The organism is Nocardioides glacieisoli (genome assembly GCF_004137245.1).
Lineage (GTDB): Bacteria > Actinomycetota > Actinomycetes > Propionibacteriales > Nocardioidaceae > Nocardioides > Nocardioides glacieisoli.
Genome location: NZ_SDWS01000013.1, coordinates 1 through 57,671 on the forward strand (window position 1 = coordinate 1; position 57,671 = coordinate 57,671).

Annotated in this window: 49 protein-coding genes and 1 pseudogene (1 of these 50 running past the window's edge); 15 read left to right on the plus strand and 35 right to left on the minus strand. The window is 67.4% G+C overall.

Annotation, left to right across the window (positions count from 1 at the left end):
- Nucleotides 1–74: 74 nt before the first annotated feature.
- Nucleotides 75–954: pseudogene (locus EUA06_RS20440) on the minus strand (IS3 family transposase); the annotation flags it as partial.
- Between the two features lie 224 nt (nt 955–1,178).
- Here EUA06_RS20440 and EUA06_RS20445 point away from each other — a divergent pair.
- Together EUA06_RS20445 and EUA06_RS20450 are read left to right on the plus strand one after the other, a co-directional pair.
- The gene (locus EUA06_RS20445) at nt 1,179–1,580 is read left to right on the plus strand and encodes a hypothetical protein (RefSeq protein ID WP_129479240.1); all 402 of its coding nucleotides are present in this window, start codon (nt 1,179–1,181) and stop codon (nt 1,578–1,580) included.
- Between the two features lie 8 nt (nt 1,581–1,588).
- Nucleotides 1,589–2,299, plus strand: a complete 711-nt coding sequence (locus EUA06_RS20450; RefSeq protein WP_165354474.1) for an RES domain-containing protein — start codon at nt 1,589–1,591, stop codon at nt 2,297–2,299.
- A gap of 250 nt (nt 2,300–2,549) precedes the next feature.
- Here EUA06_RS20450 and EUA06_RS20455 read toward each other — a convergent pair whose 3' ends face one another.
- The 8 genes from EUA06_RS20455 to EUA06_RS20485 all read right to left on the minus strand — a co-directional run bounded on the left by EUA06_RS20455 (nt 2,550) and on the right by EUA06_RS20485 (nt 12,299).
- Nucleotides 2,550–5,306, minus strand: a complete 2,757-nt coding sequence (locus EUA06_RS20455) for a class I SAM-dependent DNA methyltransferase (protein ID WP_129479243.1) — start codon at nt 5,304–5,306, stop codon at nt 2,550–2,552.
- Nucleotides 5,303–8,614 carry a helicase-related protein gene (locus EUA06_RS20460; RefSeq protein WP_129479245.1) on the minus strand — a complete coding sequence of 1,104 codons (3,312 nt, stop codon included), beginning with the start codon at nt 8,612–8,614 and terminating at the stop codon, nt 5,303–5,305. Before EUA06_RS20460 ends, EUA06_RS20455 begins: the two co-directional genes overlap by 4 nt.
- Before the next feature lie 150 nt (nt 8,615–8,764).
- A complete protein-coding gene (locus EUA06_RS20465; RefSeq protein ID WP_129479246.1) occupies nt 8,765–9,232 on the minus strand; it encodes a hypothetical protein in 468 nt (155 codons plus the stop codon).
- A 213-nt stretch (nt 9,233–9,445) separates the two neighbouring features.
- Nucleotides 9,446–10,225, minus strand: a complete 780-nt coding sequence (locus tag EUA06_RS20470) for a hypothetical protein (protein WP_129479248.1) — start codon at nt 10,223–10,225, stop codon at nt 9,446–9,448.
- 73 nt (nt 10,226–10,298) lie between these two features.
- Nucleotides 10,299–10,421, minus strand: coding sequence for a hypothetical protein (locus EUA06_RS23275; protein ID WP_277985689.1), 123 nt, complete (start codon nt 10,419–10,421; stop codon nt 10,299–10,301).
- 206 nt (nt 10,422–10,627) lie between these two features.
- Complete coding sequence (locus tag EUA06_RS22805) at nt 10,628–11,056, minus strand: thermonuclease family protein (RefSeq protein ID WP_242498283.1); 429 nt, start codon at nt 11,054–11,056, stop codon at nt 10,628–10,630.
- Between the two features lie 127 nt (nt 11,057–11,183).
- Entirely contained in the window at nt 11,184–11,516 is a 333-nt protein-coding gene (locus tag EUA06_RS22810; protein WP_207208468.1) for a hypothetical protein, read from the minus strand.
- Between the two features lie 414 nt (nt 11,517–11,930).
- Entirely contained in the window at nt 11,931–12,299 is a 369-nt protein-coding gene (locus EUA06_RS20485) for a hypothetical protein (RefSeq protein WP_129479250.1), read from the minus strand.
- A 253-nt stretch (nt 12,300–12,552) separates the two neighbouring features.
- Between EUA06_RS20485 and mobF the strand changes: the two genes are divergently transcribed.
- On the plus strand, nt 12,553–18,477 hold the full coding sequence (gene mobF / locus EUA06_RS20490; RefSeq protein ID WP_129479252.1) for a MobF family relaxase: 5,925 nt from the start codon (nt 12,553–12,555) through the stop codon (nt 18,475–18,477).
- Between the two features lie 274 nt (nt 18,478–18,751).
- On the opposite strand, the gene EUA06_RS20495 is transcribed toward mobF, so the two are convergent.
- From EUA06_RS20495 to EUA06_RS20545, 11 genes are all read right to left on the minus strand, one after another.
- Nucleotides 18,752–20,707, minus strand: a complete 1,956-nt coding sequence (locus EUA06_RS20495) for a DUF3732 domain-containing protein (RefSeq protein WP_129479254.1) — start codon at nt 20,705–20,707, stop codon at nt 18,752–18,754.
- Nucleotides 20,704–21,210: a three component ABC system middle component gene (locus tag EUA06_RS20500; protein ID WP_129479256.1), complete on the minus strand. Its 507-nt coding sequence runs from the start codon at nt 21,208–21,210 to the stop codon at nt 20,704–20,706. The genes EUA06_RS20495 and EUA06_RS20500 overlap by 4 nt, the downstream gene beginning before the upstream one ends.
- The gene (locus EUA06_RS20505; RefSeq protein WP_129479258.1) at nt 21,207–22,391 is read right to left on the minus strand and encodes an ABC-three component system protein; all 1,185 of its coding nucleotides are present in this window, start codon (nt 22,389–22,391) and stop codon (nt 21,207–21,209) included. The genes EUA06_RS20500 and EUA06_RS20505 overlap by 4 nt, the downstream gene beginning before the upstream one ends.
- 342 nt (nt 22,392–22,733) lie before the next feature.
- Nucleotides 22,734–23,228 carry a hypothetical protein gene (locus EUA06_RS20510; protein WP_129479260.1) on the minus strand — a complete coding sequence of 165 codons (495 nt, stop codon included), beginning with the start codon at nt 23,226–23,228 and terminating at the stop codon, nt 22,734–22,736.
- Between the two features lie 54 nt (nt 23,229–23,282).
- Entirely contained in the window at nt 23,283–24,041 is a 759-nt protein-coding gene (locus EUA06_RS20515; RefSeq protein WP_242498284.1) for a hypothetical protein, read from the minus strand.
- Nucleotides 24,042–24,045: 4 nt separating this feature from the next.
- Entirely contained in the window at nt 24,046–24,750 is a 705-nt protein-coding gene (locus EUA06_RS20520) for a helix-turn-helix domain-containing protein (RefSeq protein ID WP_129479262.1), read from the minus strand.
- Nucleotides 24,751–24,755: 5 nt separating this feature from the next.
- Entirely contained in the window at nt 24,756–25,445 is a 690-nt protein-coding gene (locus EUA06_RS20525) for a hypothetical protein (RefSeq protein WP_129479263.1), read from the minus strand.
- Nucleotides 25,442–26,923: a type IV secretory system conjugative DNA transfer family protein gene (locus EUA06_RS20530; RefSeq protein ID WP_129479265.1), complete on the minus strand. Its 1,482-nt coding sequence runs from the start codon at nt 26,921–26,923 to the stop codon at nt 25,442–25,444. The genes EUA06_RS20525 and EUA06_RS20530 overlap by 4 nt, the downstream gene beginning before the upstream one ends.
- Nucleotides 26,923–27,447: a hypothetical protein gene (locus EUA06_RS23155; RefSeq protein WP_129479267.1), complete on the minus strand. Its 525-nt coding sequence runs from the start codon at nt 27,445–27,447 to the stop codon at nt 26,923–26,925. Before EUA06_RS23155 ends, EUA06_RS20530 begins: the two co-directional genes overlap by 1 nt.
- Complete coding sequence (locus tag EUA06_RS23160) at nt 27,444–28,031, minus strand: ATP-binding protein (protein ID WP_129479269.1); 588 nt, start codon at nt 28,029–28,031, stop codon at nt 27,444–27,446. Before EUA06_RS23160 ends, EUA06_RS23155 begins: the two co-directional genes overlap by 4 nt.
- A 93-nt stretch (nt 28,032–28,124) precedes the next feature.
- Nucleotides 28,125–30,725, minus strand: a complete 2,601-nt coding sequence (locus tag EUA06_RS20545; protein WP_340640801.1) for an endonuclease/exonuclease/phosphatase family protein — start codon at nt 30,723–30,725, stop codon at nt 28,125–28,127.
- Nucleotides 30,726–32,005: 1,280 nt separating this feature from the next.
- Between EUA06_RS20545 and EUA06_RS22820 the strand changes: the two genes are divergently transcribed.
- Both EUA06_RS22820 and EUA06_RS20555 read left to right on the plus strand, forming a co-directional pair.
- Entirely contained in the window at nt 32,006–32,779 is a 774-nt protein-coding gene (locus EUA06_RS22820) for a GAF and ANTAR domain-containing protein (RefSeq protein ID WP_129479273.1), read from the plus strand.
- A 220-nt stretch (nt 32,780–32,999) separates the two neighbouring features.
- Nucleotides 33,000–33,446 (plus strand): PAS domain-containing protein, encoded by a 447-nt coding sequence (locus EUA06_RS20555; protein ID WP_165354475.1) that lies wholly within the window; start codon nt 33,000–33,002, stop codon nt 33,444–33,446.
- 26 nt (nt 33,447–33,472) lie between these two features.
- Here EUA06_RS20555 and EUA06_RS20560 read toward each other — a convergent pair.
- Nucleotides 33,473–34,752, minus strand: a protein-coding gene (locus EUA06_RS20560) for an IS3 family transposase (protein ID WP_129479277.1) whose coding sequence is annotated in 2 segments (ribosomal slippage) — nt 33,473–34,464 and nt 34,464–34,752 — 1,281 coding nt in all. Because the reading frame shifts where the segments join, the coding sequence is not laid out codon by codon here.
- Nucleotides 34,753–35,042: 290 nt separating this feature from the next.
- On the opposite strand from EUA06_RS20560, the gene EUA06_RS20565 reads away from it, so the two are divergent.
- Both EUA06_RS20565 and EUA06_RS20570 read left to right on the plus strand, forming a co-directional pair.
- The gene (locus tag EUA06_RS20565; protein ID WP_165354476.1) at nt 35,043–36,257 is read left to right on the plus strand and encodes an NHL repeat-containing protein; all 1,215 of its coding nucleotides are present in this window, start codon (nt 35,043–35,045) and stop codon (nt 36,255–36,257) included.
- Between the two features lie 90 nt (nt 36,258–36,347).
- Entirely contained in the window at nt 36,348–38,849 is a 2,502-nt protein-coding gene (locus EUA06_RS20570) for a tetratricopeptide repeat protein (RefSeq protein WP_165354477.1), read from the plus strand.
- A gap of 187 nt (nt 38,850–39,036) precedes the next feature.
- On the opposite strand, the gene EUA06_RS20575 is transcribed toward EUA06_RS20570, so the two are convergent.
- The 6 genes from EUA06_RS20575 to EUA06_RS20600 form a co-directional block, all read right to left on the minus strand.
- Complete coding sequence (locus tag EUA06_RS20575) at nt 39,037–39,540, minus strand: hypothetical protein (protein WP_129479282.1); 504 nt, start codon at nt 39,538–39,540, stop codon at nt 39,037–39,039.
- Nucleotides 39,537–39,872: a winged helix-turn-helix domain-containing protein gene (locus tag EUA06_RS20580; protein ID WP_129479284.1), complete on the minus strand. Its 336-nt coding sequence runs from the start codon at nt 39,870–39,872 to the stop codon at nt 39,537–39,539. Before EUA06_RS20580 ends, EUA06_RS20575 begins: the two co-directional genes overlap by 4 nt.
- Complete coding sequence (locus tag EUA06_RS20585; protein ID WP_129479286.1) at nt 39,869–40,300, minus strand: hypothetical protein; 432 nt, start codon at nt 40,298–40,300, stop codon at nt 39,869–39,871. Before EUA06_RS20585 ends, EUA06_RS20580 begins: the two co-directional genes overlap by 4 nt.
- A gap of 262 nt (nt 40,301–40,562) precedes the next feature.
- Entirely contained in the window at nt 40,563–40,763 is a 201-nt protein-coding gene (locus tag EUA06_RS20590; protein WP_207208470.1) for a helix-turn-helix domain-containing protein, read from the minus strand.
- Nucleotides 40,764–40,845: 82 nt separating this feature from the next.
- Nucleotides 40,846–41,343: a DUF488 domain-containing protein gene (locus EUA06_RS20595; protein ID WP_129479288.1), complete on the minus strand. Its 498-nt coding sequence runs from the start codon at nt 41,341–41,343 to the stop codon at nt 40,846–40,848.
- A 37-nt stretch (nt 41,344–41,380) separates the two neighbouring features.
- Nucleotides 41,381–41,782, minus strand: a complete 402-nt coding sequence (locus tag EUA06_RS20600; RefSeq protein WP_129479290.1) for a RidA family protein — start codon at nt 41,780–41,782, stop codon at nt 41,381–41,383.
- 74 nt (nt 41,783–41,856) lie between these two features.
- On the opposite strand from EUA06_RS20600, the gene EUA06_RS20605 reads away from it, so the two are divergent.
- The 3 genes from EUA06_RS20605 to EUA06_RS20615 all read left to right on the plus strand — a co-directional run bounded on the left by EUA06_RS20605 (nt 41,857) and on the right by EUA06_RS20615 (nt 44,249).
- Nucleotides 41,857–42,858, plus strand: a complete 1,002-nt coding sequence (locus EUA06_RS20605; protein ID WP_129479292.1) for a helix-turn-helix transcriptional regulator — start codon at nt 41,857–41,859, stop codon at nt 42,856–42,858.
- A 257-nt stretch (nt 42,859–43,115) separates the two neighbouring features.
- Nucleotides 43,116–43,523, plus strand: coding sequence for a VOC family protein (locus EUA06_RS20610; RefSeq protein ID WP_129479294.1), 408 nt, complete (start codon nt 43,116–43,118; stop codon nt 43,521–43,523).
- 90 nt (nt 43,524–43,613) lie between these two features.
- Nucleotides 43,614–44,249 (plus strand): GNAT family N-acetyltransferase, encoded by a 636-nt coding sequence (locus EUA06_RS20615; RefSeq protein ID WP_242498286.1) that lies wholly within the window; start codon nt 43,614–43,616, stop codon nt 44,247–44,249.
- Between the two features lie 178 nt (nt 44,250–44,427).
- On the opposite strand, the gene heR is transcribed toward EUA06_RS20615, so the two are convergent.
- The 5 genes from heR to EUA06_RS20640 form a co-directional block, all read right to left on the minus strand.
- Nucleotides 44,428–45,279 carry a heliorhodopsin HeR gene (heR, locus tag EUA06_RS20620; RefSeq protein WP_242498287.1) on the minus strand — a complete coding sequence of 284 codons (852 nt, stop codon included), beginning with the start codon at nt 45,277–45,279 and terminating at the stop codon, nt 44,428–44,430.
- Entirely contained in the window at nt 45,276–46,427 is a 1,152-nt protein-coding gene (locus EUA06_RS20625) for a baeRF3 domain-containing protein (protein WP_129479296.1), read from the minus strand. The genes heR and EUA06_RS20625 overlap by 4 nt, the downstream gene beginning before the upstream one ends.
- 8 nt (nt 46,428–46,435) lie before the next feature.
- The gene (locus EUA06_RS20630) at nt 46,436–47,464 is read right to left on the minus strand and encodes a TerC family protein (protein ID WP_129479298.1); all 1,029 of its coding nucleotides are present in this window, start codon (nt 47,462–47,464) and stop codon (nt 46,436–46,438) included.
- 509 nt (nt 47,465–47,973) lie between these two features.
- On the minus strand, nt 47,974–48,723 hold the full coding sequence (locus tag EUA06_RS20635; protein ID WP_129479300.1) for a hypothetical protein: 750 nt from the start codon (nt 48,721–48,723) through the stop codon (nt 47,974–47,976).
- A gap of 44 nt (nt 48,724–48,767) precedes the next feature.
- The gene (locus tag EUA06_RS20640; RefSeq protein ID WP_207208471.1) at nt 48,768–49,256 is read right to left on the minus strand and encodes a sigma-70 family RNA polymerase sigma factor; all 489 of its coding nucleotides are present in this window, start codon (nt 49,254–49,256) and stop codon (nt 48,768–48,770) included.
- 226 nt (nt 49,257–49,482) lie between these two features.
- Here EUA06_RS20640 and EUA06_RS20645 point away from each other — a divergent pair, with 226 nt between their 5' ends.
- The gene (locus tag EUA06_RS20645; protein WP_242498295.1) at nt 49,483–49,983 is read left to right on the plus strand and encodes a nucleoside deaminase; all 501 of its coding nucleotides are present in this window, start codon (nt 49,483–49,485) and stop codon (nt 49,981–49,983) included.
- A 312-nt stretch (nt 49,984–50,295) separates the two neighbouring features.
- Here EUA06_RS20645 and ppk2 read toward each other — a convergent pair whose 3' ends face one another.
- Nucleotides 50,296–51,180, minus strand: a complete 885-nt coding sequence (gene ppk2 / locus EUA06_RS20650; RefSeq protein WP_422879781.1) for a polyphosphate kinase 2 — start codon at nt 51,178–51,180, stop codon at nt 50,296–50,298.
- A 274-nt stretch (nt 51,181–51,454) separates the two neighbouring features.
- Nucleotides 51,455–52,420 (minus strand): NAD(P)-dependent alcohol dehydrogenase, encoded by a 966-nt coding sequence (locus EUA06_RS20655; RefSeq protein ID WP_129479307.1) that lies wholly within the window; start codon nt 52,418–52,420, stop codon nt 51,455–51,457.
- Nucleotides 52,421–52,847: 427 nt separating this feature from the next.
- On the opposite strand from EUA06_RS20655, the gene EUA06_RS20660 reads away from it, so the two are divergent.
- Nucleotides 52,848–53,339 carry a GNAT family N-acetyltransferase gene (locus tag EUA06_RS20660; RefSeq protein WP_242498290.1) on the plus strand — a complete coding sequence of 164 codons (492 nt, stop codon included), beginning with the start codon at nt 52,848–52,850 and terminating at the stop codon, nt 53,337–53,339.
- Nucleotides 53,340–54,267: 928 nt separating this feature from the next.
- Here the strand turns inward: EUA06_RS20660 and EUA06_RS20665 are convergent.
- Nucleotides 54,268–54,942, minus strand: a complete 675-nt coding sequence (locus EUA06_RS20665; protein WP_207208473.1) for a CPBP family intramembrane glutamic endopeptidase — start codon at nt 54,940–54,942, stop codon at nt 54,268–54,270.
- Between the two features lie 274 nt (nt 54,943–55,216).
- Between EUA06_RS20665 and EUA06_RS20670 the strand changes: the two genes are divergently transcribed.
- From EUA06_RS20670 to EUA06_RS20680, 3 genes are all read left to right on the plus strand, one after another.
- On the plus strand, nt 55,217–56,377 hold the full coding sequence (locus EUA06_RS20670) for a sensor histidine kinase (RefSeq protein WP_129479311.1): 1,161 nt from the start codon (nt 55,217–55,219) through the stop codon (nt 56,375–56,377).
- Between the two features lie 19 nt (nt 56,378–56,396).
- The gene (locus EUA06_RS20675; RefSeq protein WP_242498291.1) at nt 56,397–57,029 is read left to right on the plus strand and encodes a response regulator; all 633 of its coding nucleotides are present in this window, start codon (nt 56,397–56,399) and stop codon (nt 57,027–57,029) included.
- Nucleotides 57,030–57,473: 444 nt separating this feature from the next.
- Nucleotides 57,474–57,671: the beginning of an NAD(P)-dependent alcohol dehydrogenase gene (locus EUA06_RS20680; RefSeq protein WP_340640802.1), read on the plus strand. It continues 738 nt past the right edge of the window; 198 of the gene's 936 nt are visible here — the first part of the coding sequence; it begins with the start codon at nt 57,474–57,476; its stop codon lies beyond the right edge, outside the window.

The window sequence follows — 57,671 nt, forward strand, 5'->3', positions numbered from 1 at the left end:
GATCTGCTGCTTGCTGACGACGTACCACTCAACACCTCCATGACGGGGTGTTGCGACGACCGGTTGAATCCGCCCTGCGATCCTCTGTCCGTGTGGACCACGCAACCGGCTACGTCGCCACGCCTGGCGACGGCGTTGTTCAACGCAGCCACCGCGAGCCGCGACTTCATCCGGGAGTCGATCGAGTAGCCCACGATCCGGTTGGAGTACACGTCCTTGAACGCGCAGACGTAGCGCTTGCCCTCACCGGTCCAGTGCTCGGTGATGTCGCCGAGCCACAACTCGTTGGGAGCATCAGCGGTGAAGTTCCGCTTGACCAGGTCGTCATGGACCGGTGGCCCCGACTTCTTGGCCTTTCCGCGAGCCTTCTTCTTCCCGAACGAGCTCCACCAGCCGTTGTCCGAGCAGATCCGCCACGCGGTGCGATCAGCCATCGGCTCGCCGGCGTCGAGCGCCTCGTCGACCAGGAACCGGTACCCGAACTCCGGGTCGTCCTGATGGGCGTCGAACAAGGCGTTGGCCCGGTAGGCCTCCTCGAGGTCAGCGTCGGTCACCGGAGCAGCCAGCCACCGGTAGTAGGGCTGGCGGGCGATCTTGAGGACCCGGCACGTCACCGCGACGGGAATCCCGTCCTCGGCCAACTCGCGGACGAGCGGGTACATCATTTTCCCGGCAGGTTGGCCTGCGACAGCTAGGCCGCGGCCCGACGCAGGACCTCGTTCTCCTGCTCGAGTAGCCGGATCCGCTTCTTGGCTTCGCGGAGCTCGGCATGCTCGCCGGAGGTGACGCCCGGCTTCACACCGTCCTCGACGTCGGCGGCCTTCAGCCAACCGCTCAGACACGACTCGCTGATCCCGAAGTCGGCAGCAATCTGCTTCAGGTGGACGCCAGGCTCACGGTTCCTCCGACACGAACAACGTCATCGCGGAACTCTCTGGGGTAGGGCTTCGGCACGGTGGACATCCTTCCAGCGGCACCTCTCGGCACCACAAGTCAGTTGTCACCTATCCATGCAGCAGACCCGTTGGAGCGACGCCTTGTTGGCGGTTTGATTCATCTGATGCCGATACGCAGACTAGCAATAACCATGAGATATGTTGTCGGCGGTGTGATCTAGGGTGTGAGGACATGCGGGATTAGGTATTGGATCGGACTGCGTCGCGTGGCACACTGCAGGTATGAGCACTCAGTCGACCATCGCCCGCGGCGACCTGCGCGCCTACGAGGAGTCGGTGCGGCTGGCCACACCCGAGCTCGTCGAGCGGCTGCGCGATCTGCTCGGCGCGAAGCTGGTCGCTTACCTGGGTTCGGTCCAGGAGACCCGAGCGGTGCGGCAGTGGGCTGACCCTGGCGACGCGCGCACGCCGTCGACCGACGTGGTCAACCGGCTGCGGATGGCCTACCGGATCGCGGCGCTGCTGCGCGAGAAGGACTCCACCGCGGTCGTTCAGGCGTGGTTCCAGGGCATGAACCCGCGTCTCGACGACGTCGCGCCGGCGCGACTGCTGCGTGAGGGCGACCTTGAGCAGGTCGGCCCAGGTGTCCTGGCGGCCGCGCGTGCATTCGCCGCGGCCGGATGACGTCAGCGGTGACTGAGCCGCCCCAGCTGGTCGTCGTCGACGCGGCCGAGGAGGTTTGGCGAGTGGGCTTCAAGCCGGACCCCTGGGTCTGGTCGGGGTGGGAGTGGGCCGGCGCAGATGGACGGTTCAACGGCCGGTGGGACGACCGGCAGGGCAATTTCCGCTCCATCTACGCCGGCTCCACCCTGCTGGCCTGCCTGCTCGAGGTCCTCGCCGGCTTCCGGCCGGACCCGACGCTCGCGTTCGAGCTCGATGACATCGTGGAGGATAACGAGGACGCCGCAGTGCATCCGACCGCCCGGGCCGGCGAGATCTCCTACTCCTGGTTGGAGCCTCGGTCAGCAGCCACCGCAACGCTGACCGGACGCTTCTGCGCCGTCACCGCGGCCGAGTCCATCGCGGCGCTGCGTCCCCGGTTCGTCGCCCTCGCGCACCTGCTGAATCTGCACGACTTCGACGCGGCCGCGCTCAAGGACGGACGTCCGCGTGCCCTCACCCAATCGGTGGCCACCCACCTGCACGCCACGACCGAGCTCGACGGCGTCACCTTCGCCTCCAGGCACGGCGACGACCTCGCCCTGTGGGCCATCTTTGAGCGAGCGGAGGATCCCGCGATCAGTCGTGCCCTCGACGACATCGAGCACCACCCGCTCTCTCCCGAGCACCCGGACGTCCAGGAAGCCTTCAGGATCCTCGAGCTCACCTGGTCGAAACCCTGACCCTCGCGGCCGCCGCGGCATCCTGTGGGCGGGTGCGCGACAGTACCTCGGCGAGGTCGCAGATCGCATCCTCGAGGAGGTTCACCGCACCCTCGAAGAGCCGGTTCAACTGCTTGAGCTCCCAGGCCTCGATCAGGGTTGCGGAAAGGCACGATATTCAACACGCGGCGGATGTTCAGACTGTCGGCCTCGTCTTTCGGCAGCCTGGCGAACGAGCACAGCGGAGAGTGTTAGCAGTTGAGTGTCAGGGCTAGCTCGTGAGGGCGAGATAGTGCGCAAAGAGTGCCTCCTGCCGGTGCAACTCCGAGGGATGCTCCTCTCGGATGCCAAAGGCCGCGTCAACAAGCCGATCGAGTTCGACGTGTGCCTCTCGCAGTGCTGCGTGCATCCGAAGGGGTTCGTAGAGTTTCGCCAGCGTTGCCCCTGGGACCTGGGCCCGGGCAGCCAGCACCTTCTCCCCCGCTTCGACGATGGCGTGATGCAGATCTCGCGAGACCGGCGGCAGCGGGAAGTTGTTCCACACGATCGTGTTCGAGAACGACAGGTCGGACTTCATCCTGCCTCCGACAGTTCTTTGCCATGTGATCATCATCGAAGAGGATGCGATGGCGAACAGGAACCCTGTCGGGTCGGCGGTGCTGTAGACCTTGTTGCTCACGACGGTGCCGGCCTCGAGGTGCGCCACCGGGATGAAGTCTCTGTTCTCGCTGCTGACCTCAGGGATGGCGAGCACCGGGACGTCGGGCACCGGCGCGCGCTGCCCGAAGAGGTGTGAGATCGCAGCCTTCTGCCTCGTTGACGGCGCTTTGCTGTCCAGCCGGCTGGCCCGCACGCCCTCGATTCGTTCGCGGAGAACGGGTGATGTGGTGAGGGCATTTGCGGGCGCATCCAACAGCCACAGGCACCAGCGCTGTTTCCCGTTCAGGAGTTCTTCGCTTCCGATGTATGGGCGCAGGTAGCGCGCTGCAATCGCGTCTGCCGCAACGGACTGGAGCTGCTCCGGAGTGACCACGAGATGACCGCCATCGGAGGGCTTTGATCCGTAGCCGGGCGTCGTGAGTTCGGAATTGATCGGGTTGGTGCGCTTGGTTACGAGGACGTTGGGACCGTCGACGAGGTAGGCGTTGATCTGATTGACGTTGGGCACCTCCTCGGGCTGGGCCTTGAGATGGGCGTAATCGAATAGGCGAGGTCGGTCCTTGTGTCCGCGGTCGAACCCGACGACTACACAGTGGACCGCCGCTACGCCCGCGGCTTCTGAGGTCCAGGCGAAGGTTCGATGGGCGAATCGGATCCGCCAACCGGCGCCGAACAATGGCCCGAAGAGGCGGGGAACGGGGTCGCCTTGACAGATCGAGTTCGTCGACACGAATGCCCAGAGGCCGTCGTGGTGTGCGAAGTACTGCATCGCTCGCGCGTACCAGCCTGTGACGTAGTCCATTCTGCTCAGCGTTGTGTCGTCGCCCCACGCCGCCTGGAGCTCAGCCTTCTGCTCGGAGGTTCTGGTGTGGTCGCCGAGGAATGGCGGGTTGCCCGCGATCACGACGTCGGCTGCAGGAGGGCACACGTCGTCCCAATTCAGCCGGAGAGCGTTCCCGACCACGATCTTGGCCTGGCGCTGGATCGGAAGTCGCTGAGGCGCCTCACCGAAGCGCTCCTTGAGTCGCAAGTCGCATTGCCGATCCATCAGGAACATTGCGGTCTCGGCGATGCGCGCCGGCCACTCGTCCACCTCGATGCCGTAGAAGTGGTCGAGCGTCACCTTGAGGTCCAAGGAGGGGTCGAACGAGAGCTGGGAGTATCCGGTGAGGTCTTGGAGCGCGAGCATGACCTCAAGCTCTATGGCTCGCAGCTCGCGGTACGCGACGATGATGAAGTTGCCGCACCCGCAGGCGGGATCCATGAACCGGATGTCGCCGAGCCTTTGCCACAGCGCGTTGAATGCGTTGGCGCGCTTGCGGTTGGTGTCCTTGAGCTTTGCGGCGTCGAACTCCGCGCGAAGCTCATCGAGAAAGAGTGGGTTCAGTGTCTTGAGGATGTTCTCCTCCGACGTGTAGTGCTCCCCCAGCTCGCGCCGCGTCTGGGCGTTGCGTACAGACTGGAACATGGATCCGAAGATCGCGGGGCTGATGGTGGACCAGTCGACTGCGGCAGCGTCGAGGACGGCGGTGCGGAACTCATGATCCAGTGTTGGGAGCGTGATCGTCTCCTCGAAGATGCCGCCGTTGACGTACGGAAAGGCTGACAGTTCGGCAGCGAGGCCGACCCGGGTGCTGGGCGGCATGTCGAGAACCCCGAACAGTTCGTTGAGCCGCTCACCCACGTCGGTTCCGTCCCGCGCGGTGTGGTCCTTGATGAAGTCCTGGAAGAGATTTGGGGCCCACATCTCCGTGTCGTCACCGAAGAGTAGGAACAGGACCCGCGCCAGGCTCGCGGAGATCTCGTGGTCTCGCTGCTTCGGGTCGTAGCCGGCCGAGTAGGCCTTCTCAACCGCGGCGTACATCCTGGCCATGAGTTTCGAGGCCCGCTTGGTCTCGTTCTTGCTCTCGACATCGAACGCTCCGCGCACCTTGGAGAGCACCGCGTTCACGTCGAGCAGGGCATCGTCGGGTAGGCGGATCGCCTCGAGTTTGTGCGCGAACTTCGGGTCGTTGGAGCCGGCTCTGTGCACATGGCGGGCTGGTCTCGAGACCACGCCCGCACCGTTGCTGGTCCGCGAGGGCCAGCGCCAGGCCTGCTTGTCGTCCGCGTGGAAGATCACCAGCCGGTTTGTGGTGGTCTTCGCAAGAAGGCGATCCATCTGAGCCTCGACAGCTGAACCGGGAAATGCCGGCACCTCCCAGACCCGAAGGCCCTTGTAGGAGGAGACGTTTGTGGCAGTGAGTGTGGCGCCGTCCTCGAGCTGCAAGGTCACGGGCTGGTGGTCCGGAGCGCCCCAGTTCAAGTCGTACCGGAACAGCTCGCCGTAATTGCGCTTCTCGGACTGGCCGACCAGGTCTTGGGTCATCGGTCCGTCACTCCGATCGAGCACACGATCTGGATCTCGTCCTTCTGGGTCGCGCCGATCACGAGACGGTCCTCCTCGTGCAGCTGCTTCGCCAGGTCCGCGAGATCCTGCTCCCCGTACCTGCTCCTGCGCGCCTGGCGCAGTCTCAGGTTCGCGTGCTCGGTCAGGGGGCGGTCCATCATCGCGGAGAGGGCCTCTGCCGCGTCGGCTCCGAAAATTGTGCCGCCGAGCCGCTCGACCGCCCATTTGCGGATGCCCTTGAGGTTGCCTGCCGTGACCATCTCGGTGGTCATCTTGTCTCGCACGAGTCGGGTCTCCCGCTCGAAGTGGTCAGCTCGTAGATCTGCGGTGGGTGTCGACTCCTGGGCCCGGAAAATGTGCAGAGCTTCGAGCGGGGTGAGCAGCCGCTCGACCAGGTTGCCGCCGCCATCGTTGTAGGAGGTGGCGAAGGCGTCAACGCCGGAGGTGGTGCTGGCGTAGCAGGTGACACCAGTGCGGGTCTCGTGGTCGTAGGGCTCGCGGGTGCTGTGAATCATGTCCTGCATCCGGGTCACCCGGTGTGCCAGCTCGGGCTTGTTGTCCTTTGCCCGAGACCAGACCAGCCAGGCCTCGCTGACGGCGTCAGCCTCGCCCTCGGCAGAATCGAGCTCGTCCTCGTCGGGCACGTTGCCCTTGTACAGGTCGTCGAGGATGTTGATCTCGTCGTCGTCGCCGAAGAACCGCTCGTCGGAACCGAACGCCGCGGCGTTGTCTCCCAGCCGCTGCCGGATCCGCTGGCGCAGCCGGATCGCCTGCTCGATCTTCTCGTGAGTGATCAGGTAGATGAAGACCTCCTCGGCCTTCTGCCCAACCCGGTCGACACGACCGGCCCGCTGGATGATCCGGATGATCGCCCAGGGCAGGTCGTAGTTCACCACGATGTGGGAGTCCTGGAGGTTCTGGCCCTCCGAAAGTACGTCGGTGGCTACCAGCACGTCGATCGGGTGCTCGACGTCGTGGTGCATCTCCGCGTCACCCGGCAGTTGGTTACTGTCCGGAGAGAACCTGCGGGCGATGCTCGAGGCGTCCTCGGTCTGGCCGGAGGCGATCCCGACATTCGCGACGCCGGCTTCCCGAAGGGCCTCGGTGACGTACTCGGCGGTGTCGACGTACTCGGTGAAGATCAGCACCTTCTCACCCGGGTGCTCGGTGCGCAGCAGGTCGACCAGGGCGTTGACCTTGGAGTCCTTGCTGGAGTCCCAGGCACCGAACATGTCGAGCAGCTCGGTGAGGATCCGGTTGTCCCTCTCGAGGTCCTTACGCAGCGTCTTCTTGAAGATCTTGGTGCTCAGCCACTTCGTCGAAGCCGGCAACTTCCGCTGCAGCTCGTTGTAGCGGGTCTCCATCGAGCCGTGCAGATCGGTCTCGTCATCGAGCTCACGGTCGCTGACCATGAACTGGTGGTCGCTGAAGCTTCCAAGTGGGACGTCGAGGCCCTGGTCGATGGCGTAGACGAACAGCTCGTTACGGGCTCGCTGCCGCTGGAGGCTGAGGATGAACGAGTGCCCGGATGAGGACAGCCGCTTGAACAGACCAATGCGCACGAACCCGCTGACGTTGCCGCGCCCAGAGCGGATGTCGGCCAAGATCTTGGCGTCCTGATCCGAGTGAGATGCCTTGGGGTCGTCGTAGTCGGCCAGCCGGTACCGGGGCAAGGTGAGGTCGCGGATCGCGTCGAGAGTGTCCTCGGCCTCCATCAACCGCGCCGGGTCGTCTTTGGCGAACTTGTGGGTCAGCGGCTTGGCGACGCGGGTGGGGAAGTGGAACCGCTGCCCGTTGGCGAACTGCAGGTACTCCCGCTCCCCCAACGTTCCGTCCGGGAGGGTGAACGACTCCTTCTTTGCTGTCCGCTTCACGAACGACCGGGTACGGCGCACTAGGTGGTCGGACATGAGCCGCTTCCAGTCCTCGGCCTCCTCGGACCGCCGGAACGCCGCCAGCGTGGTGACCTTCCCGTCAACCCGCTCGGCCAGGGTCGGGTCCTTCTGCATGGCCACCGTGGGTTGGATCCCAAGGTCCTCGTCGTCCTCGATGTACAGACCGATCTGGTTGGCTACATCGGCGAAGGCAAGGTTGTAGGGCGTCGCGGTCAGCAGCAGCACGTTCGACCCGTTGCGCCGGACGTACTCCCTGATAGCTTCCGAGGCCTTGGTGGCGTTGTTGCGCAGGTTATGTGACTCGTCGCAGATGACCAGGTGGAACCGCTTGAGCTCCGGGAGCTTCTTGTCGGCCATCGAGTACGGGATCACCCGGGCGCCAGTGAGGTCGTACCGCTCGATGTGCTCCTCCCACATCCGCTCGAGGTTCTTCGGACACAGCACGAGGGTGGTGTAGTCCTCGGCTGCCTCGAGCATGAGCGCGGTCGCGACGGCGGTCAGCGTCTTGCCGAGACCGACCACGTCGCCCAGCATCGTTCCGCCGCGGCGCACGATCCGGCGGGCCAGCGTGCGCACTGCGGTCTCCTGATAGTCCAAAAGCAGGTTCTGCATCGACGGCGGCAGCACGTACCCCATACCCTCGCGAGCGTCCTCGGACAGGCTGTGGCAGACCTTGAGGTAGACCTCGTACGGCGTCGGCTGCTGATCCGAGGCCCACGACTCCGCAATGAGGTCGATGATCTCGGCGGTGATCCGCAGGGAGAACTTGCTGTTCCACCGGTCCTCGAACCAACTCGCCAGCTTCTGGGTGGCGTCCTCGTCGCGCACGTCGATGTTCAGCTCGAGGTTTCTGTAGAACCCGGCGGCGGTCAGGTTGGACGACCCGACGTAGGCCCGCTGCTTGGCCATCGGGTTCTCCGGCGCGTGGAAAATGTATGTCTTGCCGTGCAGAGGCGCGTCAGTGAAGACCTTCATCTCCACCGCCCCGGACTCCAGCTGGTCACGCAACTGCTGCAGGGTCTGCTGCTCGGCTCGGTTCGGGATGCCACGCATCAGCTGGGTCCGCAGGTGCCGCACCAGTTGGTCCTTGGCCGCCATGGCCTTCTCGAGGCTGTTGAGGTCCGCGCCGTATGCCGCTGGCTGTACCTGCTCCTGAAGCGCGCTCAACATCGCCGCTGCCTCGGACGGCATCACCATCCCGACCAGCACCCGCGCGGTCGGGGTCTCGCGGCTCTCCTGCGGCTTCGCGTCGACGATGTCTGCGAACCCACTCCACCCGCGCAAGTCGACGTATCCAGTCGCTACGTCGACGGAATCGAAGTTCGTCAGGTCGCCTTGGAGAGCAGGGCCGAGCCTCGACTCATCGGTGATGTTGTCGAAGATGCTCGGCACTCAGGTTCCCTCTCGTTGACTCTCCTGCGACGGTATCCACACCCATGGCCCAAGTGGGCGGACTCCAGCCAACCAGACCGACCTGCGATCGACACTACGACGCACCTGCGCCCGCTCTGTGATGGCCGCGATGTCCTGCGGATCGACCGGTCAGATGGCGGCCGGAGCGGCGGCAATCGTCACCACGACGTCGTGGCCGAGTGAGGGATCGATTGCGACGTGGAGGCCGAGGTCGGTAATCCGCCCATCCTTCGGGTGCCAGTCGCGCTCGGCGCGGGTGCGGCCGAGAAGCGGGTCCAGGGCATCGATCGTTGGTTTCCAGAGGTTAAGCCAGTTGCGGTGCGGGCCGACGACGAAGGCGACCTGCAGCTGGACGCCCCCCGCGGGGATCTCAGCGTCGCCGGCGACCGCGGCGCGTACCTGCTCCTTGTATGGCTTGACCTGGGACGAAGCGGTGGTGCGCACCGTGTAGGTCGCCTCCGGGGCCGGGGTCTCGCGCGCGGGTGCGACAAGAACTCTCGAGGTGTCCGCGTGCCGCTTGGTGCACCACACCGACACCAGGTCCTCGCTGCGCAGGTGTGTGGCCAGCGGGAAGGCGTAGTTGTCCAGGTCAGCCATGTCGATGAGGTCGCGGCCAGTTGGCAGCCCTACGTCGAGGCGGAACGCCCACGGGCCACTCACAATCGCGGGCGCCAGAGCTCGGCGGTGTCCTCGAGGTACTCGCGCAACCGGACCTGGTCGGGGTCGGTGGCCTTGTTCCAACTGGCAGTCGCGAGGGCATCCGGAGCGTCAGCCCATCGCCCTCCGGCCTCGCGTACCAGCGGGCGGCGGTCATGGTCGGTGTACCGCGCCGGCCTGGTCGACCCACCACACCTCGATTTGCGCCGCGGCCAGCGACCCGGCCGTCTCGGCGTGCAGGTCGCGGTAGCGCGGGAAATCAGGAAACGCGATGACGCTGCGCCACGTCGGCTCCTTGCCGCGCAGCCGCATCGCGGCCAGGACAGCTTGGGAGTACCAGTGGCCGGCCTGCGTGCTCGGGTTGGTGCGCTTGACCTCGTTGGCGCGCGCTGGGTCGGCGTAGCCGCGGCTGGGGAATCCCTTGACCTCGATGCCGACCGTCTGGTCGTCCCGGGAGGCGATCACGTCGATGCCGTGCTCCTTCGTCGCGGTGTTCGCCACCGACAGGATCCGCCACCCGTCGGCCGCCAATGCCGTGACCAGGAATGCCTGAACGTTGGCCTCGGTGTGCCACTCCCCCGCCAGCTCCGCTGGCCGCTCCAGGTCCCGCGCGGGGGCCGCAACAGCCGGCTGCGTGACCGCGCGGCCTGCCGCCGGCGGCTCCGTGCGCGGCTCGACGTCGCCGGCGACCTCGTACCCGAGCGCCGCCAGGTGCCGCCGAGCGGTGTGAGAAATGAACTTCGCCCGAGGGACCCCGGTGGCAACCTCGAACGCCTGGATGACCGGGAACCAGGTGCCGCCGACCCTGACAGCGTGCTTGCGTATCGCGTCGGGGGCAACGTCGGCCAGACGGCTCTCCACGTCGTCACGGGACAACTCGTGACGCTGCCCGTTCAGGGTGAACCGGATCGATGCGGGGCCCTGACTCTCCATGTCCAGAAACTACGGCAACCAACCGACTCAGCCGGGCGAGCTCGAGGCACACCCCGACCGAAGGGGTTCCGCCTCAGCTGGAGAGGTCCCGGCGCAGTCGGCGGTAGCAGGTGAGATGCCGCCACCGTCCGTGCTCGCGCGCGGTGTCCGCCTCGACCTCGACGATCACCGTGGGCTCGACTCGGGTGATCGCCACTGGCTCACCGACCCGAGTCGTGGTGCGACATTGGCGCCCGGCGCTGCAGCGACGTCGGTTCAACACTTCTAGTGGCTACGCCTAACGGATGCGGCCCGCGACCGCGGGTACTGGGTCTCGCCCGGCTGTGCTTGACGCAGCCGATGCCCGCAGCCTCCCCATACCGTTTGTAAACCCCTTCGCCGTCATCAGTCCCGACGAGTGGGTCAGCGACATGCCGTCCACATCCCCGCACCGCGCTCCCGGGCCTGGTCTTCGATCTGCACGTGCACGGCGTGGCGCGAGACCGGGTCTGAGCTGTCCCGGGCCGCGGCGGCACCGGACCGGATCTGCGCCCGTCCGATGTCGCGCCCACCTGCCTCGACGTAGCGCAGCCAGCGCCCGTAGGTGTCGACGTCGTGCTGCGTCGGGTCGCTCACGAGCGTGACCTGCGTGCCGGCTGGCAGGACCTGCCTGAGCAGGCTCGTGGACGGGGCGCCGTAGCACTCCCCTGGCTTGCCCGGCTGCGGGATCTCGGGTGCGCTGATGCCGAGCAACCGCACTCGCACGTCCCGGCCGTTGGGAGTGGTGACCTTGACCGTGTCGCCGTCCAAGACGTAGGCGACGACGCCGGGCGTCCGCTTGCCGGCAGCCACGGGGTCCGTGCTCGCGCCCTCGAACAGGTCGCCGCTGACCCAATGCCGCTGCCGATGCTCCGTACGCCGGCGAGGACCACCAGTGCCACGACCGCCAGCGACAGGAGCCGGACCGGCTTCGTCACCATCATCGGCCCACTCCTCCCGTGGGTGGCGCAATCGGGCTCGACGATCCCGCTGCCAACGCCGCGGGGGTCGTGCCGGGTGCGGGCGGTTGCAGCGCCGGCCGATCCGTCGACGATGGCGGCCCGGGCGCGGCCGCGGACGCGGTGCCCAGTTTCTCCGCCCTCCCGTGGACCCTCTGGTCGTCCAGCAGCTCGAGGACGTCGCCCGCCCCCGAGTCGGCGTCCACGGAGAGCGCCCGGGCGTGCAGGCCGAGCCGCTCCGCGTCGAGGACGGCCCGCTTCTGCTCCCAGGCCGGCAGCACGCCGCTGGCCTTAAAGGCCTCTTGCTCGCGCACGTAGGCCTCCTGGCGTGGCGTGAGTGGCTGACCGGGAACGATCGGGCCACACCCGATCGCGTCCGCGCTCGCGACGAAGCGAGGGTAGGCGACTTGGTGGTCGCGCCACCTCGACCAACTGCTGACGGACCTCATCAGGCACCGCCCGCGCGACCGCTTCAACTTCTGGCCACGGGATCACCTCGACCGGGTTGTGCCAGCCGCCGTCGACGCCAAACCCGAGCCCGCGAGCCGCGCCGACGATCCGCTCCCCCGTCTCCGGGTCGTGGTGATTGGTGCCCGACCAGCCGGCCTCCCGGGCGTGGGCGACCTCGGCAGGGTCGATCAGGATCGAGGTCAGCGCCCAGCCCGACCACGACCGCAGCAGCTCGTGCTGCCGCCGGCGGCCGGTCACGATGGTCGGCTGGCTCGCCATCACGCCACCTCGACGTCGGCACCCTCACCAGTGATGCCGGCGTGGTCGTCGGAGTCGGTCTCGAGCTGACGCAGTCGACGTACCGTCGCCTGGTCGAGTCCGGTCAGCTGAATGACGTCCTTGACCGCGAGCCGCTCCGCAACGAGCCGCTCGATCGCGGCCGCGGCCGCGATCTCCGCATCCGTGATCGCCTGCTCGGCCTGGGCGCGTTCCTCCCAGGCGACCTCGACGTCGACCGACGCCTCGTCGATGCGCCGCTCCCGCGCCAGCTGATCCGGATCCAGCTTCAGCCGACGCTCCCGCGCCGCCTTCAGTCGGGCATCCCGAGCCCGGTCCCGACCTGCCTGTGCCTGTGCCGCCTTCCCCATCGGGGATCACCTCTTCCTTGATCGTCACGTCACGGACATCCACCGCGACCCCTTCGCAAACGAGAAGCAACCTCGACCGACCCGGATCGGACACCTCGAGCTCACCGAATTTCCAAACACCACGAACCCAGCACCGACACTCGACTTTTCACATTTCCGAACTCACCAGATCCCTCGCACCCCATGCACTGTCGGAAATTGGTGCCGGGCAGGTGTCCGAAACCGGGTCGCCGTGGTTGCTTCTCCAGGCGTGATGGGTGTGCACAAGCTGACCGCGGGAGACGGGTACACATACCTGACCCGTCAGGTCGCCGTGCACGATGCCACCGACCGCGGCCATGCGGGACTGGCCGACTACTACGCCGAGAAGGGCGAGTCACCGGGCCGTTGGTTCGGTGCGGGGCTCGGTGCGCTTGACCTCGAGGCGGGCTCGCAGGTCACCGAGGCCCACATGCGGAACCTGTTCGGCGAGGGTCGCCACCCGGACGCGGAGCGGCTGGAGAACGCCGCCCTGGACGCAGGCAAGAGCATCGAGAATGCCAAGAAGGCCTCCCAGCTCGGCCGTGTGTTCGCCCGGTACCTGGGCAACCAACCGGAGTTCATCCAGGAGACCGCCAAACGCTACGTCGCCTACAACCTGGCCCGCGGTGAGCACTGGAAGACCCCGGTGCCGGCCGACGTGCGGGCGAAGATCCGCACCGAGCTGGGCAACGAGCACTTCCTCCGCGAGCACGGGCGGGCACCGATCGACGACCGTGAGCGCGGCTCCTTCATGGCCAAGGCCACCCGCCAGCAGACCACCGCGGTGGCCGGATACGACCTCACCTTCGCCCCGGTGAAGTCCGTCTCGACGCTGTGGGCGCTGGCCGATCGCGACGTCGCCAAGGAGATCGAGGCCGCCCATCACTCGGCAGTCGAGGCCACGCTGTCGTGGCTGGAGAAGGAGGTGTTGTTCACGCGCCGCGGCCGCGGCGGCCTCCAGCAGGTCAAGGCGAAGGGCCTTATCGCGGGCATGTTCACCCACCGCGACGCACGCTCTTCCGATCCGCACCTGCACACCCACGTCGCGGTCAGCAACAAGGTCCAGGACGAGACCGGCCGCTGGCTCGCGGTCGACGGACGGGTGCTCTACAAGGCCAACGTCACCCTCGCGGAGATGTACAACACACTCATCGAGTCCGAGCTCATCGCCCGGCTGGGAGTGCGTTTCGAGAACCGCAGGAGCGGTTTGGACAAGGGTGTTGACAAGCGGCCGGTGCGCGAGATCGTCGGCGTCGACGAGCGGCTGGCCAAGACCTGGTCCAAGCGGCACCGCGCCATCGAGGCCCGCCGCCGCGAGCTGGCGGCCGCCTTCCAGACCGAGCACGGTCGGCCGCCGACCGAAGGTGAGGCCGTCACCCTCGCGGAGAAGGCGTGGGACCAGACCCGGCAGGCCAAGCACGCACCCCGTGCCGAGGCCGATCAGCGGGCCGCGTGGCTGGCCGAGGCGGCCGCGATCATTGGTGGTGAGCAGGCCGTCCGGGACATGGTCGAGGACTGTCTCGGCCACCGCCCGGCCGCCCAGGATGTCACCGACGAGTGGGTCGTCGAGACCGCGCAGCGTGTCGTCGCGCGGGTCGCCGAGGACCGTGCGACCTGGCAGGTCTGGCACCTGCGCGCGGAGGCGCAGCGCCAGGCCCGCGCCCACGGCGTCCGGCTGCCCGACCTCGATGCCGCCGTCGACCGCGTGGTGGCCACCGCGATCGGCGAGCACTCCATCGCATTCAACGACCCTGACCCGCTCACCCACGCGACTACTGCGGCCACCCACGACGTGGCGATCCCCGCTCCCATGCAGCGCACCGAACGCGGGGGCGACGGTGAGGAGATCGTCAGCGTGTACAGCCTCGCCGGTGCCCGCCGGTACACCTCCCAGGCCGTGATCGACGCCGAACGGCGCATCGTCGAGTCCGCCCGACGCACCGGCGCTCGCACCATCAGCGAGGTACGCGTCGGCATCGCGATCGCCGAAGCCGCCGCCAACGATCTCCAGCTCAACGCCGCCCAGCAGTCCCTGGTCCGCGAGATGGCTACCAGCGGGCGCGCCGTCCAGCTCGCTCTCGCGCCCGCCGGTACCGGCAAGACCACTGCCATGCAGGTCCTCACCCGCGCCTGGCAGGACTCCGGCGGAACCGTCATCGGCCTCGCTCCGTCCGCGGTCGCGGCGCAAGAACTCGGTGCCTCGATCAATCCCGAAGCCGGTGACGCCGGTGCCGCGGCGAAGGCCAAGGGGCTCTTGAACGGGCCGTGGCGCCCGGGTCGGAAGAAGGTTCGCGCCGACACGCTGGCCAAGCTCGTGTGGCACGCCAACAACGGTGGAGCACCGACGTGGATGGAGAAGATCGGCCCCAAGACCCTGGTCCTGATCGACGAGGCGGGCATGGCCGCGACCACCGATCTGGCGGCTGCGATCGACTACGTCACCTCCCGCGGCGCCCAGGTGCGGCTCGTGGGCGACGACCGACAGCTCGCGTCGGTCGCCGCCGGCGGCGTCCTGCGCGACATCGTCCACCAGATCGGCGCCGTTACCCTCGGCGAAGTGCACCGCTTCCGCAACCGAGACGGCAGCCTCAATCACGCCGAAGCGGCCGCCACCCTTGCGCTGCGCGACGGCGACCCGTCGGCGATCGCGTTCTACGCCGACCGGGGCCGCATCCATGTCGGCGACCTCGGTGCCTGTGCCGACCAGGCCTACGCCGCGTGGTCCGCCGACCGTACCGACGGCACTGACTCAGTCCTGATCGCGCCAACCCGCGACATCGTGGCCGAGCTCAACACCCGCGCCCGCAACGACCGCCTCGCCGCCCTCGACGAGAAGGAGATCGGACCTGTCTTGACGCTGGCCGACGGCACCAAGGTGTCCGAGGGTGACCGGATCATCACCCGTGAGAACGATCGCCGCCTACCCATCAGCCGCACCAACTGGGTCAAGAACGGCGACCGCTGGCACGTCAGGTGCGTCAACGCCGACGGCTCCCTGAGCGTGGTCCACGACCAGCTCGGCAAGACCATCACCCTGCCCGCCGACTACGTCTCCAGGACCGTCCAGCTCGGGTACGCCACCACCGTTCACGGCGCGCAGGGCATCACCACCGGCACCTGCCACGTCGTCCTCACCGGTGACGAAGACCGCAACGTGCTCTACGTCGCGCTGTCGCGTGGCAAGTTCGCCAACCACCTCTACCTCAACGTCGCCAGCGACGGCGACCCGCACAACCTGATCAGGCCTGAGGCACTGATCCCGCCGACCGCACTCGACCGGATCGCCGAGATGCTGCGCCGCGACGGCTCGCCGGTCTCCGCGACCACCACGCTGCGCGAGCAGACCAACCCGCACCAGCTGCTCGGCGTCATGGCGGCCCGCTATCACGACGCCGTCACCGCCGGCGCCGAGAACCTCATCGGTCCGGTCGGCATGGACAAGATCGACGCGCACGCCGAAACACTCCTCACGGGACTCACCGAGGCCCCAGCCTGGCCGACGTTGCGCTCCCATCTCGCCCTCATCGCGCTCGACGAGCACAGCCCCTTGAAGCTGTTGACCGCCGCCGTGGGTGTCGGGTCGCTGGCCGATGCACGCGACCCCGCGGCCGTGCTCGACGCCCGCATCGACGACCTCGTCGCCGAACTCACCGCGGCCCGGCCACACGATCCGGACGCTCCCCCGCCCGCTGACGGGCCGCTGGCGTGGCTGCCCGGCATCGCCGCCCGGCTGGCCGAGGCCCACGACTGGGGGCCGTTCGCGGCCGCCTACCACCAGCTCGTGCGAGAGCAGATCGACGCCGTACGCGAAGCGGCTCGGGGGTGGACCGGCGCCACCGCACCCGTGTGGGCGCAGCCTTTCCTCGAGGACGAGGACGCCGACCTGCGGGCCGATCTCGCCGTGTGGCGGGCAGCCGCCCGGACTGACGAGAACGACCTGCGCCCCACCGGCGACCACACCATCGGCGCTCCGGGCGCCTACCAGGCCAAGCTCAACCGGGCCGTCCGCTCGGCACGTCCCAGCTACCCCTTCTCCCAGCGCACCTGGTACCAGGTGCTGCCCGAGATCGTCCGCGCCGACCCGTGGATCACGCCGCTGTGCCAGCGACTCGCCCGGCTCGAGCGCGCAGGACTGCCCGTGACGGACTACATCAAGCAAGTACTCGCCACCGATCCCTCGCTCTCGGGCGGCCAGTCCGCCACCGACGCGGACACGTCCTCAGCCGCGCGGCCGCTGCCCGACGAGCAGCAGGCAGCCGCGCTGTGGTGGCGTCTCGTTCCGCACCTCGGGCCGGCTGCACTCGGCGCTGACGAGCACTCCGCGAACCTGCTGCAGCCCATCTGGCGCAGCGCGCTGGCCGAACTCGTCGGCACCACCAAGGCCGAGTACCTGCAGAAGGCGCCCGCGTGGCCCGCGCTCGTGGCGGCGGTTGACGAGGCCTGCGAGCACCACAGTTGGAGTCCGACCGAGATCCTTGCCAGCGCACTCGCCGGCGTCCCGCAAGACGGATCCGTGAGCGGTGTCGAGGTCGCCGACGCGCTCGTGCTGCGCATCGCCATGCTCACCGACCAGCCGACAGAACCGCGCGTCCATGGTGACGAACCAGCGCCATACAGCTACGCCGACGTTCCCCAGGACCCGGACCTGCTGCCGCCCGAGGACGCCGACGAGTTCTTGGCCGCCTTCTACCGAGACCAGGCCGACGACACCAACGTCCCCCTCGCCCACTCCCCCACTCCGGACGACTACGACACCCTCGCGGCCGAGCCGGTCGCCTGGGAGCCGGACCTCGCCGAGCAGGAGCCAGCGCCGTACGACGATGGCGCGGCCGCTCACTACCCGTATGTCGAGGACCCGTACGCGACCCCCCTGCCGTGGGCACAGGCCGCCGAGGTCACCGCCGAGCACGCCTTCCCAGACCCGAACCAGATCCCGGCCGAGCGGATCCACGAACTCAACCAGCAGGCACTGGCCTACTTCGAGTCCTGCTACCCGCGCTCGTGGGCACCGGCCTATGTCCGCGAGCGGCTGGGGACCGACCTCGCCGACCACCCCACCTACGCCGTCGGGTACGCACCCGGAGGTGGCCGCAGCTTGATGCGGCACCTCACCGAGCAGGGCGCCACCCTCGACGAGCTCGACCAGGCCGGCCTCGTCTCCCAGCGTGAACGCAACGACGGCACGACGTACTACCGCGACTTCTTCCGCGACCGACTCATCATGCCCATCCGCGACCCCCAAGGCCCGAGCGGGCAGGCGATCCTGGGCTTCGTCGGCCGCCGCAACCCCAACAAGACCGACGACGACTACGCCGGACCGAAGTACCTCAACACCCGCACCACTCCGGTCTTCACCAAGGGCGAGGCACTCTTCGGGTACGCCGAAGCCCGCGAACCTCTCACCGACGGCGCGCTCCCGGTCATCGTCGAGGGCCCCATCGACGCGTTGGCCATCACCCTGGGCAGCAACGGCACCGCCGTCGGCATCGCCCCGATGGGAACCGCGCTCACCGTCAACCAGATCAGGCTGCTCCGCTCCCACATCGACATGGTCGACGGGCGCGACCGCATCGCCGTGGCCACCGACTCCGACCCGGCCGGCTGGAAGTCGGCGCAGAAGGCCTTCTGGCACCTGGCCGCCGCGGACCTCGACCCCACCCATCTCGACCTGCCCGACGGCCTGGACCCGGCCAAGCTGTTCGAGACCCAGGGTGCCGATGCGATCACCGCCGCCATCGAGAATCGGTCCCCGCTCGGAGACGCGATGATCGACCACCTGCTGCGCACCGCAGGGCACTGGTCCGAGACCGATGTTCGCCAGAAGCTCATCCACCAGGCCGCGCGCATCCTCGGATCCCGCGGCTCCGAACGCTGGCTCGACGGCTTCGAGCGTCTCCGCCAGAAGCTGCACCTCGCGCCCGGCATCCTCGAACACCAGACCGTCACCGAGAGCACGGAGCGCGACCACAACCGCCCGGCGTACGCCCAGGCTCGCATCGATGAGATCAACGCCGAAGAGCGCATGAAGACAGCCAAGGTCGATCCTCAGTCCCGGCGCCGGGCAGCCGGGCAGCGACTCGCAGCGACAACCACCTCGCTCCGGGCCGGGCACGACGTGCCGCCAACAGGGCCCGATCACGCGGGTCCCGCCCGGTGAGAGCACCTCGCTCAGAATCGCTCTGAACGAACTTGGGGCAACGAATGGTCGCTCAGGGCCTGAATCTGCCCTCGAACCTTCGCCAGGAAGCGTTCTGGGGGAACTGCGAGCGCATCTCGGCCACCGACTCACCAGCGACTGACTGACGGCAGGTCGAGGGGTGTTGTCGAGATGCAGTGAACATTGACTTTGTCTACGACAAGTCCACCTTTTTGGGTTATGTCAGGGTGATCGGGACCTGTGGGCGGCGACGTCGCGGCTGTCGCTGTGGTCGCTAGAGCCACGCGGCGGGGATAAGTGCACGACCCTCGTGCCAATCCTCCACGAGACTCTCGCGGAACCAGTCCTCGTCGATTTCAGCGTGCTCGGTCATGATCACCTGGAATCCGGCATTGCCTTGAGTGGCCTCGTACGCGACTCGTAGCAGTCGCTCTGCGGCGGCCATATCTCCGATGCGCTCTTCCGCCACGGTCACGGTGTCGGATTCACGCGGGAAGTAGACCTGGCTCGGCTGGTCGAGGAAGAGCATGTGGGGCACTGGTCGGGCCGCCCCCGCGTACTGCTGGTGCAGCGCAAGATGGGTGATCATGTGATACGCCACCCACGCCTCACCGCTGCCGACGCGGCGCAGCGGGATGGGACCGTTGGGGCCGTCGACAACTACCGTGAGCTCTCGCGCGTCAAACCGAATCGGATAGCTCGACCATTCGAGATCCAAAGGCGCGGCAGATGCAGTCATGGTCTGGGAAAGCCGAGAAACGATGGAGGCCATCCGGTCACGTACTGCGCCAGGCCCGACCCTCTCTTCCAGCTCCTGAATCTCGGTCTGCAGTCGAGAGACTCGAAGGCGTAGATCCGTCAGCCGGGTCTCCTCGGCCACGGACTCGAGGAACAGAGAGACCCGTCCGAACCAGAGGAGTCGTTGATCGCGCTGGTCGACGTTGCCCTGCAGGCGGCGCTGTTCGAGGTCAAGCGCCTCGAGCTGCCCCGTGACCTCAACCATCTGACGCCGCAGGTCACTCGCGCGTGCAGCGAGATCCTCTGCCAAGGCGCGCAACTGCGGCGGGTCCTGAGAGAAGGCGGTAACAGTCTGTTCGAGGCTACGAAGAGAGGCCAGCACGTCGGCATGTGCCGGCAGAGTCTGGTCGAGCTCGGAGGAGCACAGAGGGCACTCATGGAGTGCCGGTGCTCCCTCTGTGACCTCAGCACCGAGTCGTAGCCGCTCGATCTGGTCCGCCGCAGCGCTGTCGAAGCTTGAGCGGGCGTCGTAGAAGTCGCGGGTTTCGGCGAGCTGCTCCTGAGTGGCTTGGTAGGCCTCTCTAAGGGTTCGCGCTTGGTCTAGAAGAGCTCGACGTCGCGTGTTGAGTCGGTCGGTGGTCGCGCCGGCGTCGATCTCACGGTCGTCAGCGTCGTCGATCGTGACGACCTGGAGGCGGGCAATGGCCTCATGTCGAGGAACCGACTCGCCATCTGGCGTCTGAGCGTCGACCGGCTCGATGGCCCCCAGGTCGATGCCTTCGAGGAGAAGCCTCGACGCCCGAGAACCTTCTACGTCAGCGAGGTCTTCGAGCTCCCTGACTTGCTGTTGGACGCGGCGGAGTTCGCGGCGGCGGTCGGCCAAGCGGCGGGCCAGAGCTAGGTCATCGGCGTCTACCGCCCCAAGGAAGAACGGAAGGGTGTCGCGGATCGACGCCTTGACGAAGTCGTCGCTCTGGCGATGGAAGAGCAAGGTGTTACTGCTGATCTCGTTCTGACTCTGGAACAGCAGCCGTGAGGCGTGCCTGATCGTGGCGCTGTAGCTCGGTGCCAGGCGTCCGTCCGGGTCGGCTGTGCGAGGGATGCCGGCGAGCTCGGTCAGCAGCGCTTCCAGTCCTGGGACATTGGTGACCGGCTCGAGCGAACCGGCGGCCGGAAGATCGGTTTGGTCGTACAGGACGCAAACATCGTTGGAAGCAGGGCGGCCGGCTTCGGGTCCGCGGCGCGCGACGAGGACGCGCGACTCACCCACGACGAGCTCGACGGCGTACCAGGAGACGTTGTCGCGGATCACGCCGTCGGCGACGCGGCACTCGCCGCTGGCAAGGCAGTAGTCGACGATGTCGATGATCGCGGACTTTCCGGTGCCGGAGTCGCCGGTGATGATGTTGAGGGCGTTCGTCTTGAAGGGCACGACACGTGGTTCGCGGTCACCGTGCGGGAAGAGGATGATCCTGCTCAGTTGGAAGCTCACGCGCTCACCCCCCAGAGGGTCAGCTGGTATTGCCAAGTGCCGTTGCGGGCCAGCCAGCGCCCAAGCTTGGTGGCTTCCTTGAGGATCTCGCCAGCGACGGCGCCGGTGCGGTCAAGACGTGTCTGTGTCAGTCGCGTCGGCCCTTGGTTGATCGTAAGCTCCGGCCGATTGATGGTCAGGATTCCCTCGCGCACCCCGACGAGGAGCGCTTCCCGGACATGCGGGCGGAGCAGCCTCACGCGGCCGGGTGTGAGGAATCGGATGTCGGGGTGGTCGGTCAGCCAAACTACGAGATCAGTGCGCGAGTTGTAGGGGAGCTGCTGACGCGAGTGCTCGTGGAGGAGCAGCGGCACGCAGAGGAACGGGAGTGGCCAGGGAAGTCCCTCGCCACGGGCGGTTTCGTAGGCGCGCGCCGTCTGCCGGATCGTGACCGCGAGAAAGTACGGGTTGAAGAGGTTCGCCTCCTCGCGCACCCGTGTTTCCCACAGCGGCAGCATCGTCATGCTGTGCTCTCTCCGATTGCAGTGGACAAGATGCTCTCGAAGTTAGGGTGCCAGCCGACGCGCATCTGGTCGCTGAGGATGTGGAACGAGCCGCGGGTGACGAAGGCCGCGGTGCACCGTGGGCGGATGGGAAAGTCGGCCTCGAGCTCAAACCACTTGTAGAGCTGCTTCGCCTCGCGTTGCATCTCTTCTTCAGCAGCGGCCGGACCGATCTCATCGCACATCACGGTGAACCGGCGGCGCCACTCGCTCACGAGGTCGGACTCGTAGTCGGCAAGGTCGCCCACGGTGAGCAGCTCGGCCCCGAGCCAGCGTGAGCGCTGGCTGAAGGCCTGCATGTAGTCCTTTGCTGCTTGCAGTACCCGGGTGCCAGAGACTGGTAGCAGCGAGAGTTGCCGGGCGAACATGCTGTCGCCGACATCGCCCAGGTCGGCGTCCGATGGCTCGGGCACGTCGATGGGGAGATTGTCCGCCGTCAACGCGTCGCTGAGTGACTCGATCTTCAGGTCGATCTCGATCGAGTTGATGGCTCCCGGCCGCTTCTTGCTCAAGTGTTCGGCGCAGCGTGCGTACCACCACTCAACCATCCGTTCACGGACGTAATCGACCTTGCTCGGCCGGACGAAACGCAAGCGCTGGTTCAGTCGATCGTCGAGCCCGTCGATCTCGGGGGCTTCGGAGATAATGCGGGCGCGATCGAGCAGGCTCAGCCGCTGGGAGCGGTTGAGGTCACGGAACGCCTTTCGGGCTGCTTGGGTCGACACGGCGTCGCTGGTCTTGGCGTACTCGAGGAGCAACTCTTCAGCCTTCTCGACGTCTCGGTCTGAGATGCCCAGCAGCGCGGGCGCGGAGTCATCGGCACATCCTGCTGTCGTGATGAGGAACAGGCATGCGTCGTCGGACAGCTCACCTGCGACCAGCCGTGTGCACCACACCCGGAGTGTCGACCATAGGTCCGTGTTGGCGTTCGTCAGATCCGGCCGTCGCTCGCCCTGGTGGTGCTTGAGTTGCAGGAGCTCCATCGGCTCCGCGCCTTGAGGGAAAGTGACGTCGTCGAGTGTCTCGATCTCCACCAGGAGCGGTGAACCGTCCATACGCTCCAGCGCAGCCAACAGCGAGTACTTGCACTGGTACAAGTAACCCAGTGCCGATGCCGCCGCGCTGAAAGGGTCCGAGCTCAACCTTGCCTCCCCGCAGTACTCGACCGGAACCTAGCATCGCCGACTCGACTTGTCGCCAACATCCGCTTGATGGCGCGGATTCCCGGGCCGGCTTCTGCGCCGTTCGTCTTTCAGTCGTCCGGCACGAATACCCGTGTGCTCATGTCCCTTAGGTAGTGGTGTGGTTCGGCAAGGGCCGATCAGCCGGATCGTCGCACGGATCTCGGATCGGCAAATCGTTACCACCTTGCCGGGAACGGCCCGACCGCACCGATCCGTCAAGGATTCCCTTGGGGACGTCGTCAATCTCTCTTGCATCTCGACAGGGGCGGCGCCATGGCTGGTCCCCCGGCAACAGGTGCCTCAGAACAGTGCCATCTGCGCCTCGTCGACCGACGCCAGCGCGCGGGCAATCCGCTCGTCATCCCAGCCGTCCGCAACCGCGGCTCGCAGTGCGAGCGACCTGCGGTACATCGCCTCTCGGCCGAACATCCGACTGCGGTAGCCGCGCGCACCGCCGCGGCCATGCTGCGCGATCCGGGAAAGGTTCGCTGCTTGAGTGGACCCTTCGAGGTGATCCAGCAGGGTGCCCTCGGCGCGTACGCAGATCGGGTTGTCACACACGACGTGCTCGACCACCGGGGAAAGGTCGATCGACACCCCCTCGGCCAGCGCCCAGGCAACTCGATGAGGCCTCAGCACCCTCTGGCGACCTTCCCGCGATATCCAAAAGCGCCCGTACCCGTCATCAGCGATCGCGGCTGTGCCGCCCCCGGCCCACAACCAACAATCGGTCTCCCGAGGGCCCTTCACGACGCGCGACCAGAACCGGTCGACCTCGTCCGCCGTGAGCTGCATGCGGCCAACGTAGACGCCGGCACCGACACTTGGGTGCGGTCCTTGCCGCGGTGCTCAGCGGCCAGTCGCCGGGCTGGAGCCCGGGAGGGTGAAGAGTCCTTCGTCCTGTGCCACCGTCGGGGAAGGAGCGGTGGGCGGGGCCAGTAGCGCGCCGGCCTGCAGGGCGGCGGATCGGGTCGGCGCGGCCGGTGCGGCTGGTTGCTGGTCGAGGAGCTCGAGGAGCTCGAGGAGCTCGAGGAGCTCGAGGAGGTCGACGGGTTCGTCATCGACGGTGAGCGGGAGCGCGCGCGAGATCGCCGCCTTCTGGCGGTCCCGAACTTCACGCAGTGCGACGAGGTGTTTGCCGTAGACCTCGTCCCACTCCGCCTGAGCCTCCTGGTGCTCGTCGTCGGAGTCGAAGCGTCTGCGCCATGGCCAGCCGCCGCGTGCATCGCTGAACTCACTCCATCGGCGGTTCTCGTCGCGCTCGTTCCGGCGCAGCGTGTCCAGTTCGGTCCGCAGCTCCTGCGGCAGGGCCGTGCCGTACGCTGCGGCCTCGGCCCAGGTCACTTTCAACACGACCTTCGGCCTGATCCTGCGCCAGGCCTCCGTGTCGGTGCCGGCTGCCTTCATCGCCTCGGAGAACCCCGAGTGGTCTTCGAGCCAGACCGCCTTGCGGTTGTAGTTGATCCAGCAGCCTTCCTGCGGTGCGGAACGGCCGCCTTCCAGTGTCCCGTGTTCGCGGAGGCTATTGAGGAGAGCGTCGGCTGCCATTGCGGAGCCCAGTGCACCCAGCAGGTTCTGTTGGTCCCGGTTCAGCATCGCGCTCGGCACTGCCCTACCTGGCGGGCGCGGCCGAGACCGCGAGCCGCTGACCGTCTTCGTCCTGGTGCCGACGGGCGGTCTCGTGGTGGGCCTGGTCGAGGGCGGCCAGCTGCAGCGTTGTGCTGCGCCCGCTCTCGGGGGCCGCGGGGTCCTCGGCGGGGATGCGGGTCGGCTCCGCATAGTGCTCATCGAGTTGGTCGACGATGCGGGAGCACACTGCGTTGAGCCGAGGGTTGTTCGCGACCTTGTTCTGGGCGTACATGACGCTGGTGTGGTCCTTGCCGAAGTAGGCCGCGATCGCCGGCAGGGTCAGGCCGCCGCGCCGGGCTGCCGTCATCGCCACGGCGCGGGCGTCGGTCACCGCGCGGTGGCGGTCGGCGCTGCGCACCGCGTCGCGGGTGGTGCCGAAGGACTGCGCGGCGGTGGCGATCGCGATCGCGCAGATGCCGTCGGGTCCGACGTCGGCCACCTCGCCATTCGCGGTTCCGGTGGCGTTGACCTGAGTGGCCAGTGCGATCGCGAGCGACCGCAGCTGCTCGGCGTTCATCTGGTCGAGCGTCCGCTCGACGGCGGACTGATTCGCGTTGGCGACCAGGGCGGCGAATGCCGCCGCCTGCTTGGTGGTGAGCTCGCCATCTGGTGCAGCCGCCTCGGCGGGCTGGTCCTGCTGGTCGTCGACGAGCCGGAGCCGCCGAGTGCTGTTGTCTGGAGTGGCCATCGCGGCTACCACCTTTCGTGAAGATCGTTGTGGGCGGGCTTGGTGTCGTCGGGTTGAGTGGCGGCCGCGGCCAGTTCACCGGCGCGGTCGACGTCGTCGCGGTAGCGCTGCCGGCGGCCGCGGCGGACCGGCGTCGAGGCGTGGGTCTCGTCGCGCTCGTTTCGGGGCCTCGGTTGGTGCTTGCCCGGCTGGCAGCCGTCGCCCAGCCGGTCACGCAACCTCTCCAGGAAGCCCGGCAGGCCGTATCGGTGCCAGTCCTCGAGCGCGGCCGGGGTGACGGCGAAGCTGGTGTAGTAGCGGCTGCACGCCAGCACCGCCAGGTCATGCACCAGGTGGGGGTGCGCGGGCCAGCACTCGGGGATGCCTGTGCGGGTCACGTTCCACAGGTGCTGCTCGTTGACCCACATCGCGACCAGGTCCAGCCACGCCCAGAGCTCGGTACGCATAGAACCGGTACACGTGGCCGGGTCCCAAGGCCGCGGCATCTGCGCGAGCTCGCGCAGCGCCTCCTCGTCGGCTGGCGGCTCGACGGTGGCCTGCTGCAGCTGTTCCATCGCGGTCCGGATCGTGGGCCCGGGCTCGGGGAACGGCCGCACCATCAGTCCGACCAGAGGCATCATCGCGTTCCCGCCGGGGGCGACAACAGTTCCGCCCGCTGCGCGAGAGGCGACCTGTGAGGGGTGCATCGTCGTCATCGCTCCCCCTCCCTACTTCGGCATCCCGAGGCGCTGTCGGGTCCGGGACACGGTCTCGGTCGGTGTGGGCTGGTCCGCTGCCGGGGCGGTGGGTTCCGCGACTGGGCTGCGGGCCGCACTCGGGCCCGCTTCTGCGCAGCCAGCAGCTCCTTCCCGCGCTTGCCGTCGATGCAGCGGTGCAGGTTCGCGATGATCGGGTCGTACATCTCGGCCAGGACCAGGGCCTTGCGCTGCTCGATGCGGCGCAGCTCAGCCGGCTCGAGGATCGGCACCCGACGCTGGTCAAAGGACCGGTCCATCACGCCGAACAACTCGTGGCCGCGCGCCGAGTACCGGGTCTCGGTGTGGCTCGTGGATCCGATCAGGTCGGAGAGCTCCTGGCAAAAGCGGATGTCCTTGCCGCCACCGAAGACCACCAGGTTGTTCGACAACCCGTAGATGGTGCGTGCCTCGTCCTCGCCGTAGGAGACCACGAACTGCCGCCAGGTCTGGGCAGCAAGGATGAAGGACAGCCCCAGTGCGCGCTCGTTGGCCATCCGCGTCGACAGTGTGGGAATTGGCGCTGTTGAGGGCAGCTCGTCCAGGCAAGCCAGGAACGGGGGGCACAACCGTCCGTGAGGGGAGGTCTCGCCCAGCCGCTTGGCCGTGTCCAGGATCTGTTCGGTGACAGCCGTCATCAGCGGTGACGCGCTTGCGTACGGGTCGTCGCGACCCAGCAGGTAGATCGTGCCGCCGGCCTTGATTAGTGCTTCGAGGTCGGTCGCGGGCCGCGTCGCGGAGGGGACGCAGCGTTCCCGGATCGAGCGCTGGAAGAACAGCGCCATGGACTGTTGGACGGTGGTGATCGTGTTGCCGGCCGTCCGCTCGTCGCCGTACAGGGCGCCGCGCAGCAGGCCGTCCCATAGGGGCTCCGTCGCCGGGTGGGTGCGCAGGATTTCCTCTGCCTGGGGATGCTCCCGCGGGCTGGAGACCCACATGAGCACCTCATCCAGACCGATGCCGGCGATCGCCGCGGCGTGGAAGAAGGCCTGCAGGACCTTCGCGCACTCACCGGCGTAGAACCGGGCCGCCTGATCCGAGGACTGGGAGGTGGCACCCTTGATGGTGCCGTTGGCGAACGCCTTCGCGCGCCGTTCGGCGTGCATCGCGTCCTCGCAGCCGGCGATCGGGTCCCACACCAGCTCCGGGGTGCCGGGGGCGGCGTTGAACGGGTCCAGGACCACGACCGGGCGCCCGTCACGTTGCCGGGCCTCCAGCGTGAGGAACAGGTCCTCCGGCTTGGTCAGAGTCACCAGGGCGCCGCCTGGGGCATCCAGCAGGGCAGGCACCAGGAGGTCCAGGGTCTTGCCCGAGCCTTGGGGGCCGATCACGCACGTGGTCCGGTCGAACGGCACCCACAGCTCGGGACCGTTGCGCCCGGCCCGGCCGAGCCGCCAGCCCACCTCGTGGGGGTTCACGTGCTTCAGGCCTGTGGCCATCAGAGGGTCCTCTCTTCCGGTTGGTTGGCGGCCCGCCGCTTGCTGCGGACTGGCCCCCTGCGCTGGGAGCGGGCGTAGAGGTCGGGCCGGACGACGTCGGCGCTCTTGCGTAGCCGCGGCACCCCGAGCGCCTCCGCGGCCTGCGCCGGCGTGGCCAGGCCGTGCAAGGACGTGGCGCCGGTCAGGCCCCGCATCCACATGCCGACGACGGCCGCAGCACCGAGCACCAGCACCTCGCCGACCGCTGTGAGCACCCACATCAGTGCATGCGGCGGCAGCGTCTCGGCAACGCTGGGGCGCAGACCCACACCGAATTGCCCGTGCAGCAGCCCGCCGTAGGCGTCCAAGAGGTGCGCATTCGGCAACGCGAAGTGCCCCGACGTCGCGAACCCGATGACGGCCTGGACGACCAGCGGCGTCACCAGGAAGAAGAAGAGCCCGGTAAGGATGCAGGCTGCCTTGAACTCGCCCGCCGACGGGGCGATGCTGGTGAACCGGTCGCGCCGTGCGCGCTCCATGCTCATAGCGCCGCCGCCATCGAGGCGCAGCCCGGGGCCTGCCACCGGTGACACGGGAAGTCCACCGGCCCACGCTGGTCCGCGATGACTGCGACCGTGTCGATCGGCCAGTCCAGGCGCCCCTGACCGTCGAGGACCGCGGCCTCGGATGCATCGGAGTGGTTGGGTCGCACCAAGCCCACGCAACTGAGATCGGCGCCGAGCAGCGTCTGGCCGGTGAAGTTGTTGCCGCCATGAGAGGTCAGAATCGTCGTGCCCGTTCCCAGCGGCAGCAGGGCGAGCTGCTCGTCGTCGACGAGGTCCATGTCGTCGATCACCACCAGGCAGGTTCGGGGGCGGCAGGCGCGTTCGACCTGGCGATGTAACTGGTCGGGACGCTCGACGCTGCAGAGCAGGTCGGCCCACTCGCTGGGTGTCTGGGCATAGACGTGCGCGTGCCGCGCTGTGTTGGCCAGCCACCAGCGGGTGAGGTAGCGCGCGGTGGTGGTCTTGCCCCGCCCGACGTCGCCGACCAGCAGCAGCGTTCGCGGGTTGCTGATGTCGAACCTGGCGGCTTGGCCGTCCAAGGTGGTGCCGATGCGTACGTCCATGCTAGGAAAAGCAACCCGCACTTGCGCAGATCGGACACATAGGCGCCACCGATTCACCGACTGCTGTTGCACCCCGCTGATGACAGGCGTGGGTCATGCGGCCACGGCCGGCATCCCGCCGAGGTCGAACGCCTGCTTGGGCAACGCCCACGTCACAGAGCCACCAGGTGCGGCGACGTCGGCGAACCCGACGCAGCCGTAGACGCCGTTCGCGGCGCAGCCGTAGTCGTTGCCGAAGATCTTGCCGCCGCCCACGTAGATCGCGACGTGGCCGACACCGTTGCCGGTGTTGTAGGACACCACGGCACCCACGGGTGGCAGCGGGTCGAGCCCGGTTCCGTGCGATTTGGCTAGCCCGGCGTTGATGATGCCCTGTGCGACGTCCTGCCCGTCGCCGTAGCCGCGGCCCACGCCGGGACCGCCGTAGAGCGCGTCGACCACCTTGGGGCACTGGTTGTCGTAGGTGCAGGGTGCCCCCGAGGTCCACGACAGCCCGCACAGACCGAGAGGGGTGTTCATCATGGCGTCGAGACGGGCCCTGAGCGCCGCCGACAGGTCGCCGCCGACAGTGATCGGTGACGTGACGCACCTGGAGGCGGCGCCGTTCGTGGCGCTGCCTGCGGTGGCGGCCACCGCTTGGCGGGCGGCGTCGAGGTACTGGTGGTAGTCGGTGTTCTGGAAGGGGATCCAGTCGGCGAACTTCGCCTCGCCCGACCCGGGCCGCGCGGAGTAGAGCGCGAAGGCGTACCTCGCGTTCAGGGCCGGGTCGAAGATGTCGGCCGGGGTGTCCCATCCAGGGATCTTGCCTCGGTGCTCTCGGGCGATCTGCCACAGCCCGAAGTGGCTTCGGTTAGCCGCGTCCGGGTTCCAGCCCGACTCCACGCGGGCGATGGCCACCGCGGTGACCAGGTCCTCCCCACGGAACCCCGCGGCGTGGGCTGCCGAGGCGGCGACGGCCGCGGCGTCGAGCTCGCCGGTGAGCGTCCCCGCAGGGTCGGACACCGCCACAACGCTGCTGGTCGGGCACGGCGGGCAACCCGCCGGCGTGGTCGCCCGGGGCCCGGTGGGTGAGCCCGCCCCCGGGCCGGCTCCGTTCATGGCCATCCGCGTGAACAGTGCCGGGTGATCGGAGTGCACCGCGGCCGCACTGATCTCCCAGGTCCTCACGACCGTCACGGGCGCGGTGTAGAAGTTGTAGATGACCCCGGAATCCTTGGTGTAGCGGTAGCCGGCCGCCTCCATCCGAGGTGCAGCCGCCTGGGGGCCGTCCTGGGCGTGCGAGTTCAGGTCGCCACCAACCAGCACCGGCCCGTACGGCGCAAGGACGCCAGCGAGCTCGATCAGGTGATCCATGCCAAGGCCGTACTGCTCGACGCGGGTCATCGGCGGCGTCCCCCACTGGCGGGGATACCGGTAGGCGTTGGTCATGTGGTGCACCGCGATCACCGAGACCACGGCCCCATCCGTGCGCTGGAACAACCCCCAGGCTGCATACCGATCCCACAACCTGTCGCGGTCCCGAACGACGACGTGGTCGTCGTCAACGATTTCCACGCGGCCACCGTCGAGCAGAGTCCAGGTGTCGGTGCGCCACATGATCGCGTTGTTCATCGACTGCTCGCGGCCTCCTGGGGTGTCATCGACCGCCTCCTCGCGGTAGGCGTCATAACCCGGCGCGGCCGCGCGCATCTGGCTCAGCGGCACGTCGCGGACCTCGTTGAGGGTGATGAAGTCCGGCGACGGCGCAGCGAGAGCGCGGACACCGGGGTCGAAGCCACCGCGGGTCTTGATGTTCGCGTTCGCGACCAGCACCTCACCGTCCACCGGGCCACCGGGTGACGCCTCGACGGCAGGCATCACACCTAGACCAGCGCCGTCCTGCGTCCGGCTGGTCGCGGGACCGGTCAGCTGCGCGGTGGTGTGGACGAACGGATGGTCGGTGTAGCTGTGCGCTCCGTCGTTGGTGCTCCGGTCGACGACGGTCCCAGAGAAGGCGACGGCGGGGCTACCCATGATCCAGTCGATCTGCTCGTCGTTGGGATTCGCGGTCGACCAGCCACCGGCTAAGGAGAGGAAGAGTTGCCTGAACCGAGCCCTGTCGTTCATGTCGCCGGTCAGCAGGAGGGGCGTGTTTGGCTCGCTCTCGTGCAACTGCGCAAGGGCCTGCGATTCGGTTCGAACGGCGGCGTCTCTCATCGCATCGGTTCCTCCGACAGCGTCGGCCGGATGGTGGGTGTTCAGCACCCAGACGGACCCCAAGTCCCCCCTTGAGGTGAACCGGACCAACGGGACCTGAATGACCGGACTGCCGTACCTGATTGACACGTAGCGAACCTCATCGACCGTCCACGCTCCGGTCTGATACGCGATGGCGTCAGCCGTTGATGGCCTCCCGCGGCGCTTGCCGGCAACGATGTCCCAAGCCCCGCCGGTGGCATTGAGGAACGCCTGGGCCTGCGGCGACTCGAACTCCTGAAACCCAACGATCGATGCAGCTGAGGCGCCGATCTTTGTGACCATGTTCGGGACCCGCTCGGCGTACGGCCGCTCGCCGGGATGCGGGTTGGTCCTGTAGTGCGAGGCGCCCCGCCAGTTGAGGGTGCCGATGCCGAACGACCCGCCCATGGTCGAGTTGACTGTGGGGGCGCAGGCGGCGCGGACGGCCTCGATGTTGGCGTTGCCCATGCCGAGCATGAGCAACAGCAGCGGACAGATCAGCACCAGCGGCAGGCTGAGCAGGATGGCCTTCTTCACGACTGCGCCCCCCTCGGGAGCCAATCTCTAGGAACTACGACCTCTTCGGACTCAGCGTCGAAGGCGCCACCCGCTACAGGAAGACCGTCGAGCCCCCCGACCTGAGGAACGAAGACCAACCTGGCGCCCGGCCATGACCGTGTTTGTACGTACCGCGCGGCGCGGGTCGAGAGCTGTCGCAACGTCCTCACACCACGGATAAGCAACCGCGGCGCGCGCGAATCGGACACCCTGGCGCTGCGGACTTTGGTCACGAGCCGCAGCGTGGCGGCTCAGCGTCCCCGCATCCGTCCCCCTGAACCGTCGAATGGCGGGGGGACGCGGCGCCCCACCCTGGGTTTATGCAGGTGAGGCAGCGTCCCCCCGAAACATCCAGGAGATTCCGGAGCCGGTGGCTCGAGTTGTAGAGGAGGAGTTCCCGCAAGCGGATCCTGAATCGGGTCGGTCTCTCATCCGGGAATCGGATTGAGCAGCGTTAGGCTGGGCTCGCGCGGGCAGGTGCCACCGTCGGCGGGGGAGGTCTGGTGACTACTTCTGACTCAGGCTTGAGGACGTGCCCCGAATGCGATGCGCGCGTGGCACTGTTGCGCGGCCGGTGGTTGATGGTGCATCGCGATGGCAACGTTGACTCAGAGGGTCCTGGCCCCCCACGTCGCTGTCCGGGAAGCTTGTTGCAGGTAGAGCTACCGCCACGGGCGGACCGTCGTTGAGTATCTCAGGTCCGGCGGGCGGCGTACCGACGTCGATGTACCGCCGTTGCTGGTGGCGGCTCGGCACAGCGACATCGAAACCGAGATGAAGCGTGAGTCGTGATCGCGACGCCCTCTCACGTCCAAGTTGCCCGCCGACTTCGCCAGTGCACGCTCCGGGCGCGACGTGTTCGTGAAGCGTGTTGGCAGCGGGATCGCGCACCGGGTCGTCGGCGAGCCCACCCGGCACCGGGTCGCTCCCAGTCCCCATCCGGACACCGGGTCGTGTTGCGTCGAAACAATCCAGGCAATCACGCCCGGTGGTGTTGACGAACTTGGCGAGGCGGTTGAGGCGGCGACGTCAGGTGACGGCTCGAAGAAGTCGTGAGCGTCGGGAGCCACGTGAGGCCCGGGTGGCTCGATTTGCCCAGACTGTGCTTGGGCCTGGCAACGTCATAGGATGAGCGTCCCGGATGTTGGTTGAGAAGCAGCCCGTTCTGCTGGGGTGGAACTGAGTAGGAAGCAGTTCGCGTGAGTCTTTCGGTCCCGCTCCTGTCGCAGTCGATGACACTGATCGCTTCAGCGCTCTCACCATCTGAGTTGCTGGATGGTTTGCATGATGCCGCGCGCGCGATGGGAGCCGAGGCGACAGCGCTCGGGATCGTCCGAGACGACGAGATCCACCACTTTGCGCGCGGTTTCGATGCAGCGGTGGTCCAGAGGTTCGCCTTGATCCCGCTTTCTGTAGCTCTGCCGGGGCCTTTCACGGTGCGGGCCGGGGTCCCTCAGTTCCTCGTCGATCGTGCTTCAACTTTCGATCGGTTTCCTGACGCTGTCGCGGTGATTGAGGCTAGCGACTACGGGGCGGCGGCCTGCTTGCCCTTGGTCCGCGGCGGCTCCGTGTTCGGTTACGTGGCGATGCACTACGTCGGATCTCGCGAGTTCGATGCGGCCGACCAGTTTCTGCTCACGACCGTGACCGCCGCTGTCGCAGGAACAGCGTCGCGCATCCTGGCCGACGATCCCACTGTGGAGTCCGCGCGTGGGTCTACCGATCACGAGCTACTGAGACTACGAGCAGAGGTGGCGGGGTTGACCGACGCGCTCGCATCGCGAGCCGTGATCGAGCAGGCCAAAGGCATTCTCATGAACCGTTACCAGATCTCGCCGGGTGCTGCCTGGAGACTTTTGGTGCGTGTCTCGAACGCGACCAACGTCAAGGTTCGTGTGTTGGCCGAACAGTGCGTTATGCAAGGAGTGGACGCTGTTCCTGCTCTCACACTCGATGAGTCCCAGCAGCCATGACGACCTCATTGTCGGAACTCGCGAGCCAACCATCCACCGACGCAGCCGTCTAATCCTTGGCCCCCTGCGGTGAGTTCAGGGGCGATCTTCGTTCTGGTGTGCGGCGGGACACGGATCCGCCGCTGACGTCGTGGTGTTCTCGGACCACGCACATGGAGTATCGCTGGCACTTACACTCGCGGCGAGAGTGTCGAGTGGAGGGGGCGTCTCGGTGATGGGCGTGAGCCACGACGGGCCGCATGGGGATCTGTTGCGGCGGTTGGTCGACCAGCTGCCGGGGATGGTGGCCTATTGGGACCCCGACCTTCGCCTCGTGCTCGCCAACGCCGCCTACTGCACCTTCGTGGGACGTCCGGCCGAGGGGTTGCACGGCCAGCACTTCTCGGCGGTGCTCGGCGAGGAGGTGTATCGGGCGAACCTGCCACACCTCCAGGGCGCCCTGTCCGGGGAACCGCAGGTGTTCGAACGCACCCTGTCCGACGGGCTCGGGGTGACCCGCCACGCGGAGGTCTCCTACGGCCCTGACGTCGTCGACGGCCAGGTTGAGGGGATCTTCGCGCTGATTACCGATGTCACGCCGCGGGTGGAGGCGCAGAGGGATCTCGATGAGGCCCAGGAACTCGCCGGACTCGCGAGCTGGACGTTCAGGCCGGCCGAGGAGACGTGAACCGCCCCGGCGTGTCCGGAGACTTTCTAGTTTGAGACTCCAGCGATTGCTGGGGTCTGGTGGTGAGCGTAGTGAGCTTGCTCGGCCTCGACTGGCGTGAGGTCGTCGCCGTACTCGAAGGGTCGGCGGTGGTTGAACCAGTCGACCCACTCGGCTGTCGCGATCTCGAGGTCGTCGAAGCCCTTCCACGGCCGCCTCGGCTTGATCAGTTCGGTCTTGTAGAGCCCGATCACCGACTCGGCCAGGGCGTTGTCGTAGGACGAGCCCACCGCTCCGGTCGACGGCTTGATCCCGGCAGCGTCCAGGTGTTCGGAGTAGGCGACGGACAGGTACTGGACCCCGTGGTCGTGATGCGCGATCAGACCGGCCAAGTCTTTGCCTTCACGCTGTCGGGTCCAGATCGCCTGCTCGACCGCATCGACGACCAGCTGGCTGGTCATCGTGGTCGCCACCGACCAGCCCAGGATCCTGCGGGCGTAGGCGTCGATGACGAACGCGGTGTAGCACCAGCCCGACCACGTCGAGACATACGTGAAGTCCGCGACCCACAGGCGATCTGGTGCCAGCGGTGCGAAGTTGCGGTCAACCAGATCCAGCGGCTTGGGCGCCTTCGGGTCGCTGATCGTGGTCCGCTTGACCTTCCCGCGCACCGCACCAGCCAGGCCCATCTCGCCCATCAGCCGCTCCACGGTGCAGCGCGCGATCGGCGGCTCCCCGGCTGGCCGCTCGCGGTTCAACGTCAGCCACACCTTCCGGGCGCCGTAGACGCCGTAGTTCGCGGCATGGACCGCGGCGATCCTGGCCTTCAGCTCCCCGTCCCGCGCCTCGCGGGAGGTGGGCTTGCGGGAGCGGTGCTCGTAGTAGGTCGCGGGGGCGATCTTGCAGCCCAGCTCGGTGAGCTGGTCGCAGATCGACTCGACACCCCATCGCAGACCGTCGCCGTCGCGGACACCGACGTGCTCGTCGATGTAGGCCACGATCAGCGCTGTGGCCGGTCGAGTTCGGCCGCGAAGAAAACCGATGCGCTCTTGAGGATCGCGTTGGCCCGCTTCAGCTCGGCGTTCTCCCGCTTCAACCGCTTCAGCTCCGCCGACTCCTCCGAGGTCATCCCGGGCCGCTGGCCGGCGTCGACCTCGGCCTGGCGACACCACTTCCGGATCGTCTCCGGTGTCCCGACGCCCAGCAGCTCGGCGACCTTCGTCATCGCCGCCCACTCCGACTCGTGGTCGGCCCTGATCTCGGTGACCATCCGGACCGCCCGCTCACGCAGCTCGGCCGGGTACCTCTTCGGCGTACTCCCTGACATGACTCCAACCTTCCCAACGAATGGAGTCTCCGGACTTGCCGGGGCGGTTCAGGTCTCGGGGCGCTCCAGCGCGGGGCACAGGCTAGGGGCTGGAGGTGTGTCCGGGTGTGTCCGGGATCGGCCAGGCGTGACGCTTGGGCGGTTGAGTGGGCGCCATGTCAAAAGTTATCCGAATGAGCCGTGTCTGGTCGTGCCTGGTCGCCGTTAGCTTGGTGGGCACATTCGGGTCGTCCGCCCATGCGTCCACGCTGGGCGGCCCGCCCCGGGCAGGTGCTCACACGGCGGTCGCGATGCAGGGCGGCCAGTACGTGGAGGCTGCTCGCTGGCTCACCGATGGGCGTCCGAACGCGATCGCCATTGGTCCTGACGGGTCGGTCGTGGTGACGCAGGCGACGGACGACAAGGTCAGCCGGTTCGATCAGCGTGGCACTCTGCTCGGCACCTTCGCACTCGGCTTCGGTTATCCCTACGGCGTGGCCGTGGACCCTGCCGGGCAGGTGCACGTCACCCAGTACTCGGGGTTCGACTCCACAGCCCAGGTCCACATGTACTCCTCCGCAGGAGGGCACCTGCGCAGCTACGGGGTCCCTGAAGGCGCTTCCACGCAGTTCAGCCCCTGGGGGATGGCACTGCACCCCGACGGCACCGCGTTCGTCGCCAACCCGGTCGGGGCCGACGTCCAGCTCGTCCGGCCTGACGGCTCCTGGGGTGGGCGTCTGGGAGGTCCGGGGTCTGGACCTGGGCAGTTCGACGGGCCTCGTGACGTAGCGTTGGGCAACGGCAGCCTCTACGTCGTTGACACTGGCAACCGCCGCGTCCAGCGGTTCGATCCGACCACGGGCGAGCTTCAGGCAATCTGGGGCCAGTCCGGCTATGGCGAGGGTCAGTTCCTCAACCCCCAGTCGATCGATGTCGCCCCCGATGGTCGGGTGCTCGTGCTCGACCGCAACGGGCCGGACGCCGCGGTGCTCAACCAGTTCACCGCCGCAGGCGACTTCCTGGGCCGCACGACGTTGCCGCTGTCCCAGGCGTTCGCCATGGCGGTCGACGCAGCCGGGGCGGTGTACGTCACCGGGCTGGTCTCCTATCCCAGCGGCGGCTGGGGTGTGCTCAAGGTTGTGCCGTCGGATGCTTCCCCGACCCCGCCCCCGACCTCTCCTCCGATGCCGCCCCCGACCTCTCCTCCGATGCCGCCCACGGCCTCGAAGGCAAAGGTCATGCCCAAGCGCATCGACGCAGTGAAGTCTCGCCAGCGAGCCACCATGAGGATCGCCTGCTCGGCAGGCACCACCCGCTGCGCCGGGAAGGTCAAGGTCCAACAGAACGGCAAGATCTTGGCCCGAGGCACGTACACGGTGGCCGCTGGCCGGAAGGCGAAAGCCGCTGTCCGGCTGACCGCCCCGGCCCGAAGGCTCCTAAGCGCCCGGAAGTCGGTCAAGGTCCGGCTGCGACTTCAGGCGACGACAGGCGTGGGTGGGACGACGCGGATCCGGCTTACCAGGTGAACGCGCCCCCGGGACCGGCAAGCCGTGCACGCTGACTGATGACCGATGGATCGGGGTGACGAACGCTTCCGGCGCGACGAGAATGATGCCGTGGTGACTTCCGACCTGAGGCTTGAGGACTGGGACGACGTGTCGTCATGGCTTCGCGAGCGCCGTGCCGAGGTCGGTATGCCGACCTACCGGGACCTAGTCCGGCGCGTGCGCGAACTCCGGGTCGCCCGGGGACTGGCCCCCCATGATGCTCCGGGCAGAGGCACCGTCTACGACTGCTTCAAGCAAGGCCGACGGCGCATGGACGTCGAGCTGCTCGCAGACCTCGGGCGCGCTCTCGGGCTCGACGAGACCCAGGCCCGGGAGTGGGATGCCGCGTGCTTCGCCGTGCAGAACCGGGTCGAGTCAGCAAAGGTAGTCTCGGTCGCCGAGCAGGTGCACCACACCCCGCACTTCGTCGGCAGAGAGGCCGAGTTGCGAGCGTTGGGGGCGCGTGCGCAGACCTGGGTGATCAGCGAGCTGCCGGGCGTCGGCAAGACCCAGTTGGCCATCCAGGTCGCCCAGTCCTGGGTCCACCGAGGCGAAGCCGAGCGGATCCTGGTGGCCGATCTGAGGGGCTATCACCCCACCAGGGCCCCGGCGCACGGTGCGGCCATGCTCGATGAGCTGCTGCGCGTACTGACCGGGAGTTCGGCTGCTCGGCTAGAGACGCAAGAGCGGCGACGCGCGCTGCTGGCACGCGAGCTCGATCGGCAACGGTGCGTCCTGCTCCTCGACGACGCCAGCGTCCGCGAGCAGCTCGCCCAAGTACTGCCGCCTCCCGCCCGCCTGCCGGTCCTGGTCACCACCCGTCAGCGGTGCGACATCCCCAACGTCGAGCACCTGCATCTCGACCCACTGCCCACCGATGACGCGCTCGGGCTCCTCGCCGCCGTCGTCGGGGAATCCCTGGTGGCCCAAGAACCTCATCACGCTCACGCGATCGTCACCCGGCTGGGCAACCTCCCGCTTGCCATCGACGTGACCGGCCGCCGGATCGCGGACACCCCTGGTTGGAACTTGGCCGACCACGTCGAGGCCCTGGACCAACAGGTCGAGCTGCTGCGGAACCCCGAGGCAGTTACCTCCGCCATCGCACTGTCCTATCGCCGGCTCGACGTGTCAGCACGACGCCTGCTGAGAGTGCTGGCCAGCCAACCCGGCACCTCGCACTCTCCGGCCGCACTCGCCGCCATCCTGGACGCAGCGCCAGACATCACCGCGCAGACGCTGAGCGAGCTCGAAGATGCCAGCCTTGTCCAGATTTCCGGCGAGCGGGTCGAGTTGCACGACCTCGTCCGCGTCCACGCTGCGGCGATCTCCCTGGACGAGGACCCGCCCCGTCTACGACTCCAGGCTCGCGGCCGACTCCTCGACCACTACTTGGACGGGGCGGCGCGAGCGGTCGTGGCCAGTGGCCTGGCCCCGCTGGTCTCCCGCGAGGACTTCGATCCATCCCCGACCTCGATGCCCGCTGACGGTGCACTGGCCTGGCTCGAGGCCGAACGCGAGAACCTCCTGACCCTCGCAGACCCACGCGAGAGCTCCGCCAGACCCCACTTCACCCACGCACTCTCCGCATGTCTGGCCAAGTACCTGGAGGTGCAGGGCCTGTATCGAGATGCCGTGCGACTGCACCATCTCTCCTTGTCACTGGCACAACGCGCGGCCGACCCCCGCGCACAAGCAAGGGCCCACGTACTTCTAGGCCAAGTGCTGCTGCGCGTGGGCGAGCAACAAGACGCCACCCAGCACCTGCAGCGGGCACTCGACCTGGTCGACACCGCCACCGACCCCGACACGCACGCGTCGGCGGAGAACTCACTCGGCGTGACCGCGTGGCAATCCGGCGACTATGCTGAATCGGAAGCACACTTCAACCGGGCTCTCGCAACGGTGAACGCTCACGACACGACACGTCGGGCAGCACCGATTCTGGGCAACCTAGCAGTGCTCGCCGAAGCCGGCGGCGACTACCAAGGCGCACTGTCCGCACAGCAGCAGGCGCGAGAGCTGTCTCGAGCAGACCACGACCGTGCCGCCGCGCTGATCGCTCTGAGCAACATCAGCTCACTGCACATCTCCCTGCAGGAGTACGACGAGGGCGAGCGGGCAGCACGCACGGCGCTGTGCGAGGCGGAGGCTCTCGGCGCGCGGGGCGTGCTGGCTCCGGCCGGCATCAACCTCGGCGTCGCTCTCACCAAGCTGGGACGACTAGACGAGGCCGAGCAGGTCCTGACCACCGTCTTGGAGAAGTCCCGAGACAACGCGGACCGCCACCACGAGCTCGGAGCACTCATCGCTCTCAGCGAGCTCGCACTGGCACAGGACAGGACCGACGCAGCGCGGACGAGCTGCCACCAAGCCGGCGCCATCGCACGCGAACTGCAGCTGCCGTTCTGGGAGGCCCGACACCACCAGCTCCTCGCCGAAATCGCCGAGCACCTCAACGACCGATCGACCGCCCACGAGCAGTGGACGACAGCCCACCAACTCTACGCCCGAGTGGAGTCCCCCCTGGCCCACCAAGCAGCACTCGCCCTAAACCGCCTGGCGCGTTAACCCGCGCACAACGAGCACGGCGAAAGCGTCGAACCAATCCCGCGAACTACAGCCCGGATCAGGCCGCGTCGAGCGTGCGAGTTCGTCGGCCAGTCCCAGACACCCATCGTTCACCGGCACGCCCGATCAGCAGTCGGATGGCCGCAGCGCGCGCCATCTGCGACCCGGATGGGGGATCTTGCGTCCTTTAACTTGCTGCTGCCGCTGCAGCACCCCCACCGGAGTCGCTTTCTAGTGCTCGGCGAGCAATCAGTCCGAGACCGATGAGGGCTGCCGCATCGTCCGGGACAGCAGTGTCCCTGATCCCGATGGTCCCGGTCGTCCGCAGGAAGCCACCGAGCTTCAGCCACATCGCTTCGGTGCCGTCGGCCGCGACCCATTGATAGCGACGCCAGAGCACCCCACTGACCTTGAGTCGGTAGCGCCGACCGTTGACCTCGGCGTCGCCTCTCCCCAGGATGCCTGTCTGCTGGAACTCGCCGACGGTACTGCCATCGGCAGCGGCGGCACGCACCGTGCGTCCGAGTAGGCCCAGCGTCGTGAAGGTCAGCCGCTGGTGCGTCAGGTCCAGCTGGGCCGAGCGCTTGAGAAGACCTCTGAACGCGAACGTGCCGTCAGGTGCGCCCGCCTCGCTCAGGCTGAGCGATGAGTCGACTAGGCCTGGTTGGCTCACAGTGATCGTGCGTGTCATCGTTCTTCGTTCCCGGGTGCATCGGACGTTTCGGGCGGGGATTCGACGATCTCGCGCAGCGTCCTGAGGTGGTCGTTGAAGGCGTTACGTCCTTCGGGAGTGAGGCTGAGCCAGGTGCGTGGCCACTTGCCGACGTGACCTTTGCGGATCGCGACGTATCCGGCCTGTTCGAGGGTCGAGGCCTGGCGGGACAGCAGCGAGTCGCTGATTTGGAGGGTGTCGCGAAGGAACCGGAACTCCAGTTCATCTGCCTGGGCCAAGCCGGCGAGTAGGGAGAAGCGCACCGGTTGGTGAACCAGGTCGTCGAGGCGAACCCGCGGGTGCGCGCTCATGGGGTGCGTCGGAGCCGCTGGGCCCACAGCAGGAACGGCACGGCGCCGACGATGCCGCCCAGGGTGAAGGAGAAGCCGACGGTGCCGTCGAGTAGGTTCCCGAGGACGAACAGGGCGAGGGCGCTCCAGAGCCCGAGCGCCCACTCAAGCCAGTGCGGGGTGCTCCGAGTTCGTACCTGCCGATACCGACGAAGGTAGGGGACGTTGGTACCCACGGTGATGGCGAGGGCGACCGCCGCCGCGGTGGCTCCCACCAGGCTGGCGACCCCGCCGGCGTTGTTGAGATCAACGGCCAGCCCGATGAGGAGAATTGTGACACCCATACCGACGTAGAGCGGACGCTCCTGCGGGACCCGGGTTCGCACGGCGGTCCCGACCTTTTCTGCGGCTTTCAGCATGGCTTCGGCATTGTGCTCCGTCGGTTCCATCGACCCGCTCACCACCTTCTAAAAGTAGTTTCCAATTAGGAAACTACATTCGAATCCGGGCTGTGTCAACGGGATGGCCCACGACTGCGACCGTCTGCCCAACATCGAGCCCGGGGCACTCGCATCGGATCGGGCGACCCCGATCAGCCCATGCGTTCCCGATAGACGAACCCCTACCGGTTCTCTGGTCCGAGTGTTGGCTGATCGGCGCCGGTTGTCCCGTTGAGGTGTCGAGTCCGGGACAGCCGACGCCTCGGCAAAGTCAGCGGCGTGGTCGTGACTCGGGGAGGTTTGCCTTGGCCGCGGTGCGCTGGCGTTCGATCGCGCGGTAGACGGTTGAGCGTCCGACCCCGAAGAGCTCGGCCACCTCGAGGGTGCTGTACTCGCCGCTGTGCACCAGCGACACCAGGTGCTTCCCGATCCGGTGCAGCCTGGCGTTCAACTCGTCTGACTCGTCCCTCATCCGATGCCGCCGGTCGCAGGGTGGTGCTCGGGTATCTGAGCCGCGTTGCACGGTCTCACCGATCGTTCACAGCGTGGCGACGTCATGGTTGGCTCGGGCGGAGGTCCGTGACTGGCACGCCGTGCTCGGCGCGCAGGCGCGCCGCGATGATCGAGCGGTGGCACGCCTCCGGATCGCGCTCGACGCAGAAGAGCGCGATCGCCGATTCGCCCGCGTGGTCGGCCACCAGCGTGTGGAGGTTGACCGGATCGAGAATCTCCCGGGTGTAGCGCTCGGCGTACGCCGCCGCAAGCGCGACGCGGTTGCGTTTGCGTTTGCCCACCCCCTGCCGGTCGTCTTCGCGATACTGGAGCTGGCGCAGCTCGGTCGTGGGCGCCAGCTCCCTCACGTGCCGGTAGCCGACGTCCGCCGCGGCGAGCGCGCGCTGGAGCCGCAGCGAGTTCGCCCACGCGTACTCGGGTCCACGCACGCCGCGGCGCTGCCGAACGTCGAGCAACAGCCCGACCTCCGCCTCCCGCAGTCGGTGCAGGAAGGAGTCGGCGTCGAAACCGTACACGCCAACCGTCACGATCTTGGGCACCCGAATCCCCACCCGTCCCTCAGCCCGCGACGTCGCCTCAGGGACGGGCAGCTACGGCTTCGACCTCGAAGCCGATGTCCGGCATCGCCAAACTGGCCACCCCGAGCACGGTCTGCGTCGGAGGAGTGTCGCCGCACCGGCGCTGCACGGCCTGGCCGATGACCCCGAGCTTCTCGAAGTCAGGGTCGACCACGTAGGTCCGGAGCTGGACGACGTGGCTGAAGTCCAGCTCATGCGCGGCCAGGGCGACCCCCAGGTTCTCGAACGCCTGCTCCACCTGCCCTGCGAAGTCGGGCGAGACCACCGTCCCGTCTGGGCCCGATCCGTACTGACCCGAGACGAGCACCAACCCCGTGCCGGCTGAGATGGCGGCGGTGTGGCTGTAGCCGAACGGGACCGGGTCGTGCAGGCCGGCCGGGTTGACGATGGTGTAGGACATACAGACGCCTCTCGCTGGTGATGGTCGTGCGCTCGGTGCGCGCCTCCATCATGGGCACGTAACCCTGACAACGAGTGTCACTGTTTCCGCGTAGAGTTCTGCCCGTGCGTGCGAGCCGCCTGGTCGAGTTGCTGGTGAGGCTGCAGGTGCGGGGCGGCGCGTCCGCGACCGAGCTGGCGGCCGCACTCGAGGTATCGGTGCGCACCGTGTACCGCGACGTCGAGGCCTTGAGCGCCGCCGGCGTCCCGATCTACACCGAGGTCGGGCGAAACGGCGGAATCCGCATCGATCCCGACTACCGCATCGCCGGGCTGCCGCGGCTCGCGACCGCCGAGGCCCGTGGCGTGCTGTTCGCGATCGTTCCGGCGATCGCCGACCAGCTCGGGTTCGACGCTGCCGCCGCCGACCGCACGCTCCTGCCGGCGATGGAGCGGTCCACGGAGACGGCCGCCCGGGTCGTGCGCGACCGCCTGATCGTGGAGCCGACCCACTGGTTCGTGCCGCCGGACGACACATCGGCACTCACCGAGATAGCGCAGGCGGTGTGGGAGTCCCGCGAGGTCAGGCTGACGTACCGGGGCACCGAGGCCACCGTCCAGCCGCTCGGCCTGATCCTGAAAGGCTCCACCTGGTACCTCCTCGGGCAGGCACGAGGCACTGCCAGCGGCTCGTACCGGCTGTTCCGGCTCTCACGCGTCGAGGCCGTCGAGTTGCGCGAGATCCGCTTTGAGCGGCCACCCGGTTTCGACCTCGGCGCAGCGTGGGCCGAGCACCGCCGGGCCTTCCTCGCGTCGCTCCCGCAGTACGCCGTGACTGTGCGCATCGCTCCGTCAGCCGAGCCGCTTCTCGCGATCCTGGACGAAGGGGCACCCGAACTTCCCCTGCCGGCCGACGTCCAGCGCGACGAGCACGGTTGGGCTCGCCTCCGGCTGCGTTTCGAACGCAGCCCGGACGGCACCGCCCGGCACCTGCTACGCCTCGGTGCCGACATCGAGGTCCTCGACCCACCCGAACTCCGCGACCGCATGACCGCCGCAGCGATCCAACTCGCCGCCCTCTACACCAGTGACCAATGACAGCGACCCCGAGACCGCTCCGACAGTACCGGGCATAACGATCCGCCGATCGAATGGGCTGCCGTCGCTCGTCGGCGAGTCGGACAACGCGTCCCGTGATCGCTCCATCGCCGTAAGAGGATGGGCTCGCGGAGTGAGCCGGTGCGGGATGGGTTAGCCGTGCACCTGCTGGACGGTCATTGATCCGAGACGTGATGCGGAAGCCGTTCGTCCGCAACCTTTCGTAGGCTGTCGTTCTCAATCGCGAACGGATGGCCATGAGGATCCTGAGACAGATCACAGTCTTCGATGCTGCCGACATGTCGGCCGAGAGCGCCTTCTGGGCGGGACTCTTGGGTGGTGAGGTCTGGGCGGACGACAACTTTCACAGCGTGATTGTCGAGGGCAGGTGGCGGTTGGGTGTCCAGTTCGCGCCAAATCACGTGCCGCCCGGCTGGCCCGACGGGGAACAGCAGCAACAGGTCCATCCTGACCTGCACGTCGAGGACATCAGGGCCGCCCACGAGCACGCCATCTCATTGGGTGCACGGCTCCTCAAAGCCGCAGAGAACCTCGACAAACCTGAAGGCCACCAGGTCTACGCGGATCCGGCGGGACATCCCTTCTGCCTCGGTTGGCACGAGAACGTCGCTCTTGCTCATGACTTCGGCGCTACGAGGGGTTGAGTCAGCCTTCGCAGGCCGACGTCCTCGGCGCTGAGATCGCCGCTTCACGTCGGCCCTTCGTCGAGACCAGGACTACACAAAAGCCGTCCGGTGCGAGACGAGCGCGCGGGCACAAGGATCAGCTGCAACGATTTGGAGACCACCATGATGACGGCGCACACCGTCCGCGCGCTCACGCCCGAGACCTATCCGGCGTGGTTGGCGCTAGCCCAAAAGCACAACGGGGTCTGGGGCGGCTGCTGGTGCTCGTACTTCCACGGCGACACCGAGGCCACTGTCAAGCAGGACCACGACGGGCCGACGTTCAAGCTGCGCCTGGTGAACGAAGGTGTGGCGCACGCCGCCCTCGTGTTCGACGGGGACCAGGCCATCGCCTGGTGCGAATATGGCAGTCCGCTCGAGCTGCCGAACATCTACCACCGCAAGCAGTACGACGCCCAGGAGACGACCTCGGCGCCGTGGCGCATCACCTGCTTCTTCGTCGACCGCGACCATCGCCGCTCGGGCGTGGCTCGCGAGGCGCTCGACGGCGCCCTGGAGCTGATTGCCCAAGCCGGTGGCGGTGAGGTCGTGTCATTCCCCAACGAGCTCGTGCCCGGCAAGAAGACGTCGCCCTCGTTCCTCCACAACGGAACAAGGGCGATGTTCGAGAAGGCCGGATTCACCTTCGAGCGCCACATCGGCAAGCGCAAGACCGTGATGCGCAAGATGGTCCCTGCCGCGTAGGGGACGTCCGAGACGTGATCGCGGAGGGCCGCCAGCCGGTGAGGTCCAAGCATCCTCCCGATCAGGGTCGTTTCGGGCTGCTCGTCATCAGCGTACTTGGCCGCACGATCACCATCACCAGCCCTCTGTGGCACGCTCCGCGCGCCAATCGGCGTGCGTCGCATTCCGCGGGGCGTGTTCAGGCGAGCGAGCCTGCGAAGATTTGCCAGGCCAGTGCGGACTTGGCGACGAGGCTGAGCACGAGGTAGCTCCGTTCACCGAAGGCGTAGCTTCGCCACGGTCCAGCCTCGCGGTACTGCAGCCACTGGTTGAGCGCGAAGCTCATGAAGAAGACGAACAGGGACACGAAGATCCCGAACACGAAGTCGGGCACGTCCTGCCTGGCTTCTACCAGGTTCCAGGTGATCGCCACCCAGGGGGCGGCCCCAGCCACGCAGCCGAACCAGAACGGAAGCATCGTCGTTGCTGTTCGCCCGGGCGGGTTCATGAGTTCTTGCAGCCATCCGAACAAGATCATTGCCACGTTGGCGCCGATGATCGCGAAGACAGCGGAGATCTCGACGATACCGTTGTAGAAGGCGATCAGGACGATCATGATCGTCGCGCTGAACGAGTACTCGATCCACCGGAACGCGTTGAGGCCGCGGCGCAGGTCGTGCTCGTAACGGTGACGCCCCGCCGTTGCCGTCACGAAGTGGTCGAGCGCAGCCAGGGTCAGGAACGCTGCGATCGCCCAGCCGATGCGTATGTCGAGAATCGACTCGGGGTCTGCGAGGTCGGTGCCCGGGGGTCCTTGGGCATACGACGCGATGACGGTGATCGCGAAGTCGCTGGCCAAGACGAGCACGGCGACGGCCTGGGCGGCGTGCAGGAGCGCCAGGCCGATGTTCCAGCGGCGCAGCCCAAGCAGGGCGGCGTCGTCGACACCGGTGGCGGTCGTCCGTGGGGGCATGGTCACGAGCGTAGTGTTGGCACGATCACGATCACGAGCCCGCGCCCGTACGGTCGGGTCGCTTGGGTCGGTGGTCATCGTTGGCGGGTGGTGAGCGCGATGCGCTGGTTGTCAGGGATGGTGCCGGGTCCGACGAGGGCGACCCAGGCGCCTCGGGCCAGTACTTGCTCGACGAGCTCGTCGACGACATCGTCGATGACGTCGGGGTGTTCGACGTCGTCGGCTGCCTGGATGGAGTCGCCGTCGGGTGAGATCCGGGCGGGGAAGAAGAAGTCGTCCTCGACGGCCAACATCTCGGGTCGTTCCCAGCGCGAGGCCAGCCAGACGGACTCCAGTCCCAGCACGGCCCGGTTCTGGCCCAGGCGTTGATCGAGAAGGGTCAGGGCCTCCTGCTCCCGGGACGCGAGATAGCGCTCGATGTGAGGGGCCACCACGGCCGCCACCTCCGCGAGAGGTGACGTGACGTGATGGCCCGCAACCTTCCCGGCGAGGCGGGCAAGGTTGGTCGATGACTGGGCGAACCTGCTGAGCGTGGGCTCCGCGGCGACGAGGACGACCGGGGCGGGACGCAGCCGAAGATGCGCACCCAGGGCTTGGTCCACACGATTCAGAAACCCCTCGGCCGATTCGTTGCGTCGTGTGTCGTTGCGTGGCTTCATCGGGAACTTCGTGGAGTCGGCGGGTCGCAGCACCCCGTGTTGGCTGTCGAACAGCCGGGCCTCCTGGGTGGACAATGCCAGCACGACGTGGCGGGGAGTGCGGTGCAGGGCCCGGACCAGGTCGCGGGTCGCGAAGGTCGGGTCAACCACGGCGCGCTCCTCGACCTCGACCGGAAGCACCACCAGCTGCGTGTGGTGCTCGTTGACGTACAACGCCAGCGCCTGGTCCAGCGTCATCTCGCCCGCAGTGGCGATCAGAGTGTCGAGCTCGGCCAGCAGCCTGTCGGCACTGGTCGCCTCCTCGCGGCGAAGCCGTCGTGCGACGGAGTCGCGCAAGGTCGAGAGCCGGGCGGCTTGATCCGGCGTGAGGCGACCGGGTCGGGTCGGCATCAGCAACGACACGCTGGGGTAGCTGGTCATCGACTGCAGCACCAGGACGGCGTTGGCGCTCACCGGGTGGGTCGCAGTGATCGTGCTGGTCAAGAGGAGCTCCTTCGTCTGGGCTGCGGATGGCTGGTTCGGGGGCAGGCTCGGCACGTTCATCGGCACGTTCATCGGCACGCTCATCGGCACGTTCATCGGCGGGCCGACTCAGCGGTGGGTCGCTTCCAGATGGAGGTCGTGGCGGCAATCTCTTCCTCGGTGGCAACCCGGAACGGCGGGTTCTCGGGAACCGGGGCCTCACGGCGTGCCTGTCCACGGGTCGCGATCAAGCTCGCGACGACCGAGACGCCGAGGATGAGCGTGACGACCGCCAGCGAGATCGTGGTGGGGATGTAGAACACGTCGATCTTGAGGAGCATCTTGATGCCCACCCAGATCAGGACCAGGGCCAGGCCGAGCTTGAGGTAGACGAACCGGTGGATCAGGTCGGCGAGCAGGAAGTACATCGCCCGCAGCCCGAGGATGGCGAACGCGTTGGCGGTGAAGACCAGGAAGGCCTCATCGGTGACGGCGAAGATCGCTGGGATCGAGTCGACGGCGAACACGATGTCGGTGACCTCGACCAGGACCAGTACCGCCAACAGAGGGGTGGCGAGCAGGACGCCGTTCTTGCGGATCAGGAACCTCTGCCCGTGGTAGGCGTCGGTCATCGGGACCCAGCGGCGGAACAGTCGCAGCGCCCGGGACTGCTCGGGGTCGAGGTGCTCGTTGCGCTGGCGAATCATCCGCCAACCGGTGTAGAGCAGGAACGCCGCGAAGAGGTACAGGATCCAGGAGAAGCTGGAGATCAGCACCGACCCGCCCGCGATGAACACGCCACGGAACACCAGCGCCCCGAGGACGCCGAGGAACAGCACCCGGTGCTGGTACTCCCTGGGGACGGCGAAGTAGCTGAAGATGATCGCCCAGACGAAGACGTTGTCGACGGCCAGCGACTTCTCGATCAGGTAGCCGGCGTAGTACTGCTGCCCGAACTCGGCGCCGTACTCCCACCAGACATACCCGCCGAACCCGACACCGCACAGCACCCACACGACCGTCCACCCGGCGGCCTCGCGCACACCAATCACATGAGCGTGACGATGTGCGACAAGGTCGACCAGCAGCATGATGAGTACCGCGCCCAGCACGGCGAACCACAACCACAGGGGAACATCCATCAGAAAGCCTCCAGTCCAACGACTGGAGGTCTTGTCGGCCGATGGGGCCCGGGTGACCGAGCGTCGAACGACGACGCCGTACTGACGATCACTTCGCGGGGACTACTCCCCTCCGCGGTAAAGTAAACCAGACCGATCGGCTTTGGAGCAATAGCAAGGGCCCCTCGCGAGCATGGGTCCTTCAGGGGTCCGTGACGGCAGGCATCAGGTCTGAGCGCGCGTCGCCAGCGACAACCTCACCAACTCAGGACGACGTCGAAGCACGAGGCCCCTGCCCCGAGCAATCGGGCGGGCGCCTCCCCCTGCCTCTTGACAGCACATCACTACATGTCGCAACGAGCCCGTCGTCAAGGAGCGCGCCAGCGCAGGATCGTCGCGCGGGACGCGCGCAGAGGGATCTCGTACTGGGTGGCTCCGCGAGCCGTGGGGACAGACTCTTGACTTCTCATCAGGCCCCGGTCTCGACCGGTCCCGCCGTTCCTGACGTCCGTAATCAGTACACCTGGGCATCACCAGCCGGGACTGGTCCCGATCAGGTCACCGGCTCGGTCGTAGGCCATGAGTGTGACGACGCTGGCGTTGGTTTGCGTCCCGTTATCGATGTCGGTCACGAACGGCGGCTCCGCAGGTACCCAGGCGAGGAAGCGGTCGCCGACGATGGTGGCGTCCACGGCGGAGGTGGTCGTGTCAACGACGAGACGCTCGACGTCGCCGCGGACCCACCCGAGCTGCAGCACCCTGTCGTTCGTCGCGCCTTCGCCCCGGATGCCGCCGGAGGACAGGCTCAGCTCGGCCGTGGCGACGCGCTGCAGGTCGCCGTCGTCCAACGGAAAGGTGCCGACGCTTTGGCGCCGGTCCGCGCTCCACGTCGTACCGTCGCGGTACGGCGAGCAGGTGACCCAGTCTTGGGCGCCCCTCCACACCAGGAGGGCTGAGGTGTCGTCGCGATCGCCGGCGACCGGCTGTGACTCGGCCATCACCCCGGATGGCCCGCCGTCGGCCGAACCCCGCGCGACGCACGCCGAGATCGCGTCCGCCAAACCCGGTGTGAGCAGCTGCTGCGTTGAGGCCGAGGGGCCGGTCGCAACGTCGCCGGCCGTGTCCGGGTCGGCGCCCGACGGCGTGCCGACGACGGCGATCGCGCCCGCGGCGACCAGTCCCGCCGAGGCCGCCATCGCGCCCGCCACCCGCCGCCGCCGGAGCTGCCGGCCGCGGCGGACGATGTCGTCGAGGCTCCCGTGCGAGGTGACGTCGGGCATCCCCAGTCCCTGACGCACCCGGGGCTCGAGGGTGTCGAGATCGTTCATCGTCCTACCTCTGTCTGGTCGAGGGCCGGATGGTCGCGGAGGGTGCGCAGCGCGCGATGCAGGTGGGCGGTCACCGTGCCCGGCGCGAGGCCGAGGGCGAGCGCCGTCTGCGCGGTGTCGAGGTCGAGCAGGTAGCGCAGTACGACGACTTGGCGTTGCCGGGCTGGCAGGTCGGCCACCGCGCGCACCAGGTCGGCATCCCCGCGGCGGTCGCCCCGCGCCGAGACACCGGCCCCCGCGTCGGGCTCGACTTGCTCGCGCCGACGGCGCCGCCACCACGAGATGTTCGCGTTCACCGCCGTCCGGACCACCCACGCGCTCGGAGAGACGCACTCACGGACGGTCCCCCACCTCGCGAAGGCCCGAGCGTACGCCTCGGCGAGTGCGTCCTCGGCCTCCATGCGCGAGAGCCCCGACGCGACGACGGCGCGTAGGCACCGGTCCCGGGATGCGGCGTAGAACTCCGCGAAGTCGGCGTTACTCACGTCGTGTTGACGCCGTGGGAGGTTCGTCCGCTTACCACCTGCCCAGATTAGGTCCGTCGTGTGAGATGCACGAAGGCCCGGACCAGATGGTCCGGACCTTCGGGGGCGAAGCACATGGTTAATCGCAATCCACGGCGGGATCGGCTCGCGGAGCGTGCCAGTGCGAAATCCATACTGGCCACGCTCCGCGTGACAGTGCCCTCCTTGGGGCACCATGGTCCGGGTGATGACGCCGGAAGATGCCGTGGCGCTGGCCCTGGACGTCGCCGAGCGAGGGCTGGCTGACGGAGAGATGCCGATCGGCGCGGTCGTGTTGAGTGGCGACCGTGTGCTCGGCGAGGCCTTCACCCAGGAGCGGACTCTCGGACGGCGGATCGTGCATGCCGATCTGCTCGCGCTTCAACAGGCCGATGTGAAACTCGGCTTACGTCGGGCGGAGGAGCCACTTGTGCTGGCGGTCAATCTTGAGCCTTGCATGATGTGCCTTGGCGCGGCCATCACTCTTGGCGTCGGGCAGGTCTACTACGCATTGGAGTCTCCGAATGACGGAGGCGTCGACCTCTTGTCCAAGTGGCTGCCGCCGGTCGAGCAACCGTTCTTCTCTCGACCTGGTGACATCCGCTCCGGATTCCATCGCAGTCGCTCGCAGCGATTGTTCGGGCGCTACGCCGAGGGCAATGGCCCCGCTGGGATGCGCCGGTGGGCGGCGGGGCTCGCTGCGCTTTGAGTCGCACTCATTTCAGCTACTGCGAGTATCCTGCAGCACCGGTGTCTGGCGAGACTCGATGTAGGTGATCGGCGGGACGTTCTCGTATTTGGCTGCAGACTGGGGCGACCCGAAAGACCGAACGATGTGCGCCGATGTCGCTTCCAGCTCACCGACGTCCGGGTGGATCGTCCGCCGTGCCCGAAAGGCGATCCCTCTGTGACACGCTCCGCGAGCCAATTGGCTCGCGGAGTCATCGTCAGCACCTCGTCACAGTGGGTGGACTCGGCGCTGACATCCGGCTCGCCGGTAACCGTCACCTTCGACGTGCGCTCACTCCTCGACGGTCCGCTTGGCGCGGGTGACGATCTGTGGGTCGGGTGGTCGAACGACGGTGGTGTCCTTCTCGTCGTAGTCGAACTGATTGAGGAAGGCCCGGATGGCGTTCAGTCGAGCTCGCTTTTTGTCGTTGCTCTTGATCACCCACCACGGCGCCCGTCGCTTGTCGGTGTGCTCGAACACCGCCTCCTTCGCCGCGGTGTAGTCCTCCCAACGATCCAGACTCTCCAAGTCCATCGGTGAGAGCTTCCACCGCCGCACCGGGTCGATCTGCCGGATCGCGAACCGGGTCCGCTGCTCATTGCGCGTCACCGAGAACCACAACTTGGTCACGGTCGTGCCCGACTCCACCAGCATCCGCTCGAACTCAGGGGCCTGTCGCATGAAGATGGCGTACTCCTCATCACTGCAGAATCCCATGACCCGCTCGACCCCCGCGCGGTTGTACCAGGACCGATCGAACAGCACAATCTCACCCGAGGTCGGTAGGTGCCGCACATAGCGCTGGAAGTACCACTGGCCAATCTCGGTAGTGCTCGGCTTGTTCAGAGCAACGACCCGTGCTGCGCGGGGGTTCAGGTGCTCCATGAACCGCTTGATCGTCCCACCCTTGCCAGCCGCGTCCCGCCCCTCGAAGACGACGACATGCTTGGCCCCTACGTCTTCTGACCAGTATTGAAACTTGAGTAGCTCCACCTGCAGGCGGTACTTCTCCTCCTCGTAGAGCTCACGGTCGATCAACTCGTCGTAGGGATAGTCCTGGCGCCAGGTCTCCACGGCACTGCCGTTGGGGGCGACCAGGACCGGATCCTCGTCCTTGCTCCCGCGCACCGTGTAACCCTCGCTGCGCAACTGATCGATGTACTCGCGCAGATTCACATGTTCCAGCATGGACACATTCGACCGCACCCGGCCTCGCCACACCACACCACCCCAGGGCATTAGGGACTGCTGCACGGATAGGTGTCTGCGTCGTCCGTTCTGCAGCAGTCCCACCCGGTTCCCGCGACCGGTATCGGAGACTCACTGAGGAGTGGACGCGGGCAGGTGCACGGCTTACATCCGAGCAGACCCCCCGCGGTGACCGTCGGGCCTTGTGCCATTCGGTCCCGCTTCGACATGGGTGGGCAGGTCGCGGCGCCGCCACCGATTGTCAGCCCTCGGACACTTCGAGCACGAGCTTGCCCCGGCTTTCCCCGGCAGCGAGTCGGGCGAATGCTGCTGGGGCATCGCGGAGTGGGTACACGCGGTCGATCCGCGGCGTGACGGCGCCCTGGGCGACGAGGGCGGTCACCGCCTCGAGCTCGGCTCGCGACTGGGGCACGATCAGCACGCCGACCTTCTTCCCGGTGGCACGTCTGACCAGCGGGCCGGCGAGCGCGGTGCCCAGCAGGATCCTGGCCAGGCCGCCCACCATCGCGTACCTCCCGCCTCGCCGCAGGGCGCGATGCACGCGAAACAGCGAGCGATGGGCTACAAGATCTACGATCAGGTCGTAGCTGTCGTGCTCGTCGGCCCAATCCTCGGTGGCGAAGTCGATCGTGCGGTCGGCCCCGATCTCGCGCAGGAAGTCGGCCTTGTCGGCACGGTCGACCGCCGTCACCTCGGCACCGGCATGCTTGGCCAGTTCGACAACGAATACACCGCCGGCGCCACCCGCGCCGTTGACCAGAACCCGATCTCCCGGCCGGACATCTGCAGTTGCCCTGCGCGCGATTCCGCCCGCCTGTGGGATCGTCGAGGCCTCCGCGAACGACAGCCAGTCGGGCTTGCGGGCCAACAGCTTGGGTCGCGTGCAGACGAGCTCGGCAAGCCCGCCCCGGTATCCGGCCAGCTCGCCGAACAGTTCGTCGCCCACGGCGTACTCCGTGACCGCACTGCCGACCGCGACCACGGCGCCCGCGACGTCGGATCCAGGAACCGGTTGCCGCGGTCGGCGTAGGCCGTTGGACCACCGCGCGTACGCCGGGCGTCCCGCCAAGTTCTCCCGGTCTGAGCCGTTCAAGGAGACTGCGCGGACTCGCAGCAGAACTTCGTCGGCGGCGGGGACGGGATCCGGGAGCTTGCCCAACCGGACGACGTCCGACGGGCCGTACCTGTCCTGGATGACAGCTTGCATCGGGACCCCTGTCTGCGGCCGACGCCGCTCGGTCACACCGATGCTACGGGTCTGGAGCAGCCGTTGGGAGGTGTGTGCGTTCGCCCGACCGGATCGTCACGGAACGAGCCGGCGGCGGGATCGACGTCTTGCGGGGCTGGGCTGGGCCCTCGGGCGCAATGCCGCGGGGTCTCGAGTGACGCCAACCGAGTCGCCGGTCGCCTGTATCGAACCGTCCACGGGCCGAACGGCCTACGGCGTGGTTGATCGACTCGCACGAGCCGAGTTCATGTGACGCCGCATCACCGCGCATGCGGATCGGCACGCGGGCCGTGCCACAGAGGGATCCCGTTGTGGCCGCTCCGCGTGCCGCTCGTCCTTCGGGACGGATGTCGCTGGTCCCTGCTCCTGCGGCCGGGCAGCGATACGGCACCATGACAGTGTGACGGTGCTAGCGCAGCTGCCCTTGCAGGACGTGACGGTAGCGCTGCGGCAAGCCACCGCGGAGGACGTCCCCTCGATCGTGAACCTACTGGCAGCCGACCAGCTCGGCGCGACCCGCGACGGGGTCACCACTGACGACGACCTGCAGTCTTACCTGAACGCGTTCGGCGTTATAGACGCCGACCCGACTCACCTGCTGCTCGTCGCAACCGACGGCACGCAGGTCCTGGCCACCATGCAGCTGAGCTTCCTGCCTGGGCTCGCTCGGCGCGGTGCGCTCCGCGCTCAGATCGAAGCGGTGCGGGTTCGGCACGACTACCGCAGCCGCAGCCTGGGTGCGTCGCTGTTCGAGTGGGCGATTGAGGAGGCACGCCGTCGCAACTGCGCCCTCGTCCAGCTGACCACCGACAAGTCACGAGGTGATGCGCACCGCTTCTACGACCGTCTCGGTTTCGTCGCCTCGCACGAGGGGCTCAAGCACCAGTTGCTCCGCTGATGGATCTGCTTGCGGTGAGCGCCGCCCGTCACGCACGCGCACGGTCCCCGAGTGTGGCCAATTTGGCGTAGCGGCCCGTCCAACAGCGGCAGAGTGCGCACCCGCTCGTAGACGTCGCCAAACGAAGCAGCAAAGCCCTGCGGGGCTCAAGCAACGCACAAAAGTCGACGAACCAACTGCTGGCGACCCAGTAGGCGACAGGTGATCCCCAAGCGCCAATCACCCACGGCCACGGACTACTTGAACCGAGGCTGAAGGTGAGACCAACCAGGTAGGTCAACGTCGCCAGCACTGCCGGGACCATCAGCGCGGCCCCTGAGGGGGCGCACAGCGGGACGATGAGCCAAGCGGTGGCCTCAAGGCCAAGCCGGCCGCTGGACGCCAGAGCCAGCAGCGCGGGCAGCCAGAGACCTGCCAATGCTAGTGCTCCGCAGAGGTGCCCCGCGACCGGGGAGGTGCGAGGCCAGAGACGGGACCGCACCCGCGGGGAGAGGACGGGCAAGAGGAATGAGGCCACGAAGCCGAGCGGCGGAACGGTGAATGCCAGAACGCCGGGTGCGGCGAGCATCGCGGCAGCGCGCACGCGGACGCCCGGCCTCGCGACTCGGTAGGTGTTCGTGGGAAATGAATTCTCCAAAGTCACCAGCCGCCCTCAAAGAACCCGAGGAGTCCCGGCTCGGGCTCTGCGGCGGTAGCCACGTTCGCAGCGCGGATCACACCGAACGAGAGGGAAAGAAGTACACACAGCGCCGCAACCGACCTCACTGTGCGTCCAGCGACGGCTGATCGGCTTCAGGGTCGTGTTCGTTCGGCCGGTGGAACGATCTAGCTCTCGTGCTTTTGACTGGTACGCACCTCCCTCCCGAGCAGGCCGTTGTCAGCGGGAGTTCGTGTGGCCGGTGGCCAAGTCCGAGGCGCGGAGCGGCGGTCATCGGAGTACCAACACCAGGAGCAGTCCGCCGAGGACGACGGTCTGGACGCTGTGCACGCAGATGCCGATCAGTGCGCTGCGATACCGGGAGGCAGGGTAGGAGATGATGAGCGTGTCGATGAGGCTGCCCGGGATGGACCATGGTGTGTGCAGGTGGTAGACGGCAAACAGGACGCCGTTGGCGAGCCAGTCCCAGCGGCCGAACGCTCCCCGCATGCGGGGCAGGAGGAGGCCTCTGAAGAGGAGCTCTTCGCCGAGGACGGTGTTGAAGATCATCATCGTGATGGTCAGGGCGAACCACGGCCAGTTCCCCGAGAAGAAGTCCTGGCCGGCGTTTGACTGGAGGAAGGTCGCGAGGTCGCGGTGGCTCGGCGACGGTATCTTCGGGATCTCCTCGGTTGCGGCCACCGCCAGGATCAGAGGGACGAGCAGCCACCAGAGTCGGCCACCTCGGCGACGGCTGCGAGGGCTCTGCGGCGCCTGCAGCCAGAGCGCGTCTTTCAGCACCGACCACCGCAGCGATCCGTGCTCGCGGTGGACAGCGAGCATGACGAAGATGAACTGCCAGACCATGCCGGCGGTGAGGCAGAGCAGGATCGCCCGTGGCCAAGCGCTGGGACCCTCGAAGCTGTTGGCCAGGAGTGGGGCTCCGACCCAGGCGCCGATTGCCATCGGCAGAGCTGCCACTGCCCAGGTGCCGAGGACACGACGAGGCGAGTACTGCGGTAGGGACGAGGCACCGGCGCCGTGGGGCGCTCTCTCCGCGATCGGCGGCGGGGCGGGAGGCACTGTGGCGCTGTGGGGCGAACTCATGCTGACGACGCTAGGAGCAGTCGAGCCGTGACCGCGTCGTCCGAAGGCCGTCGCGGCCGCACGACCAACTGGTGAGTGGGTGTCCTACCAGCGGAGGAGGTGTGCGGACCGGGTGCGGCGATACGTTGGCCGGGTGAAGCGGCTGCGGACCTTTCTCGTCAGTCACGGGTTGGATGCAGTCATTGTGATCCTGGCGTGTGCCGCAGCCCTGACGATCTCGACGCAGGCCGACAGCTCTCGACCCGACGGTGTCCGTCTGGGTGTCGAGATGGTTGCGGTCGTCGTGATGACCCTCTCCTTGTTGCTTCGCCACCGGGCTCCGTTCTTGATTCCGGCAGGGACGTGGTTGCTGAGCGCTGTCCTCTCCATCGTGGACGGTTCGCTGGTCGTCGGTGAGGCGCCGGTCTCCATCGTCGGGATGATCGCTGCCGTGCTCCTTGGGGACCTTCGAGATCGGAGGCAGGCTCGGGTCGGACTGGCCGTTGTGGTGGCCTCGGCGGTGACCGTGATCTACCAGGACCCGGCCCATACCGTCGGCGACTTGTTCTTCGTCCCTGGCCTGTTCGCTGTGGGGTGGTTGGTGGGTTTCGCGCTGCACGAGCGCACCGAACAGACCGAGGCCGCCGAGGAGCGCGCAGCGAGGGCCGAGTGGAAGCGTGAGAACGAAGGAAGAGTGGCGGTCGCCGAGGAGCGTGCCCGCATCGCCCGTGAGCTCCACGATGTCGTGGCCCACGCCGTGAGCGTCATGGTCCTCCAGGTGGGCGCACTGCGGCACCGGCTGCCGGCCGAGGACGTGGTGAGCCGGGACACCCTGCAGAACGTCGAGGAGGCCGGCCGGAACGCGTTGACCGAGATGCGTCGGCTGCTTGACGCCATGCGTCGCGAGGGCGACCACCATGACCGTGCACCCCAACCGGGCCTGGACCAGATCGAGGCGCTGTTGGACGACGTACGCGCTGCGGGCCTTGACGCCAGACTGAAGGTCCACGGCGAGCCCGTGCAGCTGTCGCCCGGTCTGGACCTCTCCGCCTATCGGATCGCCCAGGAGGGCCTGACCAACGTCATCAAGCACGCACACACCCGTCACGCCGAGGTCCATCTCCGGTACGGCATGCACGACCTCGAGCTCGAGATCCTCGACCACGGTGAGGGACCGGCTGCCTCGGACGGCTTGGGCCATGGTCTGGTCGGGGTCAGTGAGCGGGTCAAGCTCTACGGCGGCACCATGACCGCCGGTGCCACGGAGTCGGGTGGGTTCGCCCTGCGAGCCCGACTCCCACTGGAACCCAGGTGACGTCGTGATGATCCGAACGATGATTGTTGACGACCAGGTGATGGTGCGGGCCGGCCTGCGCATGCTGCTCGATGAAGAGCCGGACATCGACGTCGTCGCTGAGGCAGGCAACGGTATCGAGGCCGTCGCACAGGCCGCTCGCTGTCGGCCGGATGTCCTGCTCATGGACATCCGCATGCCCGAGCTCGATGGCCTCGAGGCGACACGGCGGATCCTCGCTGCCGATGCGGACGCCAGAGTCCTGATTCTGACCACCTTCAACCACGACGACCACGTTTACGAAGCGCTTCGCGCTGGTGCCAGCGGGTTCGTCCTCAAGGACCAACCTCCCGAGCAGCTGATTGCTGCGGTCCGGATCGTCGCAGCCGGAGATGCACTGCTGTCTCCTGCGGTGACACGGAGTGTCATCGCGCACTTCACGCAGAACCGGGGAGAGCTGCCACCGAGTGCGATCGAGACCCTCACCGCCAGGGAGATGGACGTGTTTCGCCTCATCGCAGCGGGTCTCTCCAACGCTGAAATCGGACGGCAGCTCTTCATCAGCGACACCACCGTGAAGACCCACGTGACCAGGCTGCTGCAGAAGCTCGAGGTTAGGGACCGAGCGCAGGCCATCGTGATGGCCTACCGCTGCAACGTGTTCGAGCTCTAGCGGAGGTCTGGCAAGGCATGAACGCGCAAGGCGCGCTCCCGCTACGCCCGAAGAGTTCGCCGGCATGCGCGGCAGCGATTTGCGACTCAACCGAGAAGAGGCGCGCAGGTCGCCGCAGCAGCTATGTAGTCGCCACACCGGAGGGCGCACAACCAGTTCGGCGGCCAGCCCCCTAATCGTGAGTGCGTCGAGGCCGTCGGTCGGCCAGAAGCATTGCGGAGGTAAGGACCCTGTCGCGGTCCAGGGTGTTGCGTGGTGCACGGGAGGAGCGTGAATACGATGTACGATACGATGTACGGTATGACTCGAGAAGACTGCCCCTTGACGCTTGACAGCCTGGACGACGCCTCAGCCGGAGCTGTGTTGCCCACCCGAATGACTGCGGTCGTGCAGCACCGCTACGGAGGCCCCACCCGCTTGTACGTCGCAGAGACCGCACGTCCCATGCCAGGCCCAGACGAGGTGCTTCTGGCCGTGCGTGCGGCCGGCGTATCGCGCGGCGTGTGGCACATGATGACCGGACTCCCATATATCGTGCGGCTCGTAGGCGGATTGAGGCGACCTCGACGCGCAACCCCTGGCATGGACGTCTGCGGCGACGTGGTCCAGCTCGGGTCCAGGGTGAGTGGTTTCCAGCTTGGG

Bases quoted from the DNA above. Each gene is read 5' to 3' on its own strand.
- EUA06_RS20445 (WP_129479240.1), top strand. From the start codon at position 1,179: ATGAGCACTCAGTCGACCATCGCCCGCGGCGACCTGCGCGCCTACGAG.
- EUA06_RS20455 (WP_129479243.1), bottom strand. From the start codon at position 5,306: ATGACCCAAGACCTGGTCGGCCAGTCCGAGAAGCGCAATTACGGCGAG.
- EUA06_RS20465 (WP_129479246.1), bottom strand. From the start codon at position 9,232: ATGGCTGACCTGGACAACTACGCCTTCCCGCTGGCCACACACCTGCGC.
- EUA06_RS20470 (WP_129479248.1), bottom strand. From the start codon at position 10,225: ATGGAGAGTCAGGGCCCCGCATCGATCCGGTTCACCCTGAACGGGCAG.
- EUA06_RS20485 (WP_129479250.1), bottom strand. From the start codon at position 12,299: ATGGGGAAGGCGGCACAGGCACAGGCAGGTCGGGACCGGGCTCGGGAT.
- mobF (WP_129479252.1), top strand. From the start codon at position 12,553: ATGGGTGTGCACAAGCTGACCGCGGGAGACGGGTACACATACCTGACC.
- EUA06_RS20500 (WP_129479256.1), bottom strand. From the start codon at position 21,210: ATGACGATGCTGCCGCTGTGGGAAACACGGGTGCGCGAGGAGGCGAAC.
- EUA06_RS20510 (WP_129479260.1), bottom strand. From the start codon at position 23,228: ATGCAGCTCACGGCGGACGAGGTCGACCGGTTCTGGTCGCGCGTCGTG.
- EUA06_RS20520 (WP_129479262.1), bottom strand. From the start codon at position 24,750: ATGGCCACTCCAGACAACAGCACTCGGCGGCTCCGGCTCGTCGACGAC.
- EUA06_RS20525 (WP_129479263.1), bottom strand. From the start codon at position 25,445: ATGACGACGATGCACCCCTCACAGGTCGCCTCTCGCGCAGCGGGCGGA.
- EUA06_RS20530 (WP_129479265.1), bottom strand. From the start codon at position 26,923: ATGGCCACAGGCCTGAAGCACGTGAACCCCCACGAGGTGGGCTGGCGG.
- EUA06_RS23155 (WP_129479267.1), bottom strand. From the start codon at position 27,447: ATGAGCATGGAGCGCGCACGGCGCGACCGGTTCACCAGCATCGCCCCG.
- EUA06_RS23160 (WP_129479269.1), bottom strand. From the start codon at position 28,031: ATGGACGTACGCATCGGCACCACCTTGGACGGCCAAGCCGCCAGGTTC.
- EUA06_RS20545 (WP_340640801.1), bottom strand. From the start codon at position 30,725: ATGCTCGGCATGGGCAACGCCAACATCGAGGCCGTCCGCGCCGCCTGC.
- EUA06_RS20565 (WP_165354476.1), top strand. From the start codon at position 35,043: ATGCAGGGCGGCCAGTACGTGGAGGCTGCTCGCTGGCTCACCGATGGG.
- EUA06_RS20575 (WP_129479282.1), bottom strand. From the start codon at position 39,540: ATGACACGCACGATCACTGTGAGCCAACCAGGCCTAGTCGACTCATCG.
- EUA06_RS20580 (WP_129479284.1), bottom strand. From the start codon at position 39,872: ATGAGCGCGCACCCGCGGGTTCGCCTCGACGACCTGGTTCACCAACCG.
- EUA06_RS20585 (WP_129479286.1), bottom strand. From the start codon at position 40,300: ATGGAACCGACGGAGCACAATGCCGAAGCCATGCTGAAAGCCGCAGAA.
- EUA06_RS20590 (WP_207208470.1), bottom strand. From the start codon at position 40,763: ATGAGGGACGAGTCAGACGAGTTGAACGCCAGGCTGCACCGGATCGGG.
- EUA06_RS20600 (WP_129479290.1), bottom strand. From the start codon at position 41,782: ATGTCCTACACCATCGTCAACCCGGCCGGCCTGCACGACCCGGTCCCG.
- EUA06_RS20610 (WP_129479294.1), top strand. From the start codon at position 43,116: ATGAGGATCCTGAGACAGATCACAGTCTTCGATGCTGCCGACATGTCG.
- heR (WP_242498287.1), bottom strand. From the start codon at position 45,279: ATGACCACCGACCCAAGCGACCCGACCGTACGGGCGCGGGCTCGTGAT.
- EUA06_RS20625 (WP_129479296.1), bottom strand. From the start codon at position 46,427: ATGAGCGTGCCGATGAACGTGCCGATGAACGTGCCGAGCCTGCCCCCG.
- EUA06_RS20630 (WP_129479298.1), bottom strand. From the start codon at position 47,464: ATGGATGTTCCCCTGTGGTTGTGGTTCGCCGTGCTGGGCGCGGTACTC.
- EUA06_RS20635 (WP_129479300.1), bottom strand. From the start codon at position 48,723: ATGCCCGACGTCACCTCGCACGGGAGCCTCGACGACATCGTCCGCCGC.
- EUA06_RS20645 (WP_242498295.1), top strand. From the start codon at position 49,483: ATGACGCCGGAAGATGCCGTGGCGCTGGCCCTGGACGTCGCCGAGCGA.
- EUA06_RS20655 (WP_129479307.1), bottom strand. From the start codon at position 52,420: ATGCAAGCTGTCATCCAGGACAGGTACGGCCCGTCGGACGTCGTCCGG.
- EUA06_RS20665 (WP_207208473.1), bottom strand. From the start codon at position 54,942: ATGGCAATCGGCGCCTGGGTCGGAGCCCCACTCCTGGCCAACAGCTTC.
- EUA06_RS20675 (WP_242498291.1), top strand. From the start codon at position 56,397: ATGATTGTTGACGACCAGGTGATGGTGCGGGCCGGCCTGCGCATGCTG.